This window comes from Psychrobacter sp. NPDC064578 (genome assembly GCF_044901245.1).
Lineage (GTDB): Bacteria > Pseudomonadota > Gammaproteobacteria > Pseudomonadales > Moraxellaceae > Psychrobacter > Psychrobacter cibarius_C.
Genome location: NZ_JBJDPI010000002.1, coordinates 346,028 through 403,698, shown reverse-complemented (window position 1 = coordinate 403,698; position 57,671 = coordinate 346,028). Strand labels below are relative to the sequence as shown.

48 protein-coding genes (2 of these 48 running past the window's edge) are annotated in these 57,671 nt (G+C 43.9%); 39 read left to right on the top strand and 9 right to left on the bottom strand.

Annotation, left to right across the window (positions count from 1 at the left end):
• The 12 genes from nuoC to ACI2JM_RS03520 all read left to right on the top strand — a co-directional run.
• Window positions 1-690: the 3' end of an NADH-quinone oxidoreductase subunit C/D gene (gene nuoC / locus ACI2JM_RS03575; protein WP_404642162.1), read on the top strand. It extends 1,101 nt beyond the left edge of the window; the window shows 690 of its 1,791 coding nt (coding positions 1,102-1,791); its start codon lies beyond the left edge, outside the window; the stop codon is at window positions 688-690.
• A gap of 189 nt (window positions 691-879) precedes the next feature.
• Window positions 880-1,389 (top strand): NADH-quinone oxidoreductase subunit NuoE, encoded by a 510-nt coding sequence (nuoE, locus tag ACI2JM_RS03570; protein WP_045444735.1) that lies wholly within the window; start codon window positions 880-882, stop codon window positions 1,387-1,389.
• On the top strand, window positions 1,386-2,810 hold the full coding sequence (gene nuoF / locus ACI2JM_RS03565; protein ID WP_404642160.1) for an NADH-quinone oxidoreductase subunit NuoF: 1,425 nt from the start codon (window positions 1,386-1,388) through the stop codon (window positions 2,808-2,810). Before nuoE ends, nuoF begins: the two co-directional genes overlap by 4 nt.
• A 10-nt stretch (window positions 2,811-2,820) precedes the next feature.
• On the top strand, window positions 2,821-5,883 hold the full coding sequence (nuoG, locus tag ACI2JM_RS03560; protein WP_404642158.1) for an NADH-quinone oxidoreductase subunit NuoG: 3,063 nt from the start codon (window positions 2,821-2,823) through the stop codon (window positions 5,881-5,883).
• A gap of 52 nt (window positions 5,884-5,935) precedes the next feature.
• On the top strand, window positions 5,936-6,928 hold the full coding sequence (nuoH, locus tag ACI2JM_RS03555; RefSeq protein WP_045445151.1) for an NADH-quinone oxidoreductase subunit NuoH: 993 nt from the start codon (window positions 5,936-5,938) through the stop codon (window positions 6,926-6,928).
• 68 nt (window positions 6,929-6,996) lie between these two features.
• Window positions 6,997-7,545 (top strand): NADH-quinone oxidoreductase subunit NuoI, encoded by a 549-nt coding sequence (gene nuoI / locus ACI2JM_RS03550; protein ID WP_045444743.1) that lies wholly within the window; start codon window positions 6,997-6,999, stop codon window positions 7,543-7,545.
• Window positions 7,542-8,288: an NADH-quinone oxidoreductase subunit J gene (gene nuoJ / locus ACI2JM_RS03545; RefSeq protein ID WP_404642156.1), complete on the top strand. Its 747-nt coding sequence runs from the start codon at window positions 7,542-7,544 to the stop codon at window positions 8,286-8,288. Before nuoI ends, nuoJ begins: the two co-directional genes overlap by 4 nt.
• 98 nt (window positions 8,289-8,386) lie before the next feature.
• Entirely contained in the window at window positions 8,387-8,695 is a 309-nt protein-coding gene (gene nuoK, locus ACI2JM_RS03540; protein WP_045445153.1) for an NADH-quinone oxidoreductase subunit NuoK, read from the top strand.
• 4 nt (window positions 8,696-8,699) lie between these two features.
• Window positions 8,700-10,574 carry an NADH-quinone oxidoreductase subunit L gene (nuoL, locus tag ACI2JM_RS03535; RefSeq protein ID WP_404642154.1) on the top strand — a complete coding sequence of 625 codons (1,875 nt, stop codon included), beginning with the start codon at window positions 8,700-8,702 and terminating at the stop codon, window positions 10,572-10,574.
• A 1-nt stretch (window position 10,575) separates the two neighbouring features.
• The gene (gene nuoM, locus ACI2JM_RS03530; protein ID WP_404642152.1) at window positions 10,576-12,201 is read left to right on the top strand and encodes an NADH-quinone oxidoreductase subunit M; all 1,626 of its coding nucleotides are present in this window, start codon (window positions 10,576-10,578) and stop codon (window positions 12,199-12,201) included.
• A gap of 3 nt (window positions 12,202-12,204) precedes the next feature.
• Window positions 12,205-13,683, top strand: a complete 1,479-nt coding sequence (gene nuoN / locus ACI2JM_RS03525; RefSeq protein WP_404642150.1) for an NADH-quinone oxidoreductase subunit NuoN — start codon at window positions 12,205-12,207, stop codon at window positions 13,681-13,683.
• Window positions 13,684-13,850: 167 nt separating this feature from the next.
• Entirely contained in the window at window positions 13,851-14,693 is an 843-nt protein-coding gene (locus tag ACI2JM_RS03520; RefSeq protein ID WP_404642148.1) for a ferredoxin--NADP reductase, read from the top strand.
• Window positions 14,694-14,834: 141 nt separating this feature from the next.
• Here ACI2JM_RS03520 and ACI2JM_RS03515 read toward each other — a convergent pair whose 3' ends face one another.
• Window positions 14,835-15,614, bottom strand: a complete 780-nt coding sequence (locus ACI2JM_RS03515; protein ID WP_045451664.1) for a hypothetical protein — start codon at window positions 15,612-15,614, stop codon at window positions 14,835-14,837.
• Between the two features lie 524 nt (window positions 15,615-16,138).
• On the opposite strand from ACI2JM_RS03515, the gene ACI2JM_RS03510 reads away from it, so the two are divergent.
• Both ACI2JM_RS03510 and ACI2JM_RS03505 read left to right on the top strand, forming a co-directional pair.
• Window positions 16,139-17,026 (top strand): energy transducer TonB, encoded by an 888-nt coding sequence (locus ACI2JM_RS03510; protein ID WP_060490580.1) that lies wholly within the window; start codon window positions 16,139-16,141, stop codon window positions 17,024-17,026.
• A gap of 108 nt (window positions 17,027-17,134) precedes the next feature.
• Window positions 17,135-18,010, top strand: coding sequence for a mechanosensitive ion channel family protein (locus ACI2JM_RS03505; RefSeq protein WP_045451667.1), 876 nt, complete (start codon window positions 17,135-17,137; stop codon window positions 18,008-18,010).
• Window positions 18,011-18,027: 17 nt separating this feature from the next.
• On the opposite strand, the gene ybeY is transcribed toward ACI2JM_RS03505, so the two are convergent.
• Window positions 18,028-18,642, bottom strand: coding sequence for an rRNA maturation RNase YbeY (gene ybeY, locus ACI2JM_RS03500; RefSeq protein ID WP_404642145.1), 615 nt, complete (start codon window positions 18,640-18,642; stop codon window positions 18,028-18,030).
• A gap of 152 nt (window positions 18,643-18,794) precedes the next feature.
• The gene (locus ACI2JM_RS03495; RefSeq protein ID WP_404642210.1) at window positions 18,795-19,877 is read right to left on the bottom strand and encodes a PhoH family protein; all 1,083 of its coding nucleotides are present in this window, start codon (window positions 19,875-19,877) and stop codon (window positions 18,795-18,797) included.
• Window positions 19,878-20,509: 632 nt separating this feature from the next.
• Here ACI2JM_RS03495 and ACI2JM_RS03490 point away from each other — a divergent pair.
• The 6 genes from ACI2JM_RS03490 to ACI2JM_RS03465 all read left to right on the top strand — a co-directional run bounded on the left by ACI2JM_RS03490 (window position 20,510) and on the right by ACI2JM_RS03465 (window position 26,644).
• Window positions 20,510-21,817: an FAD-dependent monooxygenase gene (locus ACI2JM_RS03490; RefSeq protein WP_404642143.1), complete on the top strand. Its 1,308-nt coding sequence runs from the start codon at window positions 20,510-20,512 to the stop codon at window positions 21,815-21,817.
• Window positions 21,818-21,890: 73 nt separating this feature from the next.
• On the top strand, window positions 21,891-23,159 hold the full coding sequence (locus ACI2JM_RS03485; RefSeq protein ID WP_404642141.1) for an FAD-dependent monooxygenase: 1,269 nt from the start codon (window positions 21,891-21,893) through the stop codon (window positions 23,157-23,159).
• 52 nt (window positions 23,160-23,211) lie between these two features.
• Window positions 23,212-23,931, top strand: coding sequence for an OmpA family protein (locus ACI2JM_RS03480; protein WP_372861881.1), 720 nt, complete (start codon window positions 23,212-23,214; stop codon window positions 23,929-23,931).
• Window positions 23,932-23,943: 12 nt separating this feature from the next.
• Window positions 23,944-24,606 carry an OmpA family protein gene (locus ACI2JM_RS03475; protein WP_404642139.1) on the top strand — a complete coding sequence of 221 codons (663 nt, stop codon included), beginning with the start codon at window positions 23,944-23,946 and terminating at the stop codon, window positions 24,604-24,606.
• Between the two features lie 60 nt (window positions 24,607-24,666).
• Window positions 24,667-25,866 (top strand): hypothetical protein, encoded by a 1,200-nt coding sequence (locus ACI2JM_RS03470; protein WP_404642137.1) that lies wholly within the window; start codon window positions 24,667-24,669, stop codon window positions 25,864-25,866.
• Window positions 25,867-25,936: 70 nt separating this feature from the next.
• Window positions 25,937-26,644, top strand: a complete 708-nt coding sequence (locus ACI2JM_RS03465) for a hypothetical protein (protein WP_404642135.1) — start codon at window positions 25,937-25,939, stop codon at window positions 26,642-26,644.
• A 36-nt stretch (window positions 26,645-26,680) separates the two neighbouring features.
• Here ACI2JM_RS03465 and ACI2JM_RS03460 read toward each other — a convergent pair whose 3' ends face one another.
• Window positions 26,681-27,592, bottom strand: a complete 912-nt coding sequence (locus tag ACI2JM_RS03460) for a lysine exporter LysO family protein (RefSeq protein WP_055124515.1) — start codon at window positions 27,590-27,592, stop codon at window positions 26,681-26,683.
• A gap of 269 nt (window positions 27,593-27,861) precedes the next feature.
• Between ACI2JM_RS03460 and ACI2JM_RS03455 the strand changes: the two genes are divergently transcribed.
• The 3 genes from ACI2JM_RS03455 to ACI2JM_RS03445 are packed head-to-tail and all read left to right on the top strand — an operon-like array spanning window position 27,862 to window position 32,690.
• On the top strand, window positions 27,862-30,660 hold the full coding sequence (locus ACI2JM_RS03455; RefSeq protein ID WP_404642133.1) for an alpha/beta fold hydrolase: 2,799 nt from the start codon (window positions 27,862-27,864) through the stop codon (window positions 30,658-30,660).
• The gene (locus tag ACI2JM_RS03450; RefSeq protein ID WP_404642131.1) at window positions 30,661-31,866 is read left to right on the top strand and encodes a patatin-like phospholipase family protein; all 1,206 of its coding nucleotides are present in this window, start codon (window positions 30,661-30,663) and stop codon (window positions 31,864-31,866) included. It begins immediately after the preceding gene.
• An 8-nt stretch (window positions 31,867-31,874) separates the two neighbouring features.
• Window positions 31,875-32,690 (top strand): SDR family NAD(P)-dependent oxidoreductase, encoded by an 816-nt coding sequence (locus tag ACI2JM_RS03445; protein ID WP_404642129.1) that lies wholly within the window; start codon window positions 31,875-31,877, stop codon window positions 32,688-32,690.
• Between the two features lie 7 nt (window positions 32,691-32,697).
• On the opposite strand, the gene ACI2JM_RS03440 is transcribed toward ACI2JM_RS03445, so the two are convergent.
• The 3 genes from ACI2JM_RS03440 to nadA all read right to left on the bottom strand — a co-directional run bounded on the left by ACI2JM_RS03440 (window position 32,698) and on the right by nadA (window position 36,705).
• Window positions 32,698-33,591 carry a phosphatidate cytidylyltransferase gene (locus ACI2JM_RS03440; RefSeq protein WP_404642127.1) on the bottom strand — a complete coding sequence of 298 codons (894 nt, stop codon included), beginning with the start codon at window positions 33,589-33,591 and terminating at the stop codon, window positions 32,698-32,700.
• A 77-nt stretch (window positions 33,592-33,668) separates the two neighbouring features.
• Window positions 33,669-35,564, bottom strand: coding sequence for an L-aspartate oxidase (nadB, locus tag ACI2JM_RS03435; protein ID WP_404642125.1), 1,896 nt, complete (start codon window positions 35,562-35,564; stop codon window positions 33,669-33,671).
• A 1-nt stretch (window position 35,565) separates the two neighbouring features.
• Entirely contained in the window at window positions 35,566-36,705 is a 1,140-nt protein-coding gene (nadA, locus tag ACI2JM_RS03430; protein WP_404642123.1) for a quinolinate synthase NadA, read from the bottom strand.
• A 270-nt stretch (window positions 36,706-36,975) separates the two neighbouring features.
• Here nadA and ACI2JM_RS03425 point away from each other — a divergent pair, with 270 nt between their 5' ends.
• The 4 genes from ACI2JM_RS03425 (at window position 36,976) to ACI2JM_RS03410 (ending at window position 41,693) form a co-directional block, all read left to right on the top strand.
• Window positions 36,976-38,052 carry an NrtR DNA-binding winged helix domain-containing protein gene (locus ACI2JM_RS03425; RefSeq protein WP_404642121.1) on the top strand — a complete coding sequence of 359 codons (1,077 nt, stop codon included), beginning with the start codon at window positions 36,976-36,978 and terminating at the stop codon, window positions 38,050-38,052.
• A 170-nt stretch (window positions 38,053-38,222) separates the two neighbouring features.
• Entirely contained in the window at window positions 38,223-39,083 is an 861-nt protein-coding gene (gene nadC / locus ACI2JM_RS03420; protein ID WP_201559950.1) for a carboxylating nicotinate-nucleotide diphosphorylase, read from the top strand.
• A 292-nt stretch (window positions 39,084-39,375) separates the two neighbouring features.
• The gene (locus ACI2JM_RS03415) at window positions 39,376-40,017 is read left to right on the top strand and encodes a MarC family protein (RefSeq protein ID WP_083475671.1); all 642 of its coding nucleotides are present in this window, start codon (window positions 39,376-39,378) and stop codon (window positions 40,015-40,017) included.
• A 293-nt stretch (window positions 40,018-40,310) separates the two neighbouring features.
• The gene (locus tag ACI2JM_RS03410) at window positions 40,311-41,693 is read left to right on the top strand and encodes an NAD(P)-binding domain-containing protein (RefSeq protein ID WP_404642118.1); all 1,383 of its coding nucleotides are present in this window, start codon (window positions 40,311-40,313) and stop codon (window positions 41,691-41,693) included.
• 134 nt (window positions 41,694-41,827) lie between these two features.
• On the opposite strand, the gene ACI2JM_RS03405 is transcribed toward ACI2JM_RS03410, so the two are convergent.
• Window positions 41,828-42,430 carry a LysE/ArgO family amino acid transporter gene (locus ACI2JM_RS03405; RefSeq protein ID WP_201559948.1) on the bottom strand — a complete coding sequence of 201 codons (603 nt, stop codon included), beginning with the start codon at window positions 42,428-42,430 and terminating at the stop codon, window positions 41,828-41,830.
• A gap of 167 nt (window positions 42,431-42,597) precedes the next feature.
• On the opposite strand from ACI2JM_RS03405, the gene ACI2JM_RS03400 reads away from it, so the two are divergent.
• From ACI2JM_RS03400 to ACI2JM_RS03390, 3 genes are all read left to right on the top strand, one after another.
• Window positions 42,598-43,341, top strand: coding sequence for a hypothetical protein (locus ACI2JM_RS03400; protein ID WP_404642116.1), 744 nt, complete (start codon window positions 42,598-42,600; stop codon window positions 43,339-43,341).
• A 225-nt stretch (window positions 43,342-43,566) separates the two neighbouring features.
• Window positions 43,567-44,250 (top strand): hypothetical protein, encoded by a 684-nt coding sequence (locus tag ACI2JM_RS03395; RefSeq protein WP_109592579.1) that lies wholly within the window; start codon window positions 43,567-43,569, stop codon window positions 44,248-44,250.
• 40 nt (window positions 44,251-44,290) lie between these two features.
• A complete protein-coding gene (locus tag ACI2JM_RS03390) occupies window positions 44,291-44,842 on the top strand; it encodes a hypothetical protein (protein ID WP_404642114.1) in 552 nt (183 codons plus the stop codon).
• Between the two features lie 211 nt (window positions 44,843-45,053).
• On the opposite strand, the gene rluB is transcribed toward ACI2JM_RS03390, so the two are convergent.
• Entirely contained in the window at window positions 45,054-46,001 is a 948-nt protein-coding gene (gene rluB / locus ACI2JM_RS03385) for a 23S rRNA pseudouridine(2605) synthase RluB (RefSeq protein WP_404642112.1), read from the bottom strand.
• A 589-nt stretch (window positions 46,002-46,590) separates the two neighbouring features.
• Between rluB and ACI2JM_RS03380 the strand changes: the two genes are divergently transcribed.
• From ACI2JM_RS03380 to ACI2JM_RS03340, 9 genes are all read left to right on the top strand, one after another.
• Entirely contained in the window at window positions 46,591-47,682 is a 1,092-nt protein-coding gene (locus ACI2JM_RS03380) for a polysaccharide biosynthesis/export family protein (RefSeq protein ID WP_109591689.1), read from the top strand.
• 9 nt (window positions 47,683-47,691) lie between these two features.
• The gene (locus ACI2JM_RS03375) at window positions 47,692-48,168 is read left to right on the top strand and encodes a low molecular weight protein-tyrosine-phosphatase (RefSeq protein WP_404642110.1); all 477 of its coding nucleotides are present in this window, start codon (window positions 47,692-47,694) and stop codon (window positions 48,166-48,168) included.
• A 31-nt stretch (window positions 48,169-48,199) separates the two neighbouring features.
• Window positions 48,200-50,461 carry a polysaccharide biosynthesis tyrosine autokinase gene (locus ACI2JM_RS03370; RefSeq protein WP_404642108.1) on the top strand — a complete coding sequence of 754 codons (2,262 nt, stop codon included), beginning with the start codon at window positions 48,200-48,202 and terminating at the stop codon, window positions 50,459-50,461.
• A 49-nt stretch (window positions 50,462-50,510) separates the two neighbouring features.
• Entirely contained in the window at window positions 50,511-52,514 is a 2,004-nt protein-coding gene (locus ACI2JM_RS03365; RefSeq protein ID WP_404642106.1) for a polysaccharide biosynthesis protein, read from the top strand.
• Between the two features lie 66 nt (window positions 52,515-52,580).
• Window positions 52,581-53,897 carry an oligosaccharide flippase family protein gene (locus tag ACI2JM_RS03360; RefSeq protein ID WP_404642104.1) on the top strand — a complete coding sequence of 439 codons (1,317 nt, stop codon included), beginning with the start codon at window positions 52,581-52,583 and terminating at the stop codon, window positions 53,895-53,897.
• 9 nt (window positions 53,898-53,906) lie between these two features.
• On the top strand, window positions 53,907-54,983 hold the full coding sequence (locus tag ACI2JM_RS03355) for a glycosyltransferase family 2 protein (protein WP_404642101.1): 1,077 nt from the start codon (window positions 53,907-53,909) through the stop codon (window positions 54,981-54,983).
• Window positions 54,976-56,166: a hypothetical protein gene (locus ACI2JM_RS03350; protein ID WP_404642099.1), complete on the top strand. Its 1,191-nt coding sequence runs from the start codon at window positions 54,976-54,978 to the stop codon at window positions 56,164-56,166. Before ACI2JM_RS03355 ends, ACI2JM_RS03350 begins: the two co-directional genes overlap by 8 nt.
• Window positions 56,167-56,179: 13 nt before the next feature.
• A complete protein-coding gene (locus tag ACI2JM_RS03345; protein ID WP_404642097.1) occupies window positions 56,180-57,262 on the top strand; it encodes a polysaccharide pyruvyl transferase family protein in 1,083 nt (360 codons plus the stop codon).
• On the top strand, window positions 57,259-57,671 hold the 5' end (the start) of the coding sequence (locus tag ACI2JM_RS03340; protein WP_404642095.1) for a glycosyltransferase family 2 protein. 601 nt of this gene lie beyond the right edge of the window; 413 of the gene's 1,014 nt are visible here — the first part of the coding sequence; it begins with the start codon at window positions 57,259-57,261; its stop codon lies beyond the right edge, outside the window. The genes ACI2JM_RS03345 and ACI2JM_RS03340 overlap by 4 nt, the downstream gene beginning before the upstream one ends.

The following is a 57,671-nucleotide window of genomic DNA, read 5'->3' as shown; positions in this document are numbered from 1 at the left end:
GACCTACCACGTGGCTGGCAGCGTTTGGTTCGTGAGTTCTTAGATTGGATGCCAAAACGCTTGGACGAATATGTCAAAGCAGCATTGCAAAACAGCGTGCTCAAAGGTCGTACCCAAGGTGTTGCTCAGTACAATGCTAAGCAAGCACTTGCTTGGGGCGTGACGGGCGCTGGTCTGCGAGCGACAGGCGTTGACTTTGATTTGCGTAAAGCACGTCCATACATGGGCTATGAAAATTACGATTTTGAAGTGCCAGTCGGTTACAACGGTGATGCGTATGATCGCTGTATGGTCAAAGTCGAAGAGATGCGTCAGTCATTGCGTATTATCCGCCAGTGCATGGATAACATGCCACAAGGCCCTTATAAAGCCGATCATCCACTCGCCGTACCGCCGCCAAAAGACCGTACCTTAAACGATATTGAAACCTTGATTAATCACTTTATCTCAGTATCTTGGGGTCCTGTGATGCCAGCGGGCGAGTGTACGACGATTGTAGAAGCGACCAAAGGTTTGAACAGCTATTACATCACTTCGGATAAGGCGACGATGAGCTATCGTACCCGTATTCGTACGCCGACATTTGCGCATTTGCAGCAGATGCCATCGGTGATTAATGGTTCGCTCGTCTCTGATGCCATTATGTATTTGGCATCGATTGATATTGTAATGGCTGACTGTGATCGTTAGTACTGTAATCGATAGTGCTGTGATCGCTAATGCTTTGATCAGAAAATTATCGTTATTAAAGAAATACGTTTATCAATATATCATTGCCAAATGGCACACCAAAATGCTGATATCTTGCCATATAGCGACACTCGTAAAATGGTCGCTATTAGCTGATAAAGCGTGATGAGTGAGGACAGATAGAAGACTATGAAAATTGTTTCCGACAAAATGCCAAAAGTAGATGTGGCAAGCATCCTCACTAGCGAGGAAATTGCGGCCATTCATGAGTTTATGCACCATTATCCACAAGCGCGTGCTGCTTCGCTCGATGCGCTAAAGATTGTGCAAAAGCGCAACGGTTGGGTCGATGACGCACAAGTGAATGCCATTGCCAATATTCTAGACATTCCGATGTCAGATATGGATGGGGTTGCTACTTTCTTTAACCGTATTTATCGTCAGCCTGTCGGTCGCCACGTCATCCTTATTTGTGATTCAGTGGCTTGCTTTTTGACAGGCTATGAGGCGTTATCAGCTGAAATCAGATCGCAGTTGGGCATTGAATATGGCCAGACGACGGCTGATGGTCGTTTTACGCTATTGCCAATTTGCTGCTTAGGTAACTGTGACAAAGGCCCTGCTGTGTTGATTGACGAAGACACCTATGGTCCAGTACAGCCCGAAGAAGTAACGCAATTATTGGAGCTATACGCATGAGATTAACGCTTTCAGAGCAGATTGCTCAACGTAGTCAAGGCAAAGCGCCAAGCCAGCTCAATGAGCAGCGCATTCCAATTTATGGCGATAAATCCACAGCGACTAGCGAAACCAAACCGTTAACATGGCGTCTAGCACATCATGATGCTGTGCTTGATTTAGCCACTTATGAATCTCTAAAAGGTTTTACTGGTTTAAAAGAAGCGTTATCTCAATCGCCTAAAGCAGTCGGTGACATGATTAAAGCTGCTAACGTTAGAGGTCGCGGCGGTGCAGGTTTTAATGCTGGTTTGAAGTGGACATTCATGTCACCACCAGATGGCTTGCCACGTTATCTCATCTGTAATGCTGATGAAATGGAACCGGGCACGTTTAAAGATCGTCTATTGATGGAGCGTCTACCGTTTCAGCTGATTGAAGGTATGTTGATTACCGCACATGCTATTGGTGCAACGGACGGTTATATCTTCATCCGTGGCGAATACATCTTAGCCGCTGAACGTTTGGTTGCTGCCATCGAAGAATGCTTGGCCAATAATCTAATGGGCAAGAATATTTTAGGCTCAGACTTTAGCTTTAATCTGCACGTGCACACTGGCGCTGGACGCTATATCTGCGGTGAAGAGACTGCATTGATTAACTGCTTGGAAGGTCGCCGTGCCAACCCACGTACTAAACCTCCTTTCCCGCAAATCTCTGGTGCATGGGGTCGTCCAACCGTCGTCAACAACGTTGAAACCTTGTGTAACATGCCAGCCATCCTAAACCATGGTGTTGAATGGTATCAGTCATTATCTAACATCAAAGGCAAGAGCCAGACACCGGGTACCAAACTGTTTGGCTGCTCAGGTTTAGTCAATGACCCAGGTCTGTGGGAGTTACCGTTTGGTTATACGGCACGCGAAATCATTGAAGATTTAGCGGGTGGTATGCAAGCAGGTAAAACACTGAAAGCTTGGCTACCGGGCGGTGCCTCTACTGACTTTTTAACCACTGAACATTTAGATGTGGTGGTGGATTTTGACACCATTCAAAAAGCAGGTAGCCGTATGGGTACTGGGCTAATTATGGTGGTGGATGAAGCACAAGATATGGTGCCACTCGTTCGTAATCTCGAGATTTTCTTCCAACGCGAATCCTGCGGTTGGTGTACGCCATGCCGTGACGGTCTGCCTTGGGGTGTCAAATTGCTTACCGCTATCAATGATGGTGAAGGGCAAGTCGGCGATGTCGAAAAACTAGAAGGCCTTACGCGTGACTTATGGATTGGTAAAACATTCTGTGCACATGCGCCGGGTGCGATGGAACCACTGATGAGTGCGATTAAATATTTCCGTCCAGAGTTTGATCAAAAAATCGCGCAGGCGGTTGGTGTCGATGTCATTGATGCGGCAGCCAATCAACAGCCAGAAGTGAAATAAGGAGAGCGGCATGGCAGTCATACATATTGATGGAACCACTGTCGAAGTAGATAGCGCAGATAACTTGCTACAAGCCTGCTTATCACTCGGCATTGATGTGCCGTATTTTTGTTATCATCCAGCCCTTGGCTCAGTAGGGTCGTGCCGTCAGTGCGCGGTCAAGCAATTCCAAAACAAAGAAGATATGGAAGCAGGTCGTGGCCGTCTTGTGATGTCATGTATGGTCGCTCCGGGCGATGACATGTATATCTCTGTTACTGACGATGAAGCCAAAGCATTCCGCAAGTCGATGGTTGAGCTACTCATGACCAACCATCCACATGATTGCCCAACTTGTGAAGAGGGCGGACATTGCCATCTGCAAGATATGACCTATATGTCGGGTCATAGCCGTCGTCGCTATCGCTTTACCAAGCGCACGCATCACAATCAAGAGCTTGGTCCATTCATCGCGCATGAAATGAACCGCTGTATCGCTTGCTATCGTTGTGTACGTTTTTATAAAGACTATGCGGGCGGCGAAGATTTGGGTGTTTATGGCTCAAACAACCGTGTCTATTTTGGTCGTGATAAAGATGGTCAGTTTGAAAGCGAATTCTCAGGCAACTTAACGGAAGTCTGCCCAACGGGTGTATTTACTGACAAAACACATTCTGAGCGTTATAACCGTAAATGGGACATGCAGTATGCGCCAAGCATCTGTCATGGTTGCTCAGCAGGTTGTAACATCTCACCAGGTGAGCGTTATGGTGAATTGCGCCGTATCGAAAACCGCTATAACGGTGAAGTAAACCGCTATTTCTTATGTGACCGTGGTCGCTTTGGTTATGGCTATGTCAATCGTGATGATCGTCCAACCCAAGCGCTTGAACGTATCAATGATAAGCATGTCAAAATCAATATTGACTACGCACTTGATGAAACCATCAAGCGTATCAAAGATAAAAAAGTTATCGGGATTGGCTCACCACGTGCCAGTTTAGAGACCAACTTTGCGCTAAAAAACCTCGTTGGCTTTGATAAGTTTTCAACAGGTTTGAACCATCAGCAGCAAGCGTTGGTCAATAAATGTATCGAAGTGCTTAGCACGGAAGGCATTTATAACCCAAGCATGACTGATATCGAAAGTTATGATGCGGTATTAGTATTGGGTGAAGATATCACCCAAACTTCATCACGTGTCGCGTTGTCAGTACGCCAAGCGGCAAAAAACGAAGGCCTGAAAATGGCAGCGGCGCTACAAACGCAGCCGTGGCTTGCCGAGCCTGTTAAACGTATTGCTCAAGATGCGTTAAGCCCAGTTTATGTCATCGACGTGGTACAGACTAAGCTAGAAGACATCAGTAAAGTCAGTGTCGTAGCAACGCCTGAAGACATCACTAAACTTGGCTTTAAAGTCGCTGATGAAATTGCCAATTTCGCTGATGATTTCGCAGAAATCGCAGACCTACAAGCAGCTGAGCAAGATGCTGATGCAAGTATTGAAACTGATGGCATGCAAGCGTTGGCTCAGCAAATCGCTTATGACTTGATTCAAGCAGATAAGCCACTGGTTATCTCGGGTAGCAGTTTATCCTCTACGGCTTTGATTGAAGCAGCGGCGCAGATTACTCAAGCATTGACGCAAAAACGCTCAGCCATTAAAGCGACTGAACAGCAGCAAGTGGACACGTATAATGCTCAAGTCCGTGATGAGCAAGCGCAAATAGAAGATAAAGAGCTATCCGCTAAACCAAACAAACCTGAAACCGGTGTTGATACAGAAACGCAAGACAATGTAGAACGCGCTCCTGCTAAAAAACTTGAGCTGAAAGAAGTAAACAATAAATATCAGGCACAAGCAGGTATTTACCTAACGGTTACCGATGCCAATAGCATGGGTGTTTGCATGCTTGGCGGTCAATCAGTCGAAGAGCTACTGGCGACTGATTTTGATGTGGTCATCGTTGCTGAAAATCAGCTGACTGATGCCATTGATGCCAGTAAGTTGACTCAACTATTAGCCGATAAGACTGTCATTGCCTTAGATCACCAGCTGCTTGATTGGCATAAAGATGTCGATATTGTGTTACCTGCGGCAAGCTTTGCAGAAGCAGACGGTACGTTGATATCTGCTGAAGGTCGTGCACAGCGCTTCTTCCAAGTTTACGACAACGAATACTATCATCCGATGAGCAGTATCAAAGAAGGCTGGCGCTGGTTACATGCCGTGCATAGCAGCATAGAAGGTCGTGATGTCGATTGGACGCAGCTAGATGACGTCATCAATGCATTAATTGCTACACATCCTAAGCTTGCTGGTATTAAAAATGCTGCTCCTGATGCCGATTACCGTATGACGGGTCTTAAAATTGCTCGTCAGCCGCGTCGCTATTCAGGTCGTACCGCTATGCGTGCACCGATATCTGTGCATGAGCCGATGCAGCCAAAAGATTTAGACACCGGTTTGACTTTCTCAATGGAAGGTTATAGTGGTAAAGAAACGCCAAGCTCAATGATTCCTTTTGCCAATGCGGCAGGCTGGAACTCACCGCAAGCGTGGAACAAGTATCAAGACAAGGTCGGTGGTCATCTAAAAAATGGCGACCCAGGTGTGCGCATGTTCGATCAGCTAGCACGTTTAGAAACACGTCAATATGTTGCACCAGATACTATGTCTGCGACGACGACCGATATGCAGCAAGGACAAGCCAAACTGGTGCCTATCAATAATATTTATGCCAGCTCTATGATGGCGTCACGTAGCCCAGTGGTTGCGGAGCAACTGCCTGTTGCTGCATGGCGTATCGGGATGGATGATGCTAAGGACTGGAACATCGCTAATGGCGATTACTTAGCGATTGAAGTCGATAAGCAACAAATTACCTTACCAGTACAGATTGTCGGTTATTTAGCAGAAGGCTGTATCGGTTACCCAGTTGGGCAGGTGAGTATTATTCATCCATCAATGCCAGCGTCGGTTCGCAAAGTGGATGCACCAGTGACGATGATGGGTAGCATGGCTAACGATATGATGAACAATAACGATGCTGCGCAAATGAACACAGCACCGACCACCACACAGGAGGTGTAATATGCAAGTTACCCGTATTATCCCTGATGTGCCAAGCTTCTTGGCTGGTAGCATGAGCTTTGATGCTTGGTCCATTTTATTTATGGTCGGGCAATCACTGGTCATCTTCTTGGTCGTGGTTATGGTTGCCGCTATGATGATTGTCTATGAGCGCCGCATGCTAGCACTCTGGCAAGACCGTTACGGTCCAAACCGCGTCGGACCCTTTGGTTCGTTGCAGCTGGTTGCTGATATGCTCAAAATCTTCTTTAAAGAAGATTGGACGCCGAACTTTACCGATAAGTTTATGTTTACCTTGGCACCTGCGGTCGCGATGTTTACCGCATTGGCCTCATTTGCCATTATTCCTATCTCGCCGACGCTTGGCGTGGCTGATTGGGACATTGGTATTCTGTTCTTCTTTGCGATGGCAGGTATTGCCGTCTATGCAGTCATGTTCGGTGGTTGGGCCTCTGCCAATAAATTCTCGCTACTGGGTGGTTTGCGCTCTGCTGCACAAACGATCAGTTATGAAGTCTTCTTGGGCTTATCACTGATGGGCGTAGTCGCATTGACAGGCTCATTTAACTTGCGCGCCATTGTTGAGGCGCAAATCGACGGCTGGTATATCATTCCGCAGTTTTTTGGCTTTTTGACCTTTGTTGTTGCTGGCGTTGCCGTTACGCATAGACATCCATTTGATCAGCCAGAAGCAGAGCAAGAACTGGCTGAAGGCTATCATGTTGAATATTCTGGCATGAAGTTCGGTATGTTCTTTATTGGCGAATATGTCAACGTTGTACTGATTTCTGCCTTGATGACGTGCTTATTCTTTGGTGGTTGGCTTGCACCTTTCAACTTAGATATTCCATTTATTCCACCAGCTTTTTGGTTCATGATTAAAACGCTGTTCTTTATGACCATGTTTATTTTGGCTCGAGGCTCACTCATGCGTCCGCGTTATGATCAAGTGATGAACTTTGGCTGGAAAGTTTGTCTGCCAGTAACGCTGATTAATCTGTTGGTTACTGCTGCGGTCATTTTGATCTTTTCCCCAACGTTGTAATCATTACTAGTAGCCATCACTAGCCATCATTGATGAACTAGGGTAAAGCTGATAAGGATAATAATCCCATGTTTACTACCATAAAAAAGACCGTCATTGGACTATTTACCATTGTCCGCAGCATGTGGATGGTCAATAGTCATGCGCTCAGACCGCGTGACACCATCCTTTATCCTGAGGTGCCGGTACCTGTGCCGCCGCGTTTTCGTGGACGTATTGTTCTAACGCGTGACCCTGATGGAGACGAGCGCTGTGTGGCTTGTAACTTGTGTGCGGTGGCATGCCCGGTAGGGTGTATCTCCTTACAAAAAGCGGAACGTGAAGACGGTCGTTGGTATCCAGAGTTTTTTCGAATTAACTTTTCGCGCTGTATTTTTTGTGGCTTGTGTGAAGAGGCGTGTCCAACGACAGCCATTCAAATGACGCCTGACTTTGAGTTGGGTGAATATAAGCGCCAAGACTTGGTCTACGAAAAAGAGCATTTGCTCATTTCAGGGCCGGGTAAATATCCTGATTATAACTATTATCGTGTGACGGGTATGGCGGTAGCGGACAAACCAAAAGGCGCAGCACAAAACGAAGCTGCACCGATTGATCTAAGGAGCTTGCTACCATGATGAATATTTTGAACCATCCTGAACTGGCGGGGTTTTATTCGCTTGCAGCAGTGGCCATATTTGCCAGTCTGCGCGTCGTGACTCAGGCCAATCCAGTGCATGCTATCTTATCGATGATTGTGTCATTACTGGCAATCGCAGGGATATTTTTCGTCCTAGGCGCGCCATTTGCTGGTGCGTTAGAGATTGTCGTCTATGCCGGCGCCATTATGGTGCTATTTGTCTTTGTTATTATGATGCTTAATTTAGGCATGAGCAATGATGAGCGTGAAGAGCGCTGGCTTGATGCGGGCACTTGGGCGCTACCGACAGGGTTAACGATTATTATCGCGGTTGTGCTGTATGCGATGATTGGTATGGGTCATGACGAAGCGGCAATGATTGGTGGCTCGACAATATCTGCCAAAGCAGTCGGTACGGTACTATTTACTAAATATGTGATGTTGATAGAAGTGGCTGCATTGCTACTATTGGCAGCCTTGGTCGCCGCGTATCATTTGGGTAAAGAGTCTATCGCTGATGAGGTTACTGTTAATGCAAACCACAGTAATGATAGTCAAGCATCTAATGCTAATGTCGCAAGTATCAAACACTACGATAATCACGGTATGCCTATAGATGCTGACGCGGCGAAAATGGCAGAACCTTACGAATATAAAGATGTTGACCCGCATGACTATGTAAGTATGAATGCAGGTACGCAGCTGGGTGTGAATACAGTCACGCGCAAGGAGTCAGACTAATGGTACTAGCAGCGAGCGTGGCACAAGATGTGTCAAACGTGCCGTTTGCCCACGAGGTAGCCGGCTTAGTACAGCCGATTGCTGAGGCGCAGAATGTACTGGGCATGATACCCATGAGCCATGGACTGATTTTGGCAGGTATCTTATTTGCCATTGGTCTGTGCGGCGTCATGGTACGACGTAACTTCCTATTTATGCTAATGAGCCTTGAGATCATGATGAATGCAACAGCATTAGCATTTGTGGTGGCAGGTAGTCGTTGGGTTGATCCAGATGGACAGATTATGTTTATCTTTATTTTGACCTTGGCAGCAGCAGAGGCCGCCATTGGTTTGGCAATATTATTGCGGTTTTATCATCAGCGTGGGCATCTCGATGTCGACAGCGCCAATGAGATGAAAGGATGATGTCATGAGTTTATTACCATTAACCTTTATATTCCCGCTCGTTGGCTTTTTGATTTTAGCCTTTATGCGCGACAAGCTAACAGAGCAGGTGGCAGCGATTGTCGGTGTCGGTAGTATGCTGTTATCAGCACTATGCACGCTAATCGTTAGTTATACTTTTTTAACCAATAATCCAGCAGGAACAGTCATAGAGATTCCGCTTTGGACATGGTTCCAAGTCGGGGATTTTGCCCCAAGTTTCGGTCTGAGCTTTGATGGTTTGGCACTGACGATGACGGGTGTCATCACTGGGATTGGCTTTTTAATCCATCTCTTTGCCGCTTGGTATATGAAAGGCGACACTGGCTTTGCCCGCTTCTTTAGCTATATGAACTTGTTCGTCGCCAGCATGCTGTTGCTAGTCTTGGCAGATAACTTGTTCTTGCTTTATCTTGGCTGGGAAGGCGTTGGTATCTGTTCGTACTTACTGATCGGTTTTTATTACCATGACCGCGCCAATGGTCTTGCAGCGATGAAAGCCTTTACGGTGACGCGCGTGGGTGATGTATTCTTAGCCTTCGGTCTGTTTTTATTATTCCGCGAATTTGGTACGCTTAATATTCAAGAGATTATTACCCGTGCGCCAGAAGTATTCGATATCAACAATCCAACGATGATGTTGACAACCATGATGTTAGTTGGCGGCGCGATGGGTAAATCAGCGCAGCTGCCATTACATACATGGCTGGCTGATGCGATGGCAGGTCCGACGCCAGTATCAGCGCTCATTCACGCGGCAACGATGGTCACGGCAGGTGTTTATTTAATCGCTCGTCTACATCCATTGTTTGAGCTGACCCCTGGTATTTTATTATATTGGGTCGGCGGCGTAGGGGCGTTGACGTTGGTCGTTGCTGGATTCTGTGCACTGGCACAAACCGACATCAAACGTATTCTTGCTTATTCAACGATGAGCCAAATCGGCTATATGTTCTTGGCACTAGGCGTTGGCGCGTGGCAGGGCGCAATCTTCCATCTGATGACCCATGCTTTCTTTAAAGCCCTGTTATTCTTATCATCGGGTGCCGTCATCCTTGCGGTACACCATGAGCAAAACATCTTTAAGATGGGCGGTCTACGTAAAAAGATACCGTTGGTATTTTGGTGCTATATCGTTGGTGGCGGTGCATTGGCAGCGATACCTTGGGTTACCGTTGGCTTTTATTCTAAAGAAGCGATTCTTTGGGAGAGTTATGCCACCGGTCATATGGTCTTATTCTATATGGGTGTATTCGGTGCTTTCTTAACCGCGCTTTATACCTTCCGTATGATTTGGATTATCTTCTTTGGTGAAGAAAAGACCCATGCACACAAATTATCAGGTATGTCATATTGGCTGCCACTTAGTGTGTTGCTCGTATTATCAACGGCAGTGGGCGCATTTATTACCCCGCCATTGCAAGGCGTCTTGCCAGAGAGTGTTGGGCATTTATTGGAAGTCGCTGGTCAAGCGCATGGTAAGCATACGGCTGAGTTTATCGCCATGGGTGCGATGCTGGCTGGTCTAATAATAGCGGCGCTATTATATGTGGTGGATAAAGGTCGCATGCTCACCCGCTTTAAGCGCTCACGTGTTGGTGGGGCGCTATATCACTGGTGTTATCATGGTCTAGGTTTTGATGCGCTATACGATGTAATTTTTGTAAAACCCTTTTTGTTAATCGGCCGCTTATTTAAAGCCGACCCTATCGATAAAGCGTGGCTCGTCTTGCCTAAGCTGGCATCTGCTGGTAATAAGGTATTGTCTGCGACGCAAACTGGGTCACTTCGAGGTTACGCTGCAAGCTTTGGCTTGGGCATGGCTGTATTACTAGTGCTGGTAATGATGACGGTGGTATAAGATGATTGAGTTACAACAAACGTGGATGCTACCAGCATTAATTGCAATTCCCTTTATTGCCGGGTTGTTATGTTGGTTGGTCGAGCGCTTTAATAAACGTCTGCCGCGCTGGATTGCTCTAATCGGTATGACGTTGACCTTTGTGTTGTCGCTAGTGCTGTGGCAATACGGCGACTTTAGCGGTATGAGTAAACAAGTCATTGCGCCAGATGCTGCTGTGCCTTGGGTCGCTGAATTTAGTGTGCCATGGATACCGAGCTTTGGTATTAGCTTCCATTTAGCGATGGATGGCTTGTCACTGATGATGGTGGCGTTAACAGGACTGCTCGGTATTGCCGCAGTGGCTTGTTCGTGGAATGAGATTCAGCGTCGAGTCGGCTTTTTCCATCTCAACCTTTTGTGGAGTTTGGGCGGCGTCATTGGTGTTTTCTTAGCCATTGATCTGTTCTTGTTCTTCTTCTTTTGGGAGATGATGCTGGTTCCTATCTACTTCTTGATCGCTATTTGGGGTCATGATGTGATTGGCAAAACCAAGGAATACGCAGCGACTAAGTTCTTTATTTATACCCAAGCTTCTGGGCTTATTATGCTGGTCGGCATTTTGATATTGGTCATTATCAGCTACGCCCAAAAAGGGGTGGTGAGCTTTAATTATAATGATTTGCTCGGTACGTCACTTGGCGGCTGGGAATATCCGATCATGCTGTGCTTCTTTATTGGCTTTGCGGTTAAGTTGCCGATTATTCCGTTCCATGGCTGGTTGCCAGATGCGCATGCACAAGCACCAACGGCAGGTTCGGTGGATTTGGCAGGGGTTTTGATTAAAACCGCCGCTTATGGTTTGATTCGTTTTGTCTTGCCATTATTTCCAGCAGCATCACAAGATTTTGCGCCGATTGCGATGACCTTGGGTACGATTGGTATCTTCTATGGTGCATGGCTCGCCTTTATGCAGACCGATATGAAGCGTCTACTGGCTTATACCAGTATCTCGCATATGGGCTTTGTGGTATTAGCAATTTATGCTGGAACCTTACTCAGCTTACAAGGTCTGATGATTCAGATGCTGGCACATGGCTTAAGCTCAGCAGCGCTATTCATCATGGCAGGGCAGTTATATGAGCGTCTACATACGCGCGATCTAACCTTGATGGGTGGTATGTGGGGTCAGTTCCGTTACTACGCACCGATACTGATGTTCTTCTGTGCGGCATTGCTCGGTATTCCGGGGACAGGTAACTTCATCGGCGAGTTCATGATTTTATTTGGTGCTTTTGCTCAGTATCCAGTATTTGTGGTCTTTGCAACATTCAGTCTGGTACTAGCAGGGCTATACTCGCTTATTTTGATTCACCGTGCATTATTTGGCAAAAACAATATCGAAGCAGTCGCCATGCAAGAAACCAAAGCACATGGTTTGCCTACGCGTCCATTAAAAGATTTGGGCAAGCGTGAGTTGTCATTGTTATTGATGCTCGCTGCAGGTTTGGTCTGGCTCGGTCTATATCCACAGCCGTTCCTTGATACGTCAAGTCATGCGATGCAGTGGATCAATAACGCTTATATATACAGTCAAGTCACACAAGTAGATGCGTCGCAACTGCTTGATGCAATGGAGGCACGTTAAGTCATGAATGATATTACGATGAATGATTTGATGGGGTTATTGCCTTATGCGCCAATCATTGCCGTCGTTATTACGGTATTGGTGGTCATGATTGCCATCGCAATTAAACGCTCACATATGGTGACTGGTACGATAACGGTCGTCGGCTTAAATATTGGTCTATTTACTCTCATTGGGCAAATGACAGGGATTGTGAATAGCGGTACTCTCGTACCAAATGCTGAGCAGTTATTCGTTATCGATAACTTTGCTCAGTTTAATATGGTCATTATCTTTATCTGTGCATTGGCTTGCTGTACGTTGTCTTATGCGTATTTAGCCAACCTCAAGGATAATAAAGAAGAGCTGTATTTGCTCATGTTGCTATCGACGATTGGTGCTTTACTGATGGTCAGTGCTCAGCATTTAGCGTCATTCTTTATGAGCTTAGAGATGCTGTCTATACCGCTATACGGCATGCTGTCATATACCTATATGCGTAACCGCTCGCTCGAATCGGGTCTGAAATACTTGGTGCTGTCAGCGACGGCATCGGCGACATTGCTCATGGGTATGGCATTTATCTATGCCGAAGTAGGCTCGCTCGCCTTTAAGCCAATCAGTATGGTATTAGGTGATGTTTTTGAGTCGCCACTTCTGATACTTGGTGCGGCGATGATGATGTTTGGTATCGCCTTTAAACTCTCTGCTGCGCCGTTTCATATGTGGACACCAGATGTTTACGAAGGCGCTCCAGCACCAATCGCTACCTTTTTAGCATCGGTATCAAAAGTAGCCATGATGGGCTTGGCGGTTCGTTTCTTAATCGATACGTCTTTATTGGCCTTACCATCGGTGCAAATGCTGTTAATGGTCATGGCAACTCTATCTATCTTAGTCGGTAACTTATTAGCAGTACGTCAAACCAGCCTCAAACGCCTATTGGGTTATTCATCCATTGCCCATATGGGTTACGTGTTGATTGTCATCGTCAGTATCGGCGCGGCAGCGGATAGTATCTCTAGTATGTATATGGCTGTTTATGCATTAACCTCTATCGGTGCCTTTGGCGTTGTAACCTTGATGTCGAGCCCTTATCGTTTATCTGGTGAGGCTGATGAATTGACCCATTATCAAGGGCTATTCTGGCGTCGTCCCGTATTGACTGCGGTTATGACTATTATGATGTTGTCATTGGCGGGTATTCCGTTGACGGCTGGCTTTATTACCAAGCTATTTGCGATATTGGCAGCGGTACAAGGAACTAATTGGTTCTTGGCAGCGATGATTATCTTGGGTAGTGCGATCGGCTTATTCTATTACTTGCGCGTGATGCTCACCCTCTTTAAACGTCCGAAACAGTTCATTGAGTTTGACGTTTCTAGCCAATGGGCGATGCGTACTGGCGGTATCATGGTTATTGCGGTGACTGCGATGATTATCTTCTTTGGTATCTTGCCAAACAGCATGATTGAATGGGCAAGTCTGGCACGTATTTGGTAAATAGCAAAAGGGTAAGTAGGGGTATGCTGATACCGTTGCTTATCTGTTATTACGGTCAGAAACCCAAGATGCGCCAGCTTTGTGATAAGCTTGGCGCATCTTTTGTTTTGTGTCGTTTAAAGTCTTGATGAAAATAATGATTACTAAAAAGCGAGTCGATAATTCTTATGAGTGATAATATTCAGACAGTAACTGTGCTTAGTAAGACCACGTGGACGCCAAACCTATTTAGCTTCACTGTCAGCCGTCCTGATAGCTTTAAGTTTACTGCGGGTCAATTTGTGCGTTTGGGCGTCAATCCCAGTCAATTAAAATATTATAAACAGCAGCGTGCAGCAGGTAATGCCGTTGCTAATGAAGAACAGGATGAGAAACTAAACGAAGACATCTTTCGGGCTTATTCCATCGTCTCTTCACCTTTTGATGAGGTATTAGAATTTTTCTCTATCGTAATTCCTGATGGTGCATTTACGTCGCAGTTGCAGCATTTAGAAGTGGGCGATGAGCTGCTGCTTAATACCATGCCGTTTGGTTTTTTGACGTTAGCACGTTATCAAAAGCCTTTACCAAAAGATTTATGGCTGCTCGCGACTGGAACGGGCTTGGCACCATTTTTGTCAATGTTACAAGATTTGCAGACGTGGGAAGATTACGAGCACATCATCTTGGCCTATAGCGCGCGCTCGATAGAAGAGCTTGCCTATATTGACAAGATTGAAAGCTTGCAAGAAGACTTTGGTTCTTTGGTTGAAAATCCTGCAAAATTAATCTTTATTCCCATCATTACCCGTGAACCTGTCGAAGGCGCCCTGACAGAGCGTCTGCCCAAGCTGCTGCTAGATGGTACGCTGCAAGAGCGAGCGGGCATCGCCTTGGATGTTGATAGCACGCACGTCATGTTATGTGGCAATCCAGACATGGTGGAAGATACCAAAGAAGCGCTCAAGACTTTAGGCTTGGTGATGAATCGTCGCGGCGAGGGAAATATTGCGGTAGAAAATTACTGGTAGTTGCATGATTAGTGACGGCACGCTTTAGAAGCCATTGAAAATTTGCTTGATAAAAAAGCGCTGACGCTAAAAGACAAAAATAGTCTCTAAGTGTCAGCGCTTTTTTGCTAACTAAAAAACGTCATTTGTATACTGAGAGATTTATACCTGACTCGGTTCGGTCGCATCATCTATTGGGTTAATAGGACCTTGCATCAGCTCAGGCTCATCATCATCACCGATAATATCTTCGTTACTGCTGGCAGCCAATAAATCACGATAATTGATTTGAGTTTTCAAAATCATTTGCTCTTCTTCAAGCTCGCCATAGTTGACTTGAACTTTATGCAAAGTGCTCATAATTTTTTTGTTCTTTTTTAACCAGCGATTGATATCAAGGTAGATAACCTCGTCTTTTGCACGGGCGATATTGATATAAGAGAGAATAAAGCCTAAAGGATCTTTTTTCAGAATAGTGTGATAAAACCAAATAAACAGTTTGATACCTTGGCGCTTAATAAATGACTCACAACGTAGATTTAGCACATCAGTATAAGTCTGTTGACCAAAGACAAATCGCTGGACGTTACGATCGAGCTGTACATGAATCAAACTAAAATTACTCGCCACCTCTGCATAAATGCCACCAGCATCGACCGTACAGTATAAGCGGAACCAGTCATCATGCATCTCAACACGTAACTCTAAGATGGCTTTTACATTATCAGTGACGAACTTCTGCAGCGCATCATTGACATAAATCTGTGCCACTGGCAGCGACAACTCATCTTCGAATTTATCAGTCGTTCTATGATATATCTGTTTGATTGATTGGGTAAGGCGCTCCCAACCATCGCTAAATGATTCGTCGAAACGATAGCCCATATTTTCAAAAAATTCATCAAAATTGTCTGAATTATCCCTGTTATCAAAATCACTCAAACTTATTATCCTTATAATTATAGGGGAGGTAGCTGACTCAATGGCATAAAGAGCGACTGATTAAAAAATGACAGACTGTTCTTTAATGAAAGCTGGCGAGTGGTCATTACATGCGTTTTTGCTTAATCAGCAATAATCAGCCCTGTCTATTTACGCCTGTTTAACCCGCCCTAATGACACAAAAATTATAAAACAGTATATAACAAATATGATGGCTTCAAAATGGACACATGGGTTTTGTCGCAAATCATTTAATTGGCAATGCTTATATGTTCAAAATACGGTCTAGCGATGACATAGCCGCATTGGTGTTATATCATTTTTGCTGGTTCCGCTTGTCAATAAATTGACCAAAGGAGACAAATCATGTGTGAGCGGATTAAAATGAGTCGGCAACGGTTGTGCTAGCGACAGAATTCTATGTCATGTTATGATAGCGCCAGTATAAATCCTGCCCATTATCATAACGCTTATTACTTGCTGTCTTGTATTTATAAGCTCATATTCATAAGCTGAGACCCATTGTGGCCTATATCAAAGATTCACAAAGCTATCATTTTTCCGCGCAAGCACCTAAGCGGGATGTTAGTTTACCAGTGGCCATCGTTATCGCTGTGGCCGTACACGCCATTATTATTTTTGGTATTGGCTTTTCGATGGGCAAAGATCCTGCAGCAATGATGCAAGATGTGGCAAAAGCGCTAACCGACAATATGCAGCCAAATGAAGACGCTCACTTTATTGCTAATGCTTCCCAAGAAGGTGGCGGCACAGTGGAGGAGCAATTAAGACAAGAGAACGACCAAATCAGCCCATTGTCTGCTGAGCAAATAAGTGAGACGCAAGATGTGATTAGCCTGCAGCGTCAAGTCCGCCAGCAGCATTACCAAGAAAGCTATCTGCGTACCACCTTAAGCTGGCGTCAAGCGAGTGTGGAGTCTGATAATGATAGCAAGCAAGCACAAGATGATATGATGGCGCAAGAAGAGCGTCTGCGTAAACAAATTGCTACTTTAGAGACACAGCTGTCTCAACGTCAGCAAGTCTATGCAACCAAATCAAAAGTCGTGACGGTCGATAGCAACTCGACGACGCGTGGTGCCGCGGCTGATTATATTAATACTTTCCGTGAGCATGTCGAACGCATTGGGAATTTGCATTATCCCATGCAGGCGCGGGCACAAGGTATCACGGGCGAAGTGCGCCTTATGGTCATCATCAGTAGTGATGGTAATATTAAAGCCATACGTCTGCTTGAAAGCTCCAACTCCACATTACTAGATGAAGCAGCAAAGCAATCGGTACGCCAAGCAGCACCCTTTGGTAAATTCACCAAAGATATGGAAGATATCGTTGAGCTACGTTTGATACGTACCTATCGTTACAGCGATAAAGTGGATGTTACTTATTAGGGTGAATTCAATATATAGATGATAAGCGTTAGCTACGCTGCAAACAGATAAGATACCAATATTTATAACAAACGAATACCACACACCGCTATAAAATAAAGAGTCAGTATGGAATTTTTAGGTTTTACAATAGATGTTGCCAACTTAACCAGTAACGCATTAAGCTTGGTCATTAAAGTTGCGCTAGCGATATTAATATTCGTCGTAGGTCGCTGGCTTGCCAAAAAGGCAGTCACCGTTGCTCACAAAATGATGTTGCGTAGTCGCTTAGATGATACCGTTGCGAACTTTTTAGGTCGTCTAATCTACGGAGTGTTACTGGTCGTGGTTGCATTAGCTGCCTTGAGTAAGGTTGGCGTACAGACTACCTCAGTCGTCGCTATATTGGGCGGTGCTGCAGTAGCCATTGGTCTGTCACTAAAAGATCAGTTGTCTAACTTTGCCGCTGGCATCATGATTGTGACGTTTCGCCCCTTTGTGCGCGGCGATTATGTGCAAATCAGCAGCTACACAGGAACCGTAACAGAAATCACTTTGGTCAATACCCACCTGACGACGATAAACAATCACGATATCATTATCCCAAATAGTGATATTACGACTTCAGCTGTGACGAACTATACGGCGCTACCCAACCGCCGTGTCGATATCACGGTCGGTATTGGCTATGATGCCGATATCAAAACTGCCAAAAACGTGATGCTGAATTTGGCAAAAAATAATCCGTTGGCCTTTACTGACCCTGAACCTATCGTACGCGTCACCAATTTGGGTGATAACTCAGTAGACTTGACGCTCAATATTTGGACAACCAATGCTGACTGGTGGACAATGCAGTGTGATTTGCTGGAGCAATTCAAATACGCCTTAGATGATGAAAAAATCGACATTCCATTCCCGCAGCGTAATGTCCATGTTAAAGGACTGGATCAGATGATTAATCAGATGAGTCAAGCACAAAAGCTACCGATGACCAAAGACTAGTCGCTAAAAAATATGAATTAAGTATAAGGGTTTGGAAGGCTGAGACCTGCTAAAATCTCAATTTCAAACCGTTCCATCTCATCTTGCTCGGCTTGTCCAAGCTCATGATCAAAACCCAATAAGTGCAGCACACCATGTATCAGTAAATGGCTAATGTGCTGTGCGGTTGTCTTTTCTTGTTCTGCGGCTTCACGTACTATGACGCCATGACAGATGACCAGCTCACCGAGAGGTAGCGTTGGCATCAGCTCAATAATTGCGGCTGGCAGATCACTTGGGTAAGATAAAATATTGGTCGCATAATCCTTACCGCGAGCTTCCAGATTTAATGCCTGACCCTCAATTTCATCGGTAATGTATATATCTAATACTTTAGATTTCTCTTGCCACAGCTCAGGATCGATATCTACAAAATAGGGTAGAGTTAGGCCTTCTTTGATACGCTCATCGATATAATCCAACGCTGCCATCATCACAGACTGTAAGTGCTTACGATCATAAAAAGTGTCTAGTATGTCATCATCAATACTACTGGTGGCACTGATATCAAGTGCTGCCAAACTGGCATCATCGCCAGCACGCTCATTTGCAGCATGATTGTCAAAACTGTTGTTACCCTTCTCTTGGCTCATGCCATTATCCTTTTACTTTATTGTAAGATGGTGTGCTTTATCATCTGATATAACCTATGACTAAAGCTAAAAAGCTCTCGTCGTAAAAAGCCGGATTACTGACAGTAATCCGGCTTTGCATTTTTATAACATTAAGTAGCAGGCTAGACCGTTTATAGCTTGGCTGCAGCATTAGCAATAACTTGTTTACGCTCTTGCTCTTTTCTGCGCTCAAACTTACGCTTTTCTTCTAACGCTACTTGTTCTTCATCATAAACATCGTAGGCTTCTACAATTTTCTGTACCAATTGATGACGTACCACATCTTTTGAATCAAACTTGGTGATATGAATTTCTTCAATACCACTTAAGATTTCCATTGCTTGCGCTAAGCCTGACTTATGACCACGTGGCAAATCGACCTGTGTAATATCACCTGTAATTACTGCTCGTGAACCGAAACCCAAACGGGTCAAAAACATTTTCATCTGTTCAGGCGTGGTGTTTTGCGCTTCATCTAAGATGACAAACGAGTTGTTTAACGTACGACCGCGCATATAGGCAAGGGGTGCGATTTCGATGACTTGTTTTTCAATCAGCTTGCCCACTTTTTCAACGCCGATCATCTCATATAGCGCATCATATAATGGACGCAAGTAGGGATCGATTTTTTGCGTCAAGTCACCTGGCAGAAAGCCCAGTTTTTCACCAGCTTCTACCGCCGGACGCACCAGTAAAATACGCTCGATTTCGTTACGCTCAAGCATATCGACAGCGCAAGCGACAGCTAGATAAGTCTTACCTGTACCGGCAGGACCAATACCAAATGACACATCGGAGGATAAAATATCTTTAACATAGCGCTGCTGATTGCCACCGCGCGGTACAATTTTACCATTTCGAGTACGCAGGCTAGTAGGCGTAAAGTCGCTGGCTGGGCTTAAGTTATCTTCGTCATCTGCCAATTGCTCCTCCGCTTCCATATCTTCATCACGAGAAATGCTCGATTGGATAATAAGATGTAGCTCCGCTGCACTAATGTCCTTGGTATTCTGTGCCTCATCTACCAGTTTATAAATAATACGTTCACCGCGCTCGACATTCGATATGTCGCCACTCAAACAGAAGTCACCTTGACGCTGCATGATTTTGATATCGAGGCGTTGTTGGATATATTTCATGTGGTTGTTGTATTCACCAAGCACAGTTTTGAGCTGTGCTGGTGTCAATGATTCAAACTTTATACGGCGGCTCATGGAATCAGTCAAGCGATTATCCTTTTATTATGTACCCAACGCTATGATTTGGTTTTGATGGCATTGCGGGTTTAAGAGATAAAATGGTCGGTCGTTATGGTCTTGGCTTTACGTTATAGAGATAGAAATGACGGTAGAATTATTATTCGTTTTAGGAGTGATGATAAGTAACGGTCTTGCCTTTATTATGGTCGATAGATTTTAAATTTCAAGCCATACGTCGAACAGATGACACTGTTTTTGTACGACGATTGCAACCGCTTTTCGACATTGATATTTTTATGTCTACTTTTGAGCGGGTTACAGTATTGCAAATAACGTTTAGAGCGTGACGAAATCAAGCGTTTCAGTTATAAGTTTTGGCTACTGTTAAGGCGACAGAGTGATGAGTGATTTGTGGTAATCTATGGGGGATATCATAGTGCTTTATCGCTGAGTTTAAAATATGAATAAAATGATGAAGGCTGATGAAGGCTGATGAAGGTTAGGGCGTATTACGTATTCGACTAAGGCTATGCCGATGTGTGAATGTTAAATATTCCCTATAAAATTAAGATAATTCTAGCGATTATTCATCGCTTATAGTGCGTGCGCCCAACAGCGTAAAATAGACATAAAAATTAGGAATAATAATGCAAAATACTGATGTGAATTTATCGAATGCTAAAAAAAAGTTTGAACATAAAAAGGCAGCTACTGAGCAGCAAGTCCTCATCGCTGGTGGTGGTCATGTGGGATTGTCCTTTGCACTGTTACTAGCGCATCACGGTATTGCTAGCATGTTATTAGAAAAAAATAGCTACCCAACCATCAGTCCAAATGAGGACAGCAATCGTAGCCATTATTTAGACAGCCGCAATACAGCACTGTCACGTCGTACGGTACAGATCTATCAAGAAATTGGTTTATGGGATGAGTTGCAAAGTCATGCTTGTCGTATCGATGCGGTGCAGATTAGTGAGCAAGGCAGCTTTGGGCGTGCACAATTAAACAAAGCTGAAGAGCGGGTCGAGTCATTTGGACAAGTGATGGAAAATGCGTGGCTCGGACGTAAGCTTTTATTAGCCGCGCAGCAAGAGCCATTAATCACTTTGATCGATAATGCCAGTGTCAGCGCCGTGACCCAACAAGCGGATGGAGTGACACTCAGCTTTAACTATTATGGTGAAGAGGAACATGAGCAGCAATTGCAAGCTAGCGTGTTGGTCGCTTGTGATGGTCGCGATTCGACGGTACGCCAATTATTAAATATTGGCACGACGACTTATGATTATCAGCAAACCGCTATCGTCGGTGTGGTAGAAACGGACAAGCCACACGAACATGTAGCGATTGAGCGTTTTAGTCCAGCAGGGCCATTGGCGGTGTTGCCACTGACCGATCCAGAAGGTGACGGCAATGATGACTATCAGACAGGCTATAGACGCTCGGTGGTTTGGGTCTGCCCAAAAGGGGAAGAAAATAAATACTTAGCAGACGATGCGCATTTCTTAGCGACATTGCGGCAAGCCTTTGGTGAACGTGCGGGCACGTTTGTCGCTGCTGGTCGCCGCGGCGCTTATCCATTGACACGCGTGCTGGCAGACAAGCAAGTAGAGGGTCGCTGTGTCATCATGGGCAATGCTGCTCATACCTTGCATCCTGTCGCTGGTCAAGGTTTTAACCTCTGTATGCGCGATGCCCATGTGCTGGCACAAATGATGAGCGCGCAAGTGCTAAAGGGCGAAGACATCGGTGATACGCAACTGTTAAAACGTTATGAGACAGCGCGTCTAAGCGATCAAAAACGCGTCATTCGCTTCTGTGATGCCGTGGTACATGGTTTTACCCATCCTAACCCAGCCATCAAGTTGGCGCGAAATGTGGCCTTGGTTGCCTTTGATAAATTGCCAAATATTAAGCCACTAGTCGCTAACTATGCTATGGGGTTAAAGTCCTAGTTTGCCATATCACGGTATATTAACGGTCTAGACCAATGTTCTATACGATTGTACTTAACTGTAGGAATAACTTATGAAGAATAATCATACGCTGATTATAGGTAGCGGTATTGTTGGGGCAACGCTTGCTTTAAAGTTGGCGCAAGCAAAAATGCCTGTGACGTTAATTGATGCCCGTCCTGCACGTGATGACTCAGAATGGCAACAGGTGCTTGGCAAGCGGGATGCGCGCGTTTATGCCTTGAGCTTGGCAAGTATTAACTTACTTAAAGACGTGGGCGCATGGCAAAAGATAGCAGCATCAGAGCGCAAAGCCGATTATTCGCAAATGCAGGTATGGCAACTAAACGGTATGGGTGAGCTATTATTTGGCGATAGCGGCGATAATCATCCTAACAATCATTTACCGCAAATGCTCGGTAGCATGGTCGAGCCTGCTGTCATTGAGCATGCGTTATGGCAATGCCTATATGAAGATGATGTCAGTGACTATCTAACCATTATCGCGGGGCAAAAAGTTACAAACATGGATTGGTTAGGTGCAGATCAAGGCTACCGGGTGACGCTAGACAATCATACTGCTATCGATGCGATGCTGCTGGTTGGTGCCGATGGTCGTGGCTCATTTGTGCGCCAGCAAGCGGCGATTGGGCTGGACACACTCGATTATAATCAAACCGCTATTTGCTGTGCGATTCACACCGAAAAACCGCATCAAGCGACTGCCCGTCAGGCGATGCTGCCCACAGGTACGCTGGCACTATTGCCGCTCGCTGATATTACTGATGCAGATAAAGCCAACCCACAACATTGGCAGTCGATCGTATGGACATTGCCGCGTAATCAAGCATTGGCGTTGATAGAGGAGGACGCGCGCGTCATTGCTGATAAATTGGCTGCTGCCAGTAACTATGAGCTAGGTGCTATCACTCAAATTGAGTCAATCGCTAGCTTTCCACTGACCGCGCAACAAGCGAAAAGCTACGTCGCAGATAATTTGGTCTTAATCGGTGATGCGGCGCATGGCGTCCATCCGCTGGCGGGTCAAGGGTTGAATTTAGGCATGCTCGATATACAGGCTTTAAGCGAGCAATTGGCACATGATTTTGAACGTAGTGGTGGAACCAGCTGGGGCAGCAATCAAACGTTGCGTAGCTACGAGCGTTTGCGCCGTCCGCATAACAGTCTAATGATGCACAGCTTCTCAGCGCTTAACTGGCTATTTGCAGGGTCACTTGCACAGATGCGTCCTATTCAACAAATCCGCAGCGAAGGTATGTATCGAGTTGGCAAAATTAAGCCATTGATGAGACTGTTTGCTAAGCAGGCGAGTGGGGTTTAGGGTTTTGACTAAAATTATTAATTGAACTTTTTAACTAAACTAAGGATGGCGTATGAAAACTCAGTCATGGATGGCGATAGCCATCGTAATAGCTAGTTTTATTTTAGCCTCCTGCCAATCTACACCTAAAAATAATACAATAGATAAAAAGGCAAACAACACACCTAAAGTATTGATAGAGCCACTTGCAGATACAGACAATGACGGCGTGCCCGATGAACTTGATAACTGTCCTAACACTGCTGAAGAGGTCAAGGTTGATCCCTATGGTTGTCCAGTGGCGGTCAATTTGATTGGGTCACTAGTAATGGATATTCGAGTCTATTTCACCTCAGATAGCCTTACCCTAACCAACGAAGCTTATTTAACTGAAGTACAAAAGGTCGCTGAAAAAACGCGTAACAACCTTAATTTAATTACCATTTTATCAGGCCATATCTCCAAAGCTGAAGCTGAAAACCGTCAATCCACTAACGCCACGCCTAATAATAGGCGCTTAGCGAGTAATCGCGTGAAATTAGTCAAAGATTATTTAGTAGAGCAAGGGATTGTTGCTGATAAAATTTTGGCGTTTGATTGCAGGGATAAAATTCAGCTTGGTGTTAATAATGAAGGTGCTAATATTGAAACTGAAAAGCATGCTGCTGAAATGTCATTGTTGAATCAAAGAGTTTTTGGGGCGGTAATAGAAGCTGATAAAGCATATTCTAGGAATTACCCTGATGAGCAGCATTCTTTGAAGCATTATAAAGAAGTCTGTCAGCAGCTTTAGAAGAAATAATTTATGAATACGCTATTGAGAAGTATGCTTGTTGTTTTAATCAGCGTCTTAACGCTATCTGCATGTCAAACGCATGACTTGTCTAACCAAAAAGCTCAAACTATTAATTTGCCAATTATTCTGATGAATTTAGATAGCGACGGCGACGGCGTGCCTGATGATTTAGATCAATGTCCAAATACGACAGAAAACGTGGTAGTGGACGAAAGAGGTTGTCCTGAGATTACAAGTCTTATTGGTATGCCTCCAATGATGGAGTATCGTGCTTTTTTTACCAAGGATAGCAGTGAATTACTGCCACAGTATCATGATGAGCTTGATAGAGTAGCAGAACAGATGAATAACTATGATACGGCTACTATAAAAATTGAAGCTCATGTCTCGAAGGATGAGGTCAATAAAGCTTCTACCTCAATGTTGCAATCAAACTCACTGGCTAAGAATAGAGCACTCATTGTCAAAAATTACCTAATTTTAAATCACAGAATTGAGCCTAGTCGTCTAACTACTCTTGATTGCGGTATTAAAGGTTCTATTGCACCTTCTGATACCGAGGAAGGCAGATCTATGAATCGTAGAGTTTATAGCTTAGTAACTGATTTAAAAAACCACAAAGCTAATTATCATCAAAATGACCTAGGCTCAAACAGGTGTATCGAGTTTTAGTTTTTGTCATTTATTAATAAATAACCATAAGATAAAAATAACTACTCGAAGGCAAATCTCATGCTTATCCCTAAATACTGGGCGCAACACAAACAGCGCTTTGAATCGCTAGAAACGTCTAGTAAACCTTCCAAGCAAGCTACTATCAAACGTTATGGTTGGTCGGACGTCAGTCAAAGTGCAGCGTTAACTCATGCTAAATCACGAGTCAATGAGGCGCATAATCGCTGGCTGGCAGGTGAAGATATCTTACGCCGTGAGCGCAGGGAAGAGTATAACGAAGGCAATAGCATTCCTATTCGTGAAAAGATTATTGATAAGCATGATTTTCCAGAAAATGAACCATCTAATAATAGTGCAGCAGTAACGAAGCTTATCGTTACGCGCAACAGCTATGGCGCACAAGTCGCCAACGTCGATAATATTGCCATTATCGATGTCGATAATGATGATTTATTGCGTCATAACTATCCTGATGATTATAACCATCATGGCTTTATGTCTGCCTTCCTCGTTAATCAAAGCAATCCCGCCAGCAAAATTAAAATTTGGCTTTTTGTTGTTGTTTTTATAATTATTGCCAGTGTCATCGCTTGGCTAGGACTATCATGGTTATGGCTGTTAGTCGTTATGTTTGGTGCGACTGCTTATTTGTGGCAACAAGCCAGCGCCAGAGACAAGACCCGCGCGCAAAAATATGCCGATGATGCCGCCTCTTTACTGCCTTATATGACAGATTTGATCAAAAAACGTATTGCTAATCATCCTACCGAATGCTTTCGTTTATATCAAACACCTGCAGGCTTTCGTATTATTGCGACTCACGATGTTGTATCGCCAAGTGATAGGTTAGTCGCGGAATGGTTTGCGTATTTCCATGCGGATACCAATTATGTTCGTCTATGCCAAGCGCAGCAGTGCTTTCGAGCGCGGCTCACTGCCAAGCCGTGGCGTATGAGTGAGGTTGAGAATAAGAAGTTAGCTAAAGATATCCCTGCTAAGGACTTCTGGTTTGGCTCTGATAATACCGATGTGGACAATAGCATTGAGCAACGTCAAGAGGAGTTAAAAGCGCGCAAACAATGGGTGGCTGATTATGATAAGTATGCCAAAAACTACCGAGCATGCCATTATGTCGAAAGTATGGTTGGTAAAGAGGTTGCTAGGGAAAGTGGCAGTGGAGCACCTTCTCATATTGATGAGTTTATCCAGTGGCATGATAAGGCGTGTCAGGTGGAAAAAAATCTAGAGATGGCTTAGGTTATACTTTTTTTAATTAATTTTTTACGAATGCTAAAGTAGTATTTAATTGTATAGAGGAAGGCTACTGATGGGACTTTATAGCGTTTTATTATTAATAGCATCTATTGCTTTAGCTGGTTGTCAAACTAATACAACTGCGCCGTCTAAAAAGCTACCTAAAGATGAAAATATCAGAACGATGCAGGCAGATAGCGATTTAGATGGCGATGGTGTGCTTGATGCTATAGACGAGTGCCCTGAAACGCCACTTCATACGGTAGTCGATGCTAAAGGCTGTAAAATAATAATTGAGGGAGGTGACGCGCTTGAAATGGAGTTTGCTGGGTTTTTTCCATTAATGAGTAGTCAGTTATCTGCTATTTATGATGCGGAATTTGTAAAAATGGCAGAAAAGATCAACGAGTATCCAGAAGCCAGTATTTTTATTTTTGGTCATGCAGCTACCAATGAAATTGATGAAGATGCTTTAACGACTTTTGGTTTCGATTCTTTATCACGCAATCGCGCTCTCATTATTAAGAACACTTTAGTATTTCAATATAATATCGATGCTAAGCGTATCCGTACTTATGAGTGTTCAAATAAACTATTGGTTAGAGAGACAGATTATATAAACCCTAGTTCTAAAGCGCTTAATCTAAAAGGTCTTGAGGCAAAACAGCGCCGCGCCACTTTAATGGCAAGTAGTACCGTCCATGATTTGATGAGTCTTGAATATGAATCTGATATGCAAAGATATGGTGAATATGCCAAGCACTGTGAACTGTTCGAATAATAACGACTGATTTTCTTCAACCGTTAAAAATTATTCTTACCCCAACGCCGAAAACACCACCATCAACACAGGCGAGACAATATTAATAATAAAGCCAAAGCTAATCGCCAATGGCACGACCTTTAGACCGCCAGATTGCTGAATAATTGGCAGGGTAAAGTCTAAGCTCGTCGCGCCGCCAAGCCCTACCGCTGCTGAGGGATATTTACGCATAAACACGGGGATAAATATCAACGCAAAAAACTCACGTACCAAGTCATTAAATAGCGCGACACTGCCCCAAACCGCGCCATAAGCATCGGTCATGACGATTGCTGATAACGAATACCAACCAAACCCTGATGCCAGTGCCAAGCCTTTGGTCCACGATACCTCACTGAACATCAGCGCAAATATCAAGCCACCAACCAATACAGCTAGTGTAAAGATGACACTCATCTCAACGCCGCGCTTATTCAGCAGCACTTCTTTTAGCGTAATACCTGAGCCTTTTAAGCCAATGCCGACCAACAAAATTAATATCATCAGCATCACCGTCATGGTATTTTCAGGCGGCATATAATTGTCTGGTAAGAAATAACCAATCACCATACCAATGACCACACAAACGACTTGAGCGAGGCTACCACGGATACTCACGCGATGTTCTTTAGATTTTACGCTGGGTTTTTTGGCATGCCATGGACGCAGTCGGTCAAATAGCATCAGGGCAAACAAACCACTGCCAATTGTCAATATCGATAATATAGTCACATAAAGGGCAATTTCGCCTATCTGACTGCCAAGTCCTTCAACTTGTGACAGCTCGATGCCAATCAGCGCTAAGATGATAAATACCAGATAAGACAAGCCTTTATCTGCAAGCTTTGTCATGGTTGGATGAGAAGGAATGGCAAAGCCAATAAACATTGGCATTAATACCAGAACAAGGGTAACTAGGCTTTGCATGGTGATTGGCTCGCGGCATTTTCAAAGGCGTTTTTAAGAAGCTGGAAATTGTATCACATGAAACGATTAATACTGACATGAGCGGCTAAGATTCCTTGTAAAAGCCGACTGTTTGACGACCAAATATCGAGCGTTAAGATAAAATCGTGAATCACTAAGCTGTAAGTCAGGATTTCATTTATGATAATTTGACTGGTAACAACGCTTAAGTATTTACCTGATCAACTTTTGTTGCTACATTAATAGACTTACTATATTTGGCTTGCCTCATGTCGCTATATCAGCTCAAGTCTCAGTTTCAAGATCAGCTGCGCCCAATAAGTGATGCGTTGGTCGAGCAAAAGGTGACAGCAAATCAAGTGACGGTGTCAGCCGTATTACTGAGCCTTGGTACGGCTTATATGATTGCCAAACCCGCAACTGAGCAGCAGGCATTATGGTTGCTGTTACCTTCATCACTGTTTGTGCGTATGGCGCTCAATGCTATCGATGGCATGATGGCGCGTGAGCATGGGCAAGCCTCAAGGCTTGGGGCAGTGCTTAATGAAGTGGGTGATATCGTGGCTGATACGGCGCTCATAGCAAGTCTTGCTCCTCATCTTGCTAATGGTAACTTACAAGCGTCGGCAGTCAATTTACCAAACCGTATATCAATCCATCAGCGTCATATTGTCGGTCTGATTGTGCTTAGTATCAGCACTGAGTTACTAGGTATCACCAGTAATACGATGTTAGATATTAGAGCAAACCAAGGACCTCTAGGCAAAAGCGATCGTGCTTTTCTACTAGGTTTGCTTGGCGCTTTTATGGTGACTAAAGCACCGATCGTGCTATCGCATATCAAAGTGGGTCCACTATTGATACTGACAGAGGCACTACTATTAAAAACTTGCTTGAATCGGCTGCGTTATATGGCAGACTTATATTTGATGCGCAAGCCACCTGTGCTACGCTCAAACCGCTTAGACAGTCTTGAGTCAATACCAGACGCATCGTATCAATCAGTTTTTCTTCTTGGTTACCAAGTGAATGTTGGTCAATCTAATACGCTATTTTTCGATGCTGTTTCATCAAATTATTCTTTATTAAGCTATCCTCTATCAAATTTTTCTTCATTAAATGCCCCTTTATCAAATTCTGCTGTTAAAACGTCCTTTTTGGAGCCTAAGACAATGCCAACCACCCCTCTCAATAGTCATGAAAAAGTGGAGCAGGTTAGCGATACGCTCAATTTATCGTCTTCCAAATTGATAAGCGGTGAAAATTGCTACAATGCTTACGATGGTACGGCAATATATTATCGCTATTGGTTAACGACACCTTTAGAGAATATCAAACAAGCCGGTCAGCAGCACACACAACAACGCCAAGTCATTCTGTTACATCGTGGTCACGAACATTCGGGACGACTAGCAGAGCTTGGGCAACAGTTTGCGGCAGCAGGCTATCAAGTATTTGCTTGGGATGCGCGCGGTAATGGGCGCTCGGGTGGTATCAAGGATCATGCCGAGAGTGTCACCGAGCTTGAGCGCGATTTAGACGGTTTTGTACAATTGGTTATCGGGCAAACGGGCATTGCTATCGAGGATACCTTAATCGTCGCCAGTAGTATCGGTGCGGTACTCGCCGCAGCATGGGTACATGATTATGCGCCAAATATTCGTGGGATGATATTGGGTACGCCAGCGTTGAGTATTCGCTTGTACATGCCATTTGCCATACCATCGCTAAAGGTAGCTCGCGCGCTAGGTCTGATGTCACGCGTGAGCAGCTACGTCAAGGCGCAAGTCTTAACCCATGATAAAGACGCACAGCAAGCTTATAATGCCGATCCGCTGATTTCTAATAGCATTTCAACTGATCTGCTTATCGATACGCATGCCACGGGTCAACGCTTGCTCGATGATGCTAGCGCTATTACTGTACCGACGTTTATATTATGTGCAGGTAAAGATTACGTGGTCGATAAGCAGGCAGAGCGCGATTTTTATGAGGCAATTAATACGACTGATAAACGCTGGCAACTCTATCCAGACAGTTATCATGCAATCTTTCATGAGACCAATAAGGCAGACGTCTTCGCAGATTGTATCGAGTTCGCTGAGCAGGTATTCAGTAAGGACGTTAAAGCGCCTGATTTAAGCGCGGCTCATCTTAATAGTGCCAGTAAAGATAAGGTTGATCGTTTAGCGATTAAACCCTTTAATCCAAGCTTTGCCATTACTCGATTTGCCATGCAAAAATTTGGTCATGTCAGCGACGCGATTGCCACAGGACTGGAGCATGGCTTTGATTCGGGGCATTCGCTCGATCACGTTTATTATAATCAACCGAGTGGGCAGAATAAATTTGGTCAGGCGGTTGATAAGTTTTACTTGAGCAATATTGGTTGGCAAGGGATTCGTATCCGCCGTGAGCATATATTGGAGCTGGCACGCGAGGCTCTGGCAGATATTGAAGACAAAAACCAGAGCAGTACTAAACCATACCAACCAAAACTACTAGATATCGCTAGTGGACATGGCTTTTATGCCTTTGATTTACTGACAGAGTTTACCAGCTTGCACGCTGAGCTACGCGATTATGAGCAGCATAATATCCAAGCATTGCAAGCCAAAGCAGAGCAGTTAGAGATTGCTGATCGTGTCCTTACTTGTCAAAAAGATGCGTTTGACCCTGCCAGTTATTCTTATTTACAGAAGGAAAGTGACAATACTAAAGGCCTTGACGATAAAAAATTTGATATCGCCATTGCTTCTGGTGTCTTTGAATTGTTTTCTGACAATACGCTACCAGCAACGGCATTGGCAGGCATTTATGATAGTTTGAAATCTGGGGGTTATTTGCTTTATACCAATCAGCCTTGGCATCCTGAGCAGGAGTTTATCAGTAAAACCTTAAATAATCATCGCGGTAGCAGTTGGGTGATGCGCTGTCGCTCACAAGCGGAAATGGATCAATTGGTTGAAAATGCTGGCTTTAAGAAAGTCGCCATGCGTATCGATCGCTTTGGTATCTTTACCGTGTCATTAGCGGTTAAAACAGCACCAAATGTTGAAAAGTCATAGATGAATAATGAAAATACCAAGCCTTATGAGCGCGTGCAACTGTTTTCAGGGGGCGGCGCACGTTTTGCTTATTATTTGGGCAGTTATGCGGCATTGGTTGCTCATGATTTGAAGCCAGATCTCATCATTGGTACGTGCGGTGGTAGTCTGTCGGCTTATTTGGTTAATCTAGCGCCTGATCCTAAGGATTTGCAGGATCTCATGTGCAGCCGTGAGTTGTATTATGTCATCAGTGCGATTAGACATGTCGAGCCAGACGAAGCCAATAAACGACTTAAAATACGTTATATGACGCAGGCGCTTAAACGCTGGCGCTTGTCACGGCAAGTTTCTAAAAGCCAAAAACAGCAGCAAACAGACAACTATGAGCGACTATTAGATGAGTTGCAGCAGTTGGCGATGTTTCGGATAGATAACGAGGGGCAATGGCTCGATGAATTGTCTCGTTTTTCGCCCCAGCAGAATAATAATTCGTTTAATACCGCCGCGCCAGAGATAGCCATTATTGCCAGCCGACTGTTTAAAGCACCCAATCAACCCAGCAATCAAACACCTACTGCTGATAGTTCTGTTTACGATGAGTTTAAACTACAAGAGTTATTATTTGCGCCACCGCGTTTGGCAGCATCAGAGCATTTTGATGAAATACTTAACGCACCTGCGCATACGTTTGCCGATAGGCGTATCCATCAGTCAGTAAATATCGTAAAGCAGTGGGAATTTAATTCAGCGGTTCGTGTTTCTATGGCAGATATGTATTATCTACCGCCCATGCATATTGCAACGCTCGGCTGGTGTTTGGGTGGCGTTATTAATCTCACTCCTATTGAGCTAGCATGTCAACTGGGACAGACGGTATTTACAGAGACCAAGGCAGGCTATGATTCTTATCTTGCTGCACCTGCGATTCAGCGTGTTTTTGGTTTTGACCCAAATGAGCGCTTGGCACAAGTGCATGGTTATCAGCCAATGGAAACGTCATCACTTATGAAGTCAGAAAGAAATAGCCATCAATTGCATTGGTTACCCTTTGCAGATAATGGTCAGCAGTTGGCAGGACAGCATGTACAAAAGCGTTTTAATATAAATCAAATGACGGTTGAACTCATTCACAGTGACTATGATGGCTTTGTACAGCAGATGCAGGTGCAATGGCAGTATGGGTATCAGCGTACGGCTGAATATATACAGCAGCATGGTCTATGAACTCTAAAATGAAAAACATCACACAGTCGACTTCAACTCATAAGCCATCACATATTTTCGTTTTTGGCGGTACGAGCGGTCTTGGCTTGGCGTTGGCGCTGCATCATCAGGCGCTTGGCTGGCAAGTGAGCGTAGTTGGTCATAGCGTGTCGAAGATAAACCTTATCAATAGTCAGTATCCTAATATCATGACTTATAATTGCGATTTAACCGATAGCGCGCAAACACAAACGTTGGTAGATAACTTGTCAGATATTAGTTTTCAAAGACTGATTTATAGTGCGGGCAGTTACACCAATGAGCGTGTTCATCATCTGAGTCAAGCTGACAGCGATAAAATGCTAGCAATTAATCTGCAAGCATTTGAGCAGGTTTTTAGATGGGCAAGTGAGCAATTGAAACAGCAAAGTTATTCATTGGATTTTAATAAAAGCAACAAACTCAGCCTGATTTGTATCGCTTCTATCGCCGGTACTATGAATTACCCTTATGCCAGTCTTTATGCCAAAAGCAAACGTGCCATGATTGCGACTGCTAGCGCTTATCGAGCGGCGCTGATGCCTTATAATATTCAAGTCAACTGCATCGCCTCAGGTTATATCGATACTCAAGCATTACGCGATTTGAATAACGGCGATGCCAGTCATAAGCCATTCATCATCAGTACGCAAACGGCGGTTGAGAATGTTATGCAAGCCATTGATGATGATGTTGAGCTGGCAGTATTTCCGCGCTCCACGCGTTATATTACTCGAGCGCTCAATCATTTGCCTAAGCCTATGCTTAACTGGATATTACGCAGTAAATTGGATAAAACGACTTGATAACAGCTTACCCAAGCAGCCAATAAAACAAGGTAAATAGCGGCACGCCAATGAGCAAGCTATCTACTCTGTCTAATACGCCGCCATGTCCGGCGAGCATCGTACCCGTGTCTTTCACCCCGTGCTGACGTTTAAAGGCGGACTCTAATAAATCTCCAGCGATACCACTGACCGCTAAGCCGTAAGCGGCTAATAAGCAAATCCACCAGTTAAAAGGCGTGAGCCAAATGCCTAATAGCGTTGCCAATATCGCCGCTAGCATACTGCCTAAAAGAGCGCCTTCGATACTTTTATTCGGGCTAATGGTTGGGGCAAGACCACGCTTAAACAGTTTGTGACCAAGCAATCGTCCGCATAAATACTGGGCAATATCATTAAATTGACTGGCGAATAACACAAAAAATAAAACGCCATACTGCTCGCGCTGCCAGATTAATTGTTGTAAAGCAATGAGACTGATAATCAGGGTGATAAAAGCAAAACTAACGACTAGGTCTAACCGATTTAGACGTGTGTAAGCTGGAGTAGAATGGGAAGAGGTTTGGCTAAAAGGCAATATCTTGGGTTGTAAACCGCGCTCTTGCAGTTTCTCAATCAGCACAGACTTGCTTTGTAGACACCATAAGCGTTTAATCTCGTAGCAGCCACGCAGACCAATCAAGATGAAAAAAGCGATGAGCAGCCATTGGTAGGGGTAGGTAGGAGGCTGCATGGGTTGGTTATTATCCGTTATCTTAGCGATAACATAACAAGCACAAAGTGCCGCTAACATGAGCCACCATGAGCGGGCGATCAAATAGATTTTCGGTAAGCGCTGACGTAAGCGAGGTAGGGCAAGCATGCCCCACGTCACACTGACGACCATCATAAGTCCGGTCACAAACTGCAAATCAGTAGCCATATTTTTAGCACTTCAAGGTCAATAAAGAACGGCAAGTTACCATTTTTCATGGCTAAAGTGGCAGCTTCCAATTGCTGTTAGATGTTAACAACTGTATTTACCACTCTAGCCTCTGTGTCATCGATTATAGGCTGAAGCAGCCAATCAATGCCACCCTCTCTGCTGCCTGTTTTGTCGCCTTCTCTCAACTTCGATAAGGGCGCAATCACACTGGTTCGAGGTGTGGTTGCCAAATGTGGATAGTCTTGACGATAGTGACCACCGCGACTCTCATAACGCTGATAAGCTGATTGAATAACCAACGTGGCTAATTGTAATTGTCGTGCTAATTGAAAGTAAGGCAGCTCATTCAAAATAGTAGCGTTGTCTTTATTATAGATGCTTAGTTGATTAGAGTCGTAGCAGTTAAGCTGTTGTTGCCATTGTTGTATTTGTAAAAGTGCTTGTTCTAACTGCTGAGCATCACGAGTAATGCCCATATGGGAGGTCATCAAAGCTTTTAGTTCTGCGGTTATTCCAGTGGTGTCAGCATTTATATTGACGTTATGATTAGTATAGCTTTCATATTCAGTAGACGATGGCAAAGTAATGCGCTGACTATCTTTAAGCGTTGGCGCTATCCACGTATCATGGATTAATTTGTTTAAATTAGCATGAGGTAAAGTCGTTTCTAACGTTTCTATTGATGCTAAATAGCGCGGCAAGTCCGTAGCGATATTGCGCCCAACTACTACGCACTCCAAAAGTGAATTACTAGCTAAGCGGTTTGCTCCATGTAGACCTGTATAAGCAACCTCACCAGCAGCATAAAGCCCTGCCACATCGGTCAAACCATTGGCACACGTGACCACACCGCCACAACTATAATGCGCAGTCGGTGCAACGGGGATAGGTTGTTTCGTGATATCAATACCAAGCTCTAATAGCGTTTTATAAATCTGCGGAAAATGCTCCCGTAAAAATTGCTCTGGCAAATGACTGACATCTAAATGTACGTAGCCAAGTCCGTTATTACTGATCTGCTCAGCGATGGCGCGAGCGACGATATCGCGCGGTGCCAATTCTGCCCGTTCATCAATTTCCAACATAAAGCGTTTGCCAGTTTGCGGACAGGTCAGCCGTCCACCTTCACCGCGTAGTGCTTCCGATATTAAAAAACTACTGTCATCTAAGGCTAAGCCAGTCGGGTGAAATTGAATAAATTCCAAATTAGCCAAGCGGCAGCCTGCTTGCCATGCCATCATAACCCCGTCGCCAACACAGACATTTGGTGCACTGGCTCGCTTGAACAACTGTCCTAAACCGCCACTGGCTAAGACGACGGCGTGACTATAAAAAGTCAGTTGTCGCTGATTGCTATGGTTAAAAACTTGCGCCCCTTGGCACTGGTTATCACTATTTGTTAAAAGCCTCAGCGCTTCATGATCAGGCAAAATAGTGATATGGGCAGCGGCTTGCGCCTTTACGGTCAAGGCTTCCATAATGTGTCGACCAGTCGCATCATCCGCATGCGCGACTCGCCTGCAACCATGCCCGCCTTCTTTGGTTAAATGTAAGTCAGCAGTTTGTAGTTCGGTCTGTAGTTTGGTGAAAGGTTTTGCATTATCTTTTTGCGGTATTTGGGTAAAAGGCACGCCTTGCTCACACAACCATTGGACGGCCTCTTGCCCTGCACTTAAAATGCGACTGGTATTGTCAGCTTCGCATAACCCTGCGCCAGCAATTAGGGTATCGGCGATATGATCAGCGACAGAGTCTTCTTTATCCAAGCTTGCCGCGATGCCACCTTGGGCATAATGACTGGAGCAAATCTCCAAGGCGGCTTTGCTCAATACGGTAATATTCAGCGATTTTGGTAACGCTAGAGCCGTGCTTAAGCCTGCTAGTCCAGCGCCAATGATAAGTACGTCAGTTTGTACAATATCATCAGAGCTAGGGGCACTTAATGGCTTCGCGGTAAGTGCCGCGCTCATGTTAGGCAGCCCCGACATTGGCAAACAACTCGCGGTCTTTGACAATATCGCCGCTCGCTGTCACGCGTTGTTTTTGTAATTCGGCAAAATCAAGCATACGTTGCAAGGGCTTTTTAGCTGAGATTGCCAGTTCAGGCGTCATCAAAACTTCACCACTGCGCTGCATTAAGCACTGTTCAATACCTTTTAGACCATTCATTGCCATCCATGGGCAAAACGCGCAACTCTTACAACTGGCACTTTCACCAGCCGTCGGCGCAGCTAAGAAACGCTTATTTGGCGAGCGCTTTTGCATTTCGTGCAAGATACCCAAATCGGTGGCGACAATAAAAGTATCGGCATCCATCTCATAAGTCGATTGCAACAGTTTACTGGTCGAGCCGACCACATCGGCGAGCGCTACTACGCTGTCGGGGGATTCTGGATGCACCAAAACTTTGGCGTCTGGATGATCCTCTTTTAATTGCACCAGCTCGGTCGCTTTAAACTCGTTATGTACAAGGCACGAGCCTTGCCAAAGCAGCATATCTGCGCCAGTCTCTTTAGCAATATATTTACCCAAATGGCGGTCAGGACCCCAAATGATAGGTTCGCCTTGCGCATGTAGATGACGAATAATATCAATACCGACTGATGAGGTAACCACCCAGTCAGCACGAGCTTTGACGGCGGCGCTGGTATTGGCGTAAACAACGACCGTACGCTCAGGATGGGCATCACAAAATGCGGAGAACTCGTCAGCAGGGCAGCCCAAATCAAGCGAACACTCAGCTTCTAGGTCCGGCATAAGTACCGTTTTTTCCATACTTAAAATTTTTGCTGACTCGCCCATAAAGCGTACACCAGCGACTACTAAGGTCTGGGCACTATGCGCTTGCCCAAAGCGTGCCATCTCAAGCGAATCACCCACGCAACCGCCCGTTGCTAATGCCAAATCTTGAATAAAGGGATCGACGTAATAATGGGCGACCAATACCGCATTATGCGCTTTTAATAGCTGTTTGATGTTTTCCTCAACCATGAGACGTTCAGCACGTGGAAGGTCTGCTGGGATTTTAGCTTTGGCATATTCAATATTCATTTGTGTTGCAATGCGATTGTCATTACTCATGATGGGTGCGTCGTAAGGATAAGTGTTCATAGCTGCAAACCTTTTAGGTAGTAACGACAAGCAATATGCCGCTAAAAATAAGTCAATGAATACCGCTGGCTAATCAGATATATTAATTATGCTCATTTTGAGCATAAATACAAGTATTTTTTATACATTTATGATTTATAAAGACTCATTTTATATAATTACAACCACGAACTATGATAATCGTTGATTCAAGCTATACTGAGCAAATGGTCAACAGCTTAGCAGTTGAGCGTTATTTAATAATTAAAATAAAAGGTAATCACTAAAGTCATGACGTTGTCTTATTCACACGCGCATCAGCAAGGTAGTGGCACCACAGAAGTCGTGGCCGTGCTAGTCGCCATTACTGAGCATACCGCTAGGGTCTTAACCGTTGATCAAGGAAAGCTGTTACCCAATGGTCCATTGATGCCGTTGCATCGCTCACTGCAAGCTGGCGTGCGCCAATGGGTTGAGGAGCAAACACAGCAACCACTTGGTTATTTGGAGCAGCTATATACCTTTGTCGATACCAATAGGCGCAACGTTGATGGTCACGCATTGGTCTACGTGAGCTATTTGGGACTGGTACAAGAGACACAAACGCAGCAGCTACAAAGCCAAGCATCGTGGCGCGATTGGTATGATTACTTTCCTTGGGAAAATCATTTGGATGGCATACCTAGCATCATTATGACCAATATTGTGCCAGCATTATTGAGCTGGGCAGATAGCACTAAAGATTCAGGCATTCAGCAGCGCCGCCGTCAGCGTATTGGTTTATGTTGGGGTGTAAGTGAAGCGCTCTTAGTGGGTAATATGACCACAAGTGAAAATGCGGATAATGAATACACAGCCTATGAGCATTATGAAAATAGAGAGTGGGTCGCTGAGCATGTGCTACTGCGCTATGAGATGCTGTATGAAGCGGGACTGATACCGGAAGCACCGAACTATCCACCTAGCTATTCAATGAATCATCAAAGCGCTCATCAATCGAGCCATCAGAATAAGCTACCTGAAAGCTGGTCACAGCTCATTGGTGTGCCGATGTATTATGATCATCGCCGAGTGATTGCAACGGCTATTTCACGGCTTCGTGCCAAAATTGAATACCGACCGCTTATTTTTGGCTTGATGCCAGATGTATTTACCTTGTCACAATTACAACAAAGCGTAGAAGCGCTCTCAGGAGTGCGCTTGCACAAGCAAAATTTCCGTCGTCTGCTAGATTCACAAAAACTTGTGATGGAAACAGGACAGAGTAGTAGCGCCCAACGTGGTCGTCCTGCCAAGCTTTATCGCTTTCGTCATGATATTGAACTACAAAGCTTATTGATGGATAGTAAGTTGCCTAAGCGTAAATAGGCGTCAATAGACTACCTTGCTATCTTTATTTTGATGATTATAAAACCCTGTCGGCTGCACAAAATGATGACGGTTCCTTGCGAGGCTGTTAACTTTACGCTATATTTATGCTCATTTTGAGTTTAATTGCATAAGCATATATGAACGCCACGTTTATTTAAGGGTTAAAAATGACAGTTAAAAAAGAACCAGCATTGGATGACGTATTGCTTAAACCTTTAGTTGAAGCTGCGCTAACTGAGGATTTGGGCAGACGCGGGGATGTCACATCACAAGCCACCATTCCAGCCGATATGCAAGCAAAGCTAGAGATTAAAGCGCGGCAAGCAGGCGTGATATGTGGTATGGATTTGGCACGTTTATCGTTTGCGATGGTTGATTCTCAGATTGAGTTTGTGGCTCAAGTTGCTGATGGTGAATGGGTTGACGCGGGTACAGTCTTGGCTAGTGTGCGTGGTAATGCGCGCCATTTACTGACAGCAGAACGTACCGCGCTCAATTTTATGACCCACTTGAGTGGCATTGCGACAGATACCAGAAAAATTGTAGATAGTGTGGCAAACTATCCTGCGCAAATTACTTGTACACGTAAGACCATTCCAGGCTTGCGCATTGTACAAAAGTATGCGGTACGCTGCGGCGGCGGGCGCAACCATCGTTTGGGACTGGACGATGCTATTTTAATCAAAGACAATCATATTGCCATCGCTGGTGATATAAAGACTGCGATTAAACAAGCCCAAGATTTCGCTGGGCATTTAATTCCTATCGAAGTAGAAGTCGATACTTTAGAGCAGCTAGTGCAGGCACTAGACGCTGGCGTGAGCTTGGTGCTATTAGATAATATGTCCCCTGAAATACTAGCGCAGGCAGTAACGATGTGTAAAGGTCGCGCTAGAACAGAAGCTTCAGGTGGTATTACTCCTGAAACGGTGCAAGCAGCAGCAAAAACGGGTGTTGATTTTATTGCCATGGGTTATTTGACGCACAGTACCACGGCATTAGATATCGGTCTTGATTTTAGCGCATGATTTTCAACATGGCTGTCTTTACCTGCCTGTCTTCACATACCTATTTTAGCGATTAGGCTTTATGAGGTTTTTTACCCGCCAAATAGTGGCTGATATGTCAATGTTTAGCCTCTATTTTCGTCGATAGTCTGCTGCCAGAAAGGTAAGCAAAGTTAATGATTTAATTAGCTTATCTGCCTATGATACAATATAAGCTACAAAGTTATTGTTAACCATCTATTGGGTCATCGTTGCACTCGCACGATGACCTTATCTTTTTGCCCGATTTGACTAATAGACAAGCGAGCGCTCAGTGAATACTGAAATCATCAAGATAATCTTAGCCTTTATGGTACTGATTAATCCCTTTAGCGCTTTGACGTTATTTTTGGATTTGACCCGTGGTTATTCGATGAATAATCGACGTAAAGTGGCGCGTGTTGCTTGTTTGACGATTTTTATCACTATTAGTTTCTTTACGGTAGCAGGCGAGACATTACTAAAAGCACTTGGTATTTCTATCGGCTCGTTTCAGCTGGCAGGTGGCATCTTGGTGTTTTTGATTGCTCTTAATATGATGAATGGCGACGGTAATCCCGTGAAGCCCGATCAAGAAAACTTCGATGTTGACCATGTGCAAGACGCGCCGCCCACCATGGCTGCAGCAGTTGTGCCTATCGCTATTCCAATGATGATTGGACCAGGTGGTATCTCGACGGTGATTATTTATTCTTCACAAGTCTCTGGTATTTTGCAAGTATCTGCCATATTGATTGCTGGTTTATTTATCAGTCTGTTTTGTTATCTAGCATTGATGGCGGCAGGTCGTATCAGTCGCTTGCTGGGTGATACTGGATTGAACATCATGAGCCGAATTATGGGGATGTTATTGGCGGCAGTTTCTATCGAAATTATCGTCAATGGCTTACGCACTTTATTTCCTGATTTAGTGTAATAACGCTACTACCTTATGTTTGTCAGTCAATTTTTTGGCTTATTCCTTAATGGGCGTGTTGAGTATTCAACCTTAGCACTGACAGTGCCGATTTATGAATGTTTAATACGCCTTAATGAAAAGCATGTGCTAACTCATATCAAATTTAAACACCAAAGATTCGGTTAGAAGTCATTTTTGGAGAATAGTCATGTCTTAAGCTATGGCTAATTAATCACCAAAAGTATTCGAAAAAACACCATTCATAAAAATATGTTACAGTGGACAGACAACTATTATCATAGGAGTTAGTCTTGAGTAATAAAAGAATTGCTATTTTAGGTGCAGGTCCAAGTGGTTTAGCACAATTACGCGCTTTTGAAGCGGCTCGTTTGGCTGGCGCAAAAAACTTACCTGAGATAGTTTGTTATGAAAAGCAAAACGCTATTGGTGGCATGTGGAACTATAGCTGGCGCACAGGATTAGACAGAAATGGTGAGCCTGTTCACGGTAGTATGTACCGTTATTTGTGGTCCAATGGTCCCAAAGAGTGCTTAGAATTTGCTGATTATTCGTTTGATGAGCATTTTGGTGAAGCGATCCCTTCATACCCACCGCGTGAAGTCCTAAAAGATTACATTATGGGGCGTATCGATAAACAAGATATTCAAAAACACATCCGCTTTGAATGCCCAGTACGTTGGGTGGCATTTGATGATGAGACGCAAAAATTCACCGTGACGGTGATGAATCATAAAACCAATGAGCAAGAAGTGGAAGAGTTTGATTATGTCGTCGTGGCGACGGGTCATTTCTCCACGCCCAACATGCCTTACTTTGAAGGGTTAGAAGCTTTCCCCGGTCGCATTCTGCACGCGCATGATTTTCGTGACGCCTTAGAGTTCAAAGACGAAGATATTTTGCTCATCGGCAGTAGTTATTCAGCCGAAGACATTGGCACGCAGTGCTATAAGTATGGCACCAAATCAGTCACTATCAGCTATCGCACGCAAGCACTCGGCTATGATTGGCCAGAGGGCATCAAAGAAGTACCTTTGGTCACCCATTTTGAAGAAGATGTGGCGCATTTTGCCGATGGTAGCAGCCAAAAATTTGATGCCATTATTATGTGTACTGGTTACCTGTTTCATTTCCCCTTTATGCCCGATGAATTACGTCTGCAAACGCATAACTGCTTATATCCAGCCAACTTGCACAAAGGGATTTTCTGGCAGCCAAACCCAAAGCTCATTTATTTAGGTATGCAGGATCAGTATTTCACCTTTAATATGTTTGACGCTCAAGCATGGTATGCACGTGATGTGATGATGGGCGATATCGAATTGCCTGAATTGGTACACCGTGAAGCAGATGAGAAAAAGTGGTTGGCAACTTACGCGAAGTGCGTGACGGTCAGCGATTCAATCGACTTTCAAGCCGCTTATATTCGTGATTTAACCAATGCGACCGATTATCCAGAATTTGCAGTTGAAAAACAGGGTGAAATCTTAAAAGAGTGGCAAAAAGATAAAGCCGATAATATTATGACCTTTAGAGAAAAGGCGTATCGCTCTACGTTAACAGGCACGCTATCGCCTGAGTTGCCAGAGCCTTGGTTGGACGTCCTTGATGACTCGCTTGAGCATTTTTTGAACTTAACCTTCGTTAAGCCTAAAAAGCGTAAAAAAGTATCGTAAATAGTAAAAGTGTCAGATTCCAAAAAGCCAAACGCATTTATACAATGTGTTTGGCTTTTTTTATTCTTATATTAATATGTAGGGGCTGTGTTAATGGTTTAGCCTATCACCTATTTTTGCCTTTATCGTTGTTTTTAACTTTGGTACAGATGCCACGCCAAATACAGCATGAGTATCCCTACCAAAGCATCGAGTATATTCCACGCTTTTGGTTTGGCAAATAATGGTTTGAGTAATCGCGCCCCATAACCCAACGCAAAAAAGAAAAAGAATGAGGCGCTGACTGCGCCAACTGCAAATGCCAGCTTACTACTAGCACCCGTTGAAACCATGCCAACGAGTACCAATGTGTCTAAGTAGACGTGTGGGTTGAGCCAAGTAAAGCCAAAACATAATAACAGGGCTTTTTTTAAGCTAGTGACGACTTGTCCCTCGACGGTGAGTGCATGTGTGACGCGCACACTGGCATATAAGCTCTGCAATCCATAGCCCAGCAAGAATACAACGCCAGCGAATTTTGCTATATTGACCACTTGCGGATATTGCGCCGTGACCGCGCCAAAACCGCCAACGCCAGCAGAGATTAACAGCGCATCACTGACCGCGCAAAATAAGCAGACAAAAAATATGTGCTCGCGTTTGAGTCCTTGTTTGAGTACAAAGGCGTTTTGTGAGCCAATCGCGATGATGAGCGATAGCCCAAGTAAGAATCCAGAGGTGTAGTCGGTCGCATTCATAATAGTGTGCTTAGCAGGGGGCGGATAAGAGGTGTTGACATTTTGCTTACTGGCAGCGCGGTAAAAAGCTGTTAAGATACGCTATTGGATAAATCTATGCAATACGAGCGCAATAAGCGTGCACGGGACGAGGGGCAAGGTAGGTCATGGTGGTAAGTCTGACAAGAATGCTAAAGTCATTTGGGCAAGCTCAAGATGACCTGCCAACGCTAGCAGCCAAAAATGCTCAGGAGATGGCTATCAGTCAAGATATAGAGGTGACTGATAATAATAGTAAAAACAATGATAAAAACGATCAAGCTGTCAGTCAGCGTTCTGTACTGACGCCGCCTGAGCGCAGCGAACGTATTTGTGATGCTTTGGCGCAAGTGAGTGATATCAGAACGCCGACACCATTGACTGATCGCTACCTGTCCAATCGCGCTCAGATGCACCCGACCAATAGACCGCCTTTTGACCCCGATACCTTGTGGTATCTCAAACATGGACGCTGCCCGATTATGACTGAGCTTGTTGATGTGGTCGATGAAGCCACCCTAAACGCCATGCCCATCGAGGCGGTTGCGATACTAGACCGTATCAATGGTAAGTTAAAACGCTATCGTGAGTGGAGCAGTGAGCTCAATGAGCAGCAACAACAGCAACATAATGAACGCCAATTTGTCATCGATAAGCTGGTGTCAGAGAGCGTTCCAGAAGCCCTCCATCATTATGAGCAATTACAGCGTTTTAGCCCGCACCGTACCAAAAACAATATGGTGCAAGGAAAAATGACGGCAGGTGACATGCTGACGGATTTGTTTTTAGAAATTGATTATAAGCTTGATGAATTGTTAGATGAGCTGCATCAAACGGTGATGAATCGTTTGGCTTCAACGCACCGTTATGTCAAAAGCCGGACAAAAAGTTAATGGCTGTTGATTGTCATTATAAAATTAACATAATTCAGAGCTTTGATTAAATTGGGGACACGTCCTAACATGGTTTTCACACAAGCGACGCAATGCATAACAATATAGGGCTTTAATAGAGCCTTATTTTTTTGTTTAATAATAACTATCTATCTTATTTAGAATAATAAGAAATTTACCAAGCCATTTAGCCAAGCCATTTTATTCAACAATTAGGATACTCTAATGACTCAAGTTACTGCGATGTTCGTCATGTTCATTTTATATGGAGTGTTACCAGTCGCTGGGTTATATCTGGGGTATCGTGGTATCAAAAAAATGACTGCGCCTAAAATGCTTGAGTACAAAGCGATGCCGCAATTGGGTTACATCCCCGAAAAAATCTTGCCTGTTGAAGTCAAAACAGCACTTGACCAAATCAATGAAAAAGGGGAGAAGCTGCGGGTCATTTATGGCGATACCAATAATGATGGCAAGATAGACGATACAGACACGGTCAATGAAACCTACATTATGATTCAAAATTTAATGGACAGACATGTGCCACTTGCTGTGACTGACTATCGCCGCTTGCACGACTTAGATGTGGGGGATGGCGCGCGCGCTGACACGACCAAAATCAAGCACTCTAATGTGACTGGAAAAGAAGCGCTATTAGATGTATTACGTACCATTAATACTCAGTTTGATGATTTATTGAATGCCTCTTATCATCAAGATGGTCAAAAGCTGCTGGCGACCAACCGCTATCTACAAAAACGCTTTAATAATCCTGCTACTGCGACAGATATGCAAAAGCTCGATAGCAATGTTAGTAGTGTCAATAGTGCTAATATAGAAATTAAAGCGATTGAAAATCCAACTGGCGCAACTGGTAAGAATGTGAGTGCTGAGAATATTAAACTGTAAAGGCAAAGTGGTGTGATTAAACGATGAAGAGTAAGGGTATATGAGCATCTTAATAGGCATTGGCATTGTAACGACCGTCACCACCTTTTATTTGGGTAAAAAAGGCTGGCATGCGCTACACAAAGCGGTCGGTATTTCGCCAGGTGTACTCACTTATCAGGATTATGATGCACCGTTGTCATTGTCCAAACTCAGTTGGCAGCAGCTAAATTTACATAAAAAACACCTGAAAAATTTGTCAGAGCCACAGCTGCGTCAATTAAAACGTATCGATGAAAAAGTAACCCGCTATCAAGCGTATCAAAAATCACTACAAGCTCAGCATAAAACGCCTGCGGTAACAGAGCAGCAGTTTGTATTGAATAAGATGCTGCATACTCGGCTTCCAGAAATTTTATCCAGTCATTATCATTTAACAAATATAAGCACCGATAATATAAGTAATGACAATGAAGCGGAAGCCAATGAGTTATTACAGAGCGTGTTAAATAATATTGAGCAGCGTTTAGATAAGTTACTGGCGCAAATGGACACGCAGCAGTTGCAGGAATTACGAATCATGAAAAACTACATCAATAGTCATGATAGCTAAGCCTAGATTATGAGATTTATCACGACTTGCTATAAATGACCCACAAAAAAGCTGCTAATGATTATTCATCACTGGCAGCTTTTTTATGCGTCACTTTAAAACGATACCATTCACAAAAATTAGAGTAGCAAGGAAAACAAGTGCAAGTACTACGAATGGTAGACTAAACGAGTTTGACACAGCTAATCGTATTTTTTGGGTTTGGTATCACTTAGCGCTTATCGTTGCGGTCACGAGTATTGCGTGTACCACGGCTGGCAGGGCTAGCACTGCTTTTAGGTTTTGCACTGCTGTTGCGATTGTCGCTACCACTGCGGCTATCGCTACGACTGTCAGTAGCGCGACGCGCTTTAAGCGGCTTGCTTCTGATACGCTCTTGCTTCTCTTTCGCTGCGCCATGCAGACCCGTACCATAACGAGGACGCAAGCTCACTAGATCGGTCAACGTATTGATGTCTTTTCTGTCGAGTTCTAAGAAACGACCAGTACGTAGCTCTTTTGGTAGAGCAATCGTGCCATAGCGCGTGCGTAGTAGACGGCTTACTTTCAGGCCTTGTGATTCAAACAAACGACGTACTTCGCGATTACGACCTTCTTTTAGTTGGACGTGATACCACTTGTTGACGCCTTCACCACCACCGTCTTTGATATCTTCGAACTTTGCAAGGCCATCTTCTAGCATAACGCCAGCCGTTAGCGCACGAGCGATCTCAGGCGTGACTTCACCCAATACACGTACCGCATATTCACGAGTGACTTCGCCAGACGGATGCATCAAGCGATGCGCCATCTCACCATCATTGGTAAACAATAATAGCCCAGTTGAATTGATGTCCAAGCGACCAACCATCACCCAGCGATCATGAGTCAGTTTTGGTAAACGCTCAAAAACGGTTGGACGACCTTCTGGATCTTTAGCAGAGCAGACTTCGCCTTCAGGCTTGTAGTAAGCGATAACACGGCGACGCTTCTCGTTTTCAGAGGTGTATTTAATCTGACGACCATCAACGCGAATCTCATCGCCTTGCTCGACGCGATCACCAATGGTCGCAGGTCCGTTATTAACAGTAACACGCCCTGATTTTATGACTTCTTCCATTTGACGGCGTGAGCCAAGACCCATACGGGCGAGGGCTTTCTGTAATTTTTCATCTTTCATAATCATGTCCTTGAGTCGGTGGGTTTACATTTCTCAATGTAAAAAATTGGATTGACTATTCTACGCTATTTTGATGACTTTAGCACGCAAACGAGCCTCTACAAACGGTATCAATTTATCGTTTTATATTAATAAAAGAAAGTTTGCTAAATTAAAAGAGATTTCTAAAATAAAAGTTGGTTAAGTTGGGATAAAAGTAAGATATTTACATACAAATGCTTATATTTATTTTTTAATAAAATAGTGATTTCTTTGAATATTATTAAGATTAGTTAAGCAACATAACCAACACCAAATTTCTATTTTCGGCAGCATGAACCCTAAAAAATACCGCTAACTCCTTTGAATATGTCTTTAGATTTAGATTTTTCTGTCTTTTTGTTTTTATCGATATGCGCTATACGCCTTTTTTGAAAAGGGTTTACGTAAAATAAATTAACTAAAAAAATTGTTCTTACATCAATGTTTATAAATATTGCGTTATGTATAGTTTAGGTGTATATTCAATAAATACATCCTTTTTTATGAATATATTGACAGCAGCAAGGCACTTATTTTTGATTCACGAATATAAATATGAGTAACTGTTATGGTTTATAAATATTTCATTTCTGTACAAAAGCGCTCCTTAATAGCGAGTGCGTCTTGCTTATTGCTGACAGTATTGCTCAGTAGTTGCACAATAAATTCAGGACTTCAGTCTGGAAAATTACCTAAGTCAGGGACATTTACTGCAGAAAACGGTCTACAATTCTATATTCAACCTTTGAGTTTGGCTAATCTACCAGCTAAAGAAGCCGTCATCCTTGATCGAGATTTATATCATTTAGTAAAAACATCTGGGCGTGTCAGCTATGGCATTGCTAAAGGGGATGTTCTCAATATTATCCTGACCAATTATCCAGATATTAATGCCTCAACGTCTAGTCTGACTGTTGACCAGCAAGGGTTTATACAATTCCCCTTAATAGGGAGAGTCAAAGCCAGCGGTCTCAGTGTGCCGCAGTTCACTGCCACTTTGCAAAGCAAGCTTCAACGCTATCTCAAATACTCAGATCCTCAGGTCAAAATCATCAACTACCGTGGTAGTAAGTTTTTTGTGGATGGTGAGGTCAAGCAGTCTGGTGAGTTTGTTATCGCAGATGTGCCCATCTCAGTATATGGTGCTATTTCTATGGCGGGTGGTACGACTGATACGGGTGATTCAAACCATATCGTATTAAACCGTCAAGGCAAAAGTTACAAGCTCGGTATCCAATCATTGAATCAAATGGGGCTGTCTGCCAATCAAATATACTTACAAGACGGCGATGCTATTCATGTCAATAGCCAAAGCCGCAATAAGGTCTATGTATTAGGAGAGTTTGGCAAAATTGAGCCCGTTGCTATTCCTGAGCAAGGGCTGAGCCTAGCGCATGTACTGGGTGAGTCAAATGGATTGAATTCTAATACGGCCAATGCGGCCAAAGTATATATCGTTCGGGATAATCCAAAGTATCAATACACCAATATTTATTATGTCGACATGCAGAGCATCACAAGTTTTGCCTTGGCCAGTCGTTTTGACATGCAAGCCAATGACATCCTTTATGTTGATCCAACTGGCTTGGCGCGCTGGAACCGTATTATTAGCGCCATATTGCCTTCAACATCAGCAATCAATGTGATTTCAGGGATATAGGAGTCAGTCATGGGAGCGTTTGATCAGATCTTGGTTGTTTGTGTTGGCAATATATGCCGCAGCCCGATGGCCGCTGCCATATTAACGGCATATTACCCAGAAAAACACATCGACTCTGCTGGTTTGTCAGCGCTCGTAGGTCACGCAGCTGATGCCAAAGCGGTTGCATTGATGGCCACTCATAATATAGACATCAGTGCTCATATCGCCGAGCAAATTGATGAAGCATTAGTCAGTCAGTCAGATTTAATTTTGACGATGACAACCAGCCAAACCAAATGGATTAAAAATCAGTGGCCGCACTGTCGCGGAAAAACCTTTCGAATAGGGCATTGGCTTGATAAAGATATTGCTGACCCTTATCAGCAGGATGACTCAGCATTTGAGAAGAGTAGACAAGATATTATCGATAGTCTTGAACAATGGACTGACAAGATTAGCGACGCGCCATCGATTAGAGCGTTGAAGTTCAGCGAATGCTATTAAACGATCAACATTGAGCGATGAGTATATGGTTATGAATAATATGGATTCAAAAGACCTATCAACGTCTACGGGTGAAAAAAACAATGACGACATCGATTTAATGGCGCTGGTTTTAGTATTGTTACGTGGTTGGAAAATCATTGCTCTCATGGCGATATTGGGGCTTTTACTAGGGCTTTTGTATACCCGCTATGTGAATCCCATCTATAAATCAGATGCGCTGATACAGATTGAAGAAAATACTCAAGGAATAGAGGCGCTTGGCGAGAGTATCTCAGATTTGGTCGGTGCAGAAGTCAGCAAAGCGGAGACAGAAGCAGAGCTGATAAGATCACGTATGATATTGGAGCCAGTGGTTGAGCTATTGCACCTACGTATTAAGCTAACAGATCCCAATATTGGTCATCTTGATAGAATAAAAAGCAATCGTACTCACACGCAATTAAACACACCGGATGATGTGTCACTTGATACCGAAAATGGCATAGTAAAAGTCCGCCAATTTGATGTATCACCAGCTTACTTAAACCAATCTTTTACACTAACAAAATCTGCTACAGGGTTTGTTTTGAGCAATGGGTTTGATGAATTCAAAGGTCAGCTTGGTCAGGCGCATCAGTTCAAAGGGTTGGACGGTCAGATTAATATCACTGTCACAGAGTTACCTGCTGATGGTTACCCAATTAATATTAGTAAGCAGACGATAAAGGCTGCGACTGACGCTATCAACAGCGCCTTATCCGTTGAAGAAAAAGGTCAAAAAACGGGGATCATTCAGCTGTCGATGACGGGTCCCAACCAAGAGCAAATCACGACTATACTCAATCAGATCGTCCGATCTTACGTCGATCAAAATCAATCTCGCGGTTCTGAAGAAACGACTAAAACACTTGCCTTTATGGAAACGCAGATCCCTCTATTAAAAGAAAAATTAGAGACTTCTGAAGCACTGTTTAATGACTTTCGTAAAAAATATGGCACGATTGATGTGGGTAAAGAAGCCGAGTTGTTATTGAATGAGAAGTCTCGCATCGATGAGCAGCTCAATGAGCTTAAACTAAAAAAAGCAGACTTAACCACTTATTATACCGAAGAACATCCACTGGTCATTCAAATTAATGAACAGCTCAAAGTGCTCAATAATAGAACAAGAGAGATAGATAATACCATTGCAGGTCTACCTGAAATACAGCGAGAGTTTCTAAAGCTATCAGAAGATACTGCCATCAATCGAGAAATCTATCTGACGCTGCTCAAAAATTATGAGCAACTTAAAATCGTCAAGGCTGGTCAAATCGGCTATGCCCGTATTATCGATTCACCGACCAGTACCTTTAATGCCATTGCACCAAATAAACTACAAATCCTGATGCTGACCACATTGATAGGCATGATGTTTGGGGTGATGCTGGTGCTCTTGAAGAATCTTATTAGAAATGTCGTAAAAGATCCAGAGCATTTAGAAACCACTACGGGTATCCCTGTCATTGCAACGATTCCACGCTCACCCTTACTGTCGAGGTTGAGTAAAAAGAAGAGTACCACCCCTCGCATGCTCGCTCATGTTGATCACAGTAGTTTGAGTTATGAGGCGATCAAAAGCTTAAGAACCAATTTGATGTTTGGTATGCCAATGGGAACAGCGGTCGGGCAGCCCGCGCAAGTCATATTGATTACTGGGGAGAGCCCTGGTGTCGGCAAGTCGTTTATCGCTGCCAATTTATCAGAGGTATTTGCCCAGCTCAACAAAAAAGTCTTGGTCATCGATGGTGACATGCGCTTAGGTGAGCTGCATAAAATGTTTAATATGAGCCAACATGATGGTCTTGCCGATTATTTGTTGCAGGATAAAAAGCATTTTTCTCCGATTGATGGTACTCGATCAGACAGTGAGGTTTCTAGCTTAGGGGTCGAAAGCTTTATTCATCCCACTGGTATGGAGTTGATTGATTTCATACCGCGCGGACGGCAGCCGCATAATCCTACCTCCTTATTGATGGGCGAAAAATTCAATCATTTGATGGCAGAATTAAAAACTCAATACGATTATATTGTCATCGACTCACCCCCGATATTGGCGGCGTCAGATGCTATGGTACTTGCGCAACATGCAGACAAAGTACTCATCGTTACGAAGTTTAATCATTCAATAGAAGGGCAGCTGGTTTATGCGATCAAGCAAATGAATAAAGCCAATGTACAAGTAGATGGCATTATTCTCAATGATGTACAGCAGGGTCTTATGGATAAATATAGCTATCACTATCATTATGCCTATGGAGATAACCGCTAGTTTGCGTGGTTGTCGCTTATAAGCAAACCAACTTAATTGGGTGGATATTATGTTTATAAAAACAGAGTCAAACAATGCTTATCAATCGTCCAGTGGTTTTAATCAATGGTCGAAGCGTGTGGCTCTGTATTTATTGTCATTACCACGCCTGACTAAAAGCACCCTCTTATTTAGTATAGATTTCGCCATGTCGATCTTTTGCCTATTATTGGCATTGATGCTACGACAAGGCTATGTGGCTTCTCATATCAGTCTTGCAGCATTGGCTTTTTATGCATTCGTGCCGGTTGCTAGCTTATATCTTATTGGTTTTTATCGCAGCGCCTCTCGAGGGTTTTTTGATGCAGTGATGGGTCGTGTGCTGCAACTGTTTTTTTTACTTATTATTGTTTATCAAGTCATCATTTATTTGAGTCCATCGGCGACGATACCGCGCTCAGCCCCCGTTATATTTTTATTTTTATTTTTTATTTGGCTGTGGAATAGTAGGCTCATGATCCGCGCGTTACTGAAACGTCTACAGGGTACAGGTCAAAACCGTCGTCCAAATGCCTGTTGTGACAATGTGATTATCTATGGTGCAGGAGAAGCTGGTAGAGAGTTGCTAGAAAGTTTGAGGCATTCTTATCAGTACAATGTGGTGGCGTATATCGATGATGACCCGCAGCTTACTGGGGCCTATTTACATGGCAAACAAATATATGCAGCTCACGCGCTTCCGTGGTTGATAGAAAAACTCAATGTGGCGCAGGTGATTTTAGCCATGCCCTCTATGAGCCGTGGTCGTAAAAAACAAATTATGGACAGTCTGTCAGGTATCTCCGTTAAGATAAAAGACTTGCCAAGCTTACGTGAGCTTGCTGATGAGATAGTAACCGTCAGTCATATACGACCCGTTGACATACTAGATGTGCTCGAACGAGAAACGGTCGAACCTGTTGCGGAGTTGCTACAAAAAAACATCACGGGTAAAAACGTTCTCGTTACTGGGGCAGGTGGTTCAATCGGTAGTGAGCTGTGTCGGCAAATCATCAAAAATAAGCCTAAATGCTTGGTGCTATATGAACAGTCTGAGTATGCTTTATACACCATAGATCAAGAACTTGGTAATCTAAAAACAGCGAATGCTGATTATCAAAATATTGAGATTATTAGCATCATCGGCAGTGTCAGTAACGAAAAAAAATTAATCAATATATTCGAAAAAAACCATATAAAAACGATTTATCACGCTGCCGCCTATAAGCATGTACCTATTGTTGAGTCCAATCCCTTTGAGGGTACCATCAATAATACTAAAGGCACCTACCATTGCGCCCGTGCTGCGATACAGGCTCGCGTTGAGACTTTTGTGCTGATTTCTACTGACAAAGCCGTGCGACCTACCAATGTCATGGGAGCGTCCAAACGCTTGGCTGAGTTGGTCTGCCAAGGATTGAGCCAAAGTAACAGTCAGACTTGTTTTAGCATGGTGCGTTTTGGCAATGTTTTAGGGTCATCAGGCTCCGTGGTGCCGTTATTTACCAAACAGATTGAGCAAGGCGGTCCGATCACCATCACTCATCCAGACATCACGCGCTATTTTATGACGATTCCAGAAGCGGCCAGTTTGGTTATTCAGGCAGGTGCGATGGCATTCGGTGGTGAAGTGTTTGTGCTTGATATGGGCGCGCCCGTCAAAATTGTTGATCTGGCAAAACGTATGATTCGTTTGACAGGTTGTGAGCTAAAAGATGATAGCAATCCCAATGGCGATATCGAAATCGTATTTACTGGCTTGAGACCGGGTGAAAAGCTTTACGAGGAGTTAATCATTGGTGAAGACAATATCGAACCTACTTTTCATCCATTGATTATGCAAGCAATGGAGCACAGCTTTCCTTTGCAAGATATCGAAAACATTTTATTTGAATTTGCAGAAAAAGCAAAGCAGCAGGATGTGGTCTGGCTGAAAACCCAGTTTAAGTTTTTTGTCGAAGGTTACCGAGAAGGATCTGATAAAGATGTCGAGGTAGAGAAAGTAGATACCACACTGACAGATGAAATGGGTTAATAGAGAGAGGCGCGCTGTCATAAATTCCTTATAAGTTCTGTGAGTCACTAAATTGGACAATATGTCATGAGCTCTGAAGTATTTTCATCGATACAGAGCACAATAAACAGGTTGAAAACCAGTCACTTTGTGCGAGATGTGGTCATGGTCGGTGGCGGTATTGCTGCTGGGCAGGCCATCGCCATGATTTTTATGCCATTTCTCACCAGATTATACAGACCTGAGGATTTCGGTATTGCTGCTGCCTTTACTGCTATCGTCAGCATTATTACGCCGATTGCCACTATGGGTTATGCAAATGCAATCGTGATGCCAGACAGTGACGAGGATGCTGCGGCAATTGCTCGATTGTCTATATTACTTAGTCTGGTGATAGCCGTTTTCTCATTCATTGTTGTTTATGTCGGCAAGTTTTATTTGGCAAGTTGGATGGGTATGGAAAGCACGCCAAACATGCTATATCTCATACCATTAACGCTATTAGTCGGTGCCTTTCTTTCTGTCGCTGATCAGTCTGCTATTAGAGTGGGCTTATTTAAAGCGAAAGCTCGGGCTTATGTGGAAAGCAAGTTTGTGACAGATAGTAGTAAGCTGATAGGCGGTATGCTAGCACCTTCAGGGATGTTACTTATTTTATTGACGATAGCAGGGCAGCTCACAAACTTTATCATGCAGATGCTTCGTGTACCTAGAGTAGGTGTATTAAATGTCCGTCATTGGTTTGGTACTAAGGGTATTCGACATGCCGCCATATCGCAGCGTGATTTTGCGATATATTGTATGCCACAAAGTATCCTGAATGCGGCTTCAGTGGGGTTGCCAACTATCTTGTTAGCGTCATTATTTAGTGCCTCTTCTGCAGGGCAGTATTCGTTGGCTGTCCTTGTACTTGGTGCACCCGCGATGCTGTTAGGTCAGGCGGTTGGAGAGGTTTTCTATCCAAAAATTACGCGTGCCATCACAGCAAATTCACCTGAGGCTTATCAATTTTTATTAAAAGTGACGTTGATTTTATTGGTGGTTGGTATTGTGCCATTCGGTACGGTGTTCATTTTTGGTGATTATCTTTTTTCTTTAGTGTTCGGTGCAGAGTGGGCATTAGCAGGTAGTTATTCGCAGTGGCTGTCTATTTGGCTTTTGACCAGTTTAGTGTCTGGTGCGAGTACTGCAGCATTGCCAGCATTACGTTTACAGCGATTCCTTTTGATTCGAGAAGTGTTTGCAGTGGTATTTCGTGCTGCAGCGCTGTATGTAGGTTTTTACGTTTTTGAGTCAGATATGATAGCCATTGCCCTTTTCTCATTTGTTGGGGTTTTGCTCAGTTTATCTATCATTTATGTCGCTTTTCGGCGTCTTGTTCATATCGATGAAGTGGAGCAGTAGGTACGTTTTTTGACTGCTTTGAATGTCACAAAGGATATGTATGAGAAGTCTCAACTTGAGAGGCTCACTATGATTTCAGTCATTATCGCTGCATTTAATGCCGCTGCTACTATTGATCGTTGCATCAACAGTATTGACGTTGCGAAAAAGAGTTACGACATTGAGCTGATAGTCATTGACGATGGCTCTAAAGATCATACTGCTAGCCTATTGCATAGCTGGGCGAGTGCTAGGTCATGGATTACGGTGAAATCTCAAAAAAATGCAGGCGTGGCAGAGGCTCGTAACACTGGGCTCGATATCGCAACCGGCAATTACATCGTTTTTATAGACGCGGATGATACCATTGATGATTGGTATTTTGATTTTGTTTTTGAACAAGCTGTAGATCGAGATGTCGAGATGTTGGCATTTGGTCATAAACGCATGATGCTGGATGGTTCTGTTATTGAGCGTCCTAATAGTGCGGCAGAATACTCACGGCAAGATATCGAAATGCTACAACTGAGAGTGACAGAGAATAGACATATATATTGGTACGCCTGCACCAAGGTGTATAGTAAAAATTTAATCGCAGATCTGCGCTTTGATAGCGACGTCAAATTTGGTGAGGATGGTATTTTTAATATCGCATGTCTAAGCAAAGCGAATCGTTTATCGGTGCTGCCAGACTGCCCATACAACTACTATGAAAATGCGACCTCTATAACAAGCTCACAATATAAATCAGGGCTTTTGGAGTCCATTGAAGCGGACTATACAGCCAGAGTCAAGATACATGATTGGTCGATCAGTGCTACTGAGAAGCAAGTGCTATTATCGGACTTTGCTCGTAGTTATGTCGAGCATATGCTGCCATATTTACTTAATAATTTGGCGCATATCGATATGAAAAAGCGTCGTGCAGAGCTAGTTAAAATACGCCAGTCTTTTGTTTATCAGAACTGTTTGCCGCATTATTATCAACGACATCCAGCACGCGGCATTCGTGTATTGATTTTATGTTTTTCACGGCGTTGGTATGTTATGACGCTGGTTTTTCTTCAACTGTCTTGGTCTAAAGCAAAGGTGAAAAAATATGCTTAATATTGATTTGTTGCCTCAGCCTTTACGCAGTGACGAGAAGGGTCAAAAGCGCTGTTGTTTGCTGCAACAGACAACAGCTAACGGGCAAATGACTGAGAAGGCATTGTGGTTTGTATATCCAGCGAACTTGCCAATGCCAGAAGACGATGATTGTGATGCTTATTTACTGGCCACATTGTTGCCCGCGATGCAGATGCGTGCAGCCATTCATGTGCATGGTAGCGTGTCGCATGAGCTATTAGCCAACCTGACAGAGCTACAGTATGTTTGGAATAAGTGGTTACCAGAGCGTTATTTTTTGATTGATATACAAGTTGATCGTATTAGAGAGAGCGACGTACAAGTAGATGGTGCTATCGCTGCATTTTCTGGTGGCGTTGATGCTCAGTTTACCGCTTATCGTCATGCGACAGGCAGAGCAGGATACGCCACACGAAATATTAAAGCAGGGGTTTTCGTGCATGGCTTTGACATACCGTTAGATGATACGGAAGGATTTGCTGGTGCGGCAAAAACAGCGACAAAAGTACTTGCAGATATCAATATCGATTTGGTCATTGTGAAAACAAATATTCGGGGACTTTGGGATATCAACTGGGAAGACTATCATGCTGCTGCTATCGCTTCGGTCTTATGTGGCTTAAAACGATATGCAGGCATTGGACTCATTGGTAGTGGTGATTCTTATGATGTATTAATTAGTCCTTGGGGCTCACACCCAATCACTGACCCGCTGCTAAGTTCTGGCGACTTTAGACTCATTCATGATGGTGCAGGTTTTAGTCGGTCAGAGAAGCTTCAAGCGCTTGCAGAATGGCCATTGGGTATAGAGAATTTACGTGTCTGTTGGGTTGGAGATAAGCATGATAGCAACTGTGGTCGCTGTGAGAAATGTGTTAGGACGCGTCTCAATTTTTTGGTTGCAGGTATAGATAACCCTCAATGTTTTAGCGAGCCCATGGACTCATCACTTTTTAAACCAATGGCTCTAAAGGGCAGGGCTGTCAGCATAGATTGGAAGTTAATTCGTCATGAGATGATTAAAACGGGTAGAGGTCTTGAATGGCTGCCATACATTGAAAAAGCACTCAAACGTAAACCGCCCCCTAACTTGAATAGATTGTTTCCTGTTGGCTCAAGGCGTCGTATGTGGGTGAAGAAGCTGTTAATGAGAAACGAATAAGGGAGCATTAAAAATGAATATTGCTGCTATAAAAAAGCTCATACCACTCAAACTAAAAAAACACTTAGCCGCTTATATGGGGGCGAGAGGTTTACCGTTACCAACTGGTAAACGGTGCTTTATTTTTCTTGCCGCTGACTATGGCAATATTGGTGATATTGCTATTTCTCACGCGCAAAAGCAGTATTTGCAACGTGTGCTGACGGATTATGACGTTATTAGTGTGGCTATCAGTCAAACCAGATTTGTACTCAATTCAATTAAACAGCAAATAAAAGAGACGGATATCGTCACTATCATTGGCGGCGGTAATATGGGTGGCACGTATCCTGATATTGAGGAGCTGCGCCAATTAGTCATCAAGTCATTTCCTGCCAATCGTATCGTTTGTTTTCCTCAGACACTAGATTGGAATGATTCTATTCAATCTAAACGTGCCTTGCAGCGTATTGTAAACGTCTACGCCAAGCATCCAGATATACATGTTTTTGCCAGAGAGTCGATAACAGCGGCAAAACTCATCGAGCTTTTTGCTGAGTACAGTAATGTGCATATTGGTCTCGTACCAGATATTGTGATGAGCGCTAATGCAACAGTGCTGGGTACGACAGATTGCTTAGCGCCTTCAGGTATTTTGCGCTGCTTACGAGATGACAAAGAAGCCGCATTATCAGCTGAGCAATATGCCATGATAGACAAAGCCTTAGCAGATACTGGCTATCAGATTGAAAAGACCGATACACATGCTGGTGGTTCGCAACTCGATGAGGCACATCGCACAAAATTACTGACTGACAAGCTTAGTCAGTTTCGTGCTGCAAAATTGGTCGTGACTGACCGGCTGCACGGCATGATTTTATGTTTGCTATCGGGTACGCCGTGCTTGGTACTCCCGAACTCCAATCATAAGATAAGACAGACGCAGTTGGACTGGTTAGGCGGTCATCCAAGGCTGGTGTTTTTAGAATTAGAAGAGATTGCTGATATTGCAACATTCATCGATAGCCTTCTGTCCCTGCCTCACGGTACGATGGATGAGTCGCCAGTTGATATATCTGAGTATGATGACCTAAAAAAAGCGCTGGTAGCGATATGACGACTATCGAAACGCCATTAGTGAGTATCATCGTACCAGTGTATAACGTTGCGTCATATATCGATGCTTGCTTGGCATCCATCAAGCAGCAGACTTATCAGAATATTGAAATTATCGTTGTAGAAGATTGCTCCACTGATGATTCAAAACAAGCACTCGCGTCACATCTCATAGATGAACGCATCAAAGTCATTCAGCATCATAAAAACAGTGGTCTTTCTGCGGCTCGTAATACTGGTATCAAGTCTGCGATAGGCAAATACATGATGTTCGTTGATTCTGATGACATTATAGACACTCGTTTGGTGGCAGCGTGTGTGGATTGTACGCTCACCACGAATGCAGAGGTCGTGACGTATGGCTTTACACCGTTCAAAGAGGGCATCGCAGAGACAGATCTGCCGTATCC

Excerpts from the sequence above, each read along its gene's own strand:
- nuoI (WP_045444743.1), top strand. The coding sequence starts at position 6,997 with ATGTTTACTACCATAAAAAAGACCGTCATTGGACTATTTACCATTGTC.
- ACI2JM_RS03390 (WP_404642114.1), top strand. The coding sequence starts at position 44,291 with ATGAGCATCTTAATAGGCATTGGCATTGTAACGACCGTCACCACCTTT.
- ACI2JM_RS03520 (WP_404642148.1), top strand. The coding sequence starts at position 13,851 with ATGAGTGATAATATTCAGACAGTAACTGTGCTTAGTAAGACCACGTGG.
- ACI2JM_RS03375 (WP_404642110.1), top strand. The coding sequence starts at position 47,692 with ATGGGAGCGTTTGATCAGATCTTGGTTGTTTGTGTTGGCAATATATGC.
- ACI2JM_RS03485 (WP_404642141.1), top strand. The coding sequence starts at position 21,891 with ATGAAGAATAATCATACGCTGATTATAGGTAGCGGTATTGTTGGGGCA.
- ACI2JM_RS03450 (WP_404642131.1), top strand. The coding sequence starts at position 30,661 with ATGAATAATGAAAATACCAAGCCTTATGAGCGCGTGCAACTGTTTTCA.
- ACI2JM_RS03360 (WP_404642104.1), top strand. The coding sequence starts at position 52,581 with ATGAGCTCTGAAGTATTTTCATCGATACAGAGCACAATAAACAGGTTG.
- ACI2JM_RS03445 (WP_404642129.1), top strand. The coding sequence starts at position 31,875 with ATGAAAAACATCACACAGTCGACTTCAACTCATAAGCCATCACATATT.
- ybeY (WP_404642145.1), bottom strand. The coding sequence starts at position 18,642 with ATGAGCCAAGAGAAGGGTAACAACAGTTTTGACAATCATGCTGCAAAT.
- nuoF (WP_404642160.1), top strand. The coding sequence starts at position 1,386 with ATGAGATTAACGCTTTCAGAGCAGATTGCTCAACGTAGTCAAGGCAAA.
- ACI2JM_RS03365 (WP_404642106.1), top strand. The coding sequence starts at position 50,511 with ATGTTTATAAAAACAGAGTCAAACAATGCTTATCAATCGTCCAGTGGT.
- nadB (WP_404642125.1), bottom strand. The coding sequence starts at position 35,564 with ATGAGCGCGGCACTTACCGCGAAGCCATTAAGTGCCCCTAGCTCTGAT.
- nadC (WP_201559950.1), top strand. The coding sequence starts at position 38,223 with ATGACAGTTAAAAAAGAACCAGCATTGGATGACGTATTGCTTAAACCT.
- ACI2JM_RS03470 (WP_404642137.1), top strand. The coding sequence starts at position 24,667 with ATGCTTATCCCTAAATACTGGGCGCAACACAAACAGCGCTTTGAATCG.
- ACI2JM_RS03465 (WP_404642135.1), top strand. The coding sequence starts at position 25,937 with ATGGGACTTTATAGCGTTTTATTATTAATAGCATCTATTGCTTTAGCT.
- ACI2JM_RS03380 (WP_109591689.1), top strand. The coding sequence starts at position 46,591 with ATGGTTTATAAATATTTCATTTCTGTACAAAAGCGCTCCTTAATAGCG.
- ACI2JM_RS03475 (WP_404642139.1), top strand. The coding sequence starts at position 23,944 with ATGAATACGCTATTGAGAAGTATGCTTGTTGTTTTAATCAGCGTCTTA.
- ACI2JM_RS03480 (WP_372861881.1), top strand. The coding sequence starts at position 23,212 with ATGAAAACTCAGTCATGGATGGCGATAGCCATCGTAATAGCTAGTTTT.
- rluB (WP_404642112.1), bottom strand. The coding sequence starts at position 46,001 with ATGAAAGATGAAAAATTACAGAAAGCCCTCGCCCGTATGGGTCTTGGC.
- ACI2JM_RS03395 (WP_109592579.1), top strand. The coding sequence starts at position 43,567 with ATGACTCAAGTTACTGCGATGTTCGTCATGTTCATTTTATATGGAGTG.
- nuoM (WP_404642152.1), top strand. The coding sequence starts at position 10,576 with ATGATTGAGTTACAACAAACGTGGATGCTACCAGCATTAATTGCAATT.
- ACI2JM_RS03440 (WP_404642127.1), bottom strand. The coding sequence starts at position 33,591 with ATGGCTACTGATTTGCAGTTTGTGACCGGACTTATGATGGTCGTCAGT.
- nuoJ (WP_404642156.1), top strand. The coding sequence starts at position 7,542 with ATGATGAATATTTTGAACCATCCTGAACTGGCGGGGTTTTATTCGCTT.
- nuoG (WP_404642158.1), top strand. The coding sequence starts at position 2,821 with ATGGCAGTCATACATATTGATGGAACCACTGTCGAAGTAGATAGCGCA.
- nadA (WP_404642123.1), bottom strand. The coding sequence starts at position 36,705 with ATGAACACTTATCCTTACGACGCACCCATCATGAGTAATGACAATCGC.
- ACI2JM_RS03425 (WP_404642121.1), top strand. The coding sequence starts at position 36,976 with ATGACGTTGTCTTATTCACACGCGCATCAGCAAGGTAGTGGCACCACA.
- ACI2JM_RS03455 (WP_404642133.1), top strand. The coding sequence starts at position 27,862 with ATGTCGCTATATCAGCTCAAGTCTCAGTTTCAAGATCAGCTGCGCCCA.
- ACI2JM_RS03490 (WP_404642143.1), top strand. The coding sequence starts at position 20,510 with ATGCAAAATACTGATGTGAATTTATCGAATGCTAAAAAAAAGTTTGAA.
- nuoH (WP_045445151.1), top strand. The coding sequence starts at position 5,936 with ATGAGCTTTGATGCTTGGTCCATTTTATTTATGGTCGGGCAATCACTG.
- ACI2JM_RS03345 (WP_404642097.1), top strand. The coding sequence starts at position 56,180 with ATGAATATTGCTGCTATAAAAAAGCTCATACCACTCAAACTAAAAAAA.
- ACI2JM_RS03460 (WP_055124515.1), bottom strand. The coding sequence starts at position 27,592 with ATGCAAAGCCTAGTTACCCTTGTTCTGGTATTAATGCCAATGTTTATT.
- nuoN (WP_404642150.1), top strand. The coding sequence starts at position 12,205 with ATGAATGATATTACGATGAATGATTTGATGGGGTTATTGCCTTATGCG.
- ACI2JM_RS03405 (WP_201559948.1), bottom strand. The coding sequence starts at position 42,430 with ATGAATGCGACCGACTACACCTCTGGATTCTTACTTGGGCTATCGCTC.
- ACI2JM_RS03400 (WP_404642116.1), top strand. The coding sequence starts at position 42,598 with ATGCTAAAGTCATTTGGGCAAGCTCAAGATGACCTGCCAACGCTAGCA.
- ACI2JM_RS03505 (WP_045451667.1), top strand. The coding sequence starts at position 17,135 with ATGGAATTTTTAGGTTTTACAATAGATGTTGCCAACTTAACCAGTAAC.
- ACI2JM_RS03495 (WP_404642210.1), bottom strand. The coding sequence starts at position 19,877 with ATGAGCCGCCGTATAAAGTTTGAATCATTGACACCAGCACAGCTCAAA.
- nuoL (WP_404642154.1), top strand. The coding sequence starts at position 8,700 with ATGAGTTTATTACCATTAACCTTTATATTCCCGCTCGTTGGCTTTTTG.
- ACI2JM_RS03370 (WP_404642108.1), top strand. The coding sequence starts at position 48,200 with ATGAATAATATGGATTCAAAAGACCTATCAACGTCTACGGGTGAAAAA.
- ACI2JM_RS03350 (WP_404642099.1), top strand. The coding sequence starts at position 54,976 with ATGCTTAATATTGATTTGTTGCCTCAGCCTTTACGCAGTGACGAGAAG.
- nuoE (WP_045444735.1), top strand. The coding sequence starts at position 880 with ATGAAAATTGTTTCCGACAAAATGCCAAAAGTAGATGTGGCAAGCATC.